General features: G+C 43.2%; 52 protein-coding genes (2 of these 52 only partly in view). 31 read left to right on the forward strand and 21 right to left on the reverse strand.

The genetic code is table 11. The features are described 5' to 3' along the window. From ltaE to BCV39_RS15505, 11 genes are all read left to right on the forward strand, one after another. Positions 1-840 carry the 3' portion of a low-specificity L-threonine aldolase gene (gene ltaE / locus BCV39_RS15455; protein ID WP_102431565.1) on the forward strand. Its footprint begins 165 nt before the window's first position, so only the last 840 of its 1,005 coding nucleotides appear in the window; the start codon falls outside the window, past its left edge; the stop codon is at positions 838-840. 767 nt (positions 841-1,607) lie between these two features. Next, positions 1,608-2,132 (forward strand): hypothetical protein, encoded by a 525-nt coding sequence (locus BCV39_RS15460; protein WP_230682276.1) that lies wholly within the window; start codon positions 1,608-1,610, stop codon positions 2,130-2,132. Positions 2,133-2,209: 77 nt separating this feature from the next. Next, positions 2,210-2,707 carry a hypothetical protein gene (locus BCV39_RS15465; protein WP_017080976.1) on the forward strand — a complete coding sequence of 166 codons (498 nt, stop codon included), beginning with the start codon at positions 2,210-2,212 and terminating at the stop codon, positions 2,705-2,707. Between the two features lie 89 nt (positions 2,708-2,796). After that, the gene (locus BCV39_RS15470; RefSeq protein WP_048668843.1) at positions 2,797-3,522 is read left to right on the forward strand and encodes a molecular chaperone; all 726 of its coding nucleotides are present in this window, start codon (positions 2,797-2,799) and stop codon (positions 3,520-3,522) included. Between the two features lie 2 nt (positions 3,523-3,524). Beyond that, complete coding sequence (locus BCV39_RS15475; RefSeq protein WP_102431746.1) at positions 3,525-4,211, forward strand: fimbria/pilus periplasmic chaperone; 687 nt, start codon at positions 3,525-3,527, stop codon at positions 4,209-4,211. Further along, positions 4,195-6,687, forward strand: a complete 2,493-nt coding sequence (locus BCV39_RS15480) for a fimbria/pilus outer membrane usher protein (RefSeq protein WP_241902280.1) — start codon at positions 4,195-4,197, stop codon at positions 6,685-6,687. Before BCV39_RS15475 ends, BCV39_RS15480 begins: the two co-directional genes overlap by 17 nt. Then, a complete protein-coding gene (locus tag BCV39_RS15485; protein ID WP_102431745.1) occupies positions 6,677-7,558 on the forward strand; it encodes a hypothetical protein in 882 nt (293 codons plus the stop codon). The genes BCV39_RS15480 and BCV39_RS15485 overlap by 11 nt, the downstream gene beginning before the upstream one ends. A gap of 95 nt (positions 7,559-7,653) precedes the next feature. Next, positions 7,654-8,343, forward strand: a complete 690-nt coding sequence (locus BCV39_RS15490; RefSeq protein ID WP_102460936.1) for a response regulator transcription factor — start codon at positions 7,654-7,656, stop codon at positions 8,341-8,343. A gap of 336 nt (positions 8,344-8,679) precedes the next feature. Continuing rightward, positions 8,680-8,994: a cytochrome c gene (locus BCV39_RS15495; RefSeq protein ID WP_102431388.1), complete on the forward strand. Its 315-nt coding sequence runs from the start codon at positions 8,680-8,682 to the stop codon at positions 8,992-8,994. Positions 8,995-9,160: 166 nt separating this feature from the next. Next, on the forward strand, positions 9,161-10,096 hold the full coding sequence (gene ylqF, locus BCV39_RS15500) for a ribosome biogenesis GTPase YlqF (RefSeq protein WP_029405588.1): 936 nt from the start codon (positions 9,161-9,163) through the stop codon (positions 10,094-10,096). Between the two features lie 284 nt (positions 10,097-10,380). After that, a complete protein-coding gene (locus tag BCV39_RS15505) occupies positions 10,381-11,406 on the forward strand; it encodes a GGDEF domain-containing protein (RefSeq protein ID WP_048660411.1) in 1,026 nt (341 codons plus the stop codon). Between the two features lie 157 nt (positions 11,407-11,563). Here BCV39_RS15505 and BCV39_RS15510 read toward each other — a convergent pair whose 3' ends face one another. Next, the gene (locus BCV39_RS15510; RefSeq protein ID WP_055318731.1) at positions 11,564-12,109 is read right to left on the reverse strand and encodes a GNAT family N-acetyltransferase; all 546 of its coding nucleotides are present in this window, start codon (positions 12,107-12,109) and stop codon (positions 11,564-11,566) included. Positions 12,110-12,275: 166 nt separating this feature from the next. Between BCV39_RS15510 and BCV39_RS15515 the strand changes: the two genes are divergently transcribed. The 5 genes from BCV39_RS15515 (at position 12,276) to BCV39_RS15535 (ending at position 17,679) form a co-directional block, all read left to right on the forward strand. Beyond that, positions 12,276-13,418 carry a fatty acid desaturase gene (locus BCV39_RS15515; RefSeq protein WP_048660095.1) on the forward strand — a complete coding sequence of 381 codons (1,143 nt, stop codon included), beginning with the start codon at positions 12,276-12,278 and terminating at the stop codon, positions 13,416-13,418. Between the two features lie 279 nt (positions 13,419-13,697). Further along, a complete protein-coding gene (locus tag BCV39_RS15520; protein ID WP_102431387.1) occupies positions 13,698-15,068 on the forward strand; it encodes an endonuclease/exonuclease/phosphatase family protein in 1,371 nt (456 codons plus the stop codon). A 192-nt stretch (positions 15,069-15,260) separates the two neighbouring features. Next, a complete protein-coding gene (locus BCV39_RS15525; RefSeq protein WP_102431386.1) occupies positions 15,261-15,551 on the forward strand; it encodes a putative quinol monooxygenase in 291 nt (96 codons plus the stop codon). A gap of 275 nt (positions 15,552-15,826) precedes the next feature. Further along, positions 15,827-16,723: a hypothetical protein gene (locus BCV39_RS15530; RefSeq protein ID WP_102431385.1), complete on the forward strand. Its 897-nt coding sequence runs from the start codon at positions 15,827-15,829 to the stop codon at positions 16,721-16,723. Between the two features lie 191 nt (positions 16,724-16,914). Next, on the forward strand, positions 16,915-17,679 hold the full coding sequence (locus tag BCV39_RS15535; RefSeq protein ID WP_102431384.1) for a DUF481 domain-containing protein: 765 nt from the start codon (positions 16,915-16,917) through the stop codon (positions 17,677-17,679). A gap of 97 nt (positions 17,680-17,776) precedes the next feature. Here BCV39_RS15535 and BCV39_RS15540 read toward each other — a convergent pair whose 3' ends face one another. The 4 genes from BCV39_RS15540 to BCV39_RS15555 all read right to left on the reverse strand — a co-directional run bounded on the left by BCV39_RS15540 (position 17,777) and on the right by BCV39_RS15555 (position 25,747). Further along, positions 17,777-20,854, reverse strand: a complete 3,078-nt coding sequence (locus tag BCV39_RS15540) for an efflux RND transporter permease subunit (protein ID WP_102431383.1) — start codon at positions 20,852-20,854, stop codon at positions 17,777-17,779. Continuing rightward, positions 20,841-22,163 (reverse strand): efflux RND transporter periplasmic adaptor subunit, encoded by a 1,323-nt coding sequence (locus BCV39_RS15545; RefSeq protein ID WP_102431382.1) that lies wholly within the window; start codon positions 22,161-22,163, stop codon positions 20,841-20,843. Before BCV39_RS15545 ends, BCV39_RS15540 begins: the two co-directional genes overlap by 14 nt. A gap of 193 nt (positions 22,164-22,356) precedes the next feature. Further along, complete coding sequence (locus BCV39_RS15550) at positions 22,357-23,550, reverse strand: outer membrane protein transport protein (protein ID WP_102431381.1); 1,194 nt, start codon at positions 23,548-23,550, stop codon at positions 22,357-22,359. Next, positions 23,540-25,747 carry an alpha/beta fold hydrolase gene (locus BCV39_RS15555; protein ID WP_102431380.1) on the reverse strand — a complete coding sequence of 736 codons (2,208 nt, stop codon included), beginning with the start codon at positions 25,745-25,747 and terminating at the stop codon, positions 23,540-23,542. Before BCV39_RS15555 ends, BCV39_RS15550 begins: the two co-directional genes overlap by 11 nt. A gap of 357 nt (positions 25,748-26,104) precedes the next feature. On the opposite strand from BCV39_RS15555, the gene BCV39_RS15560 reads away from it, so the two are divergent. The 3 genes from BCV39_RS15560 to dcuC all read left to right on the forward strand — a co-directional run bounded on the left by BCV39_RS15560 (position 26,105) and on the right by dcuC (position 29,116). Next, the gene (locus tag BCV39_RS15560; protein ID WP_102431379.1) at positions 26,105-26,809 is read left to right on the forward strand and encodes a winged helix-turn-helix domain-containing protein; all 705 of its coding nucleotides are present in this window, start codon (positions 26,105-26,107) and stop codon (positions 26,807-26,809) included. After that, a complete protein-coding gene (locus BCV39_RS15565; protein ID WP_102431378.1) occupies positions 26,802-27,308 on the forward strand; it encodes a hypothetical protein in 507 nt (168 codons plus the stop codon). Before BCV39_RS15560 ends, BCV39_RS15565 begins: the two co-directional genes overlap by 8 nt. A 440-nt stretch (positions 27,309-27,748) precedes the next feature. Continuing rightward, a complete protein-coding gene (dcuC, locus tag BCV39_RS15570; protein ID WP_009845449.1) occupies positions 27,749-29,116 on the forward strand; it encodes an anaerobic C4-dicarboxylate transporter DcuC in 1,368 nt (455 codons plus the stop codon). Positions 29,117-29,309: 193 nt separating this feature from the next. Here the strand turns inward: dcuC and BCV39_RS15575 are convergent, their stop codons facing one another. Next, complete coding sequence (locus BCV39_RS15575) at positions 29,310-29,942, reverse strand: response regulator (RefSeq protein ID WP_008219279.1); 633 nt, start codon at positions 29,940-29,942, stop codon at positions 29,310-29,312. Beyond that, complete coding sequence (gene narQ, locus BCV39_RS15580; protein WP_048660079.1) at positions 29,929-31,659, reverse strand: nitrate/nitrite two-component system sensor histidine kinase NarQ; 1,731 nt, start codon at positions 31,657-31,659, stop codon at positions 29,929-29,931. Before narQ ends, BCV39_RS15575 begins: the two co-directional genes overlap by 14 nt. Positions 31,660-31,912: 253 nt before the next feature. On the opposite strand from narQ, the gene napF reads away from it, so the two are divergent. The 6 genes from napF (at position 31,913) to BCV39_RS15610 (ending at position 36,553) form a co-directional block, all read left to right on the forward strand. Then, positions 31,913-32,392 carry a ferredoxin-type protein NapF gene (gene napF, locus BCV39_RS15585; protein WP_102431377.1) on the forward strand — a complete coding sequence of 160 codons (480 nt, stop codon included), beginning with the start codon at positions 31,913-31,915 and terminating at the stop codon, positions 32,390-32,392. Positions 32,393-32,415: 23 nt separating this feature from the next. Further along, on the forward strand, positions 32,416-32,721 hold the full coding sequence (locus BCV39_RS15590) for a chaperone NapD (RefSeq protein WP_019824440.1): 306 nt from the start codon (positions 32,416-32,418) through the stop codon (positions 32,719-32,721). Continuing rightward, positions 32,718-35,207: a periplasmic nitrate reductase subunit alpha gene (gene napA, locus BCV39_RS15595; RefSeq protein ID WP_102431376.1), complete on the forward strand. Its 2,490-nt coding sequence runs from the start codon at positions 32,718-32,720 to the stop codon at positions 35,205-35,207. Before BCV39_RS15590 ends, napA begins: the two co-directional genes overlap by 4 nt. A gap of 124 nt (positions 35,208-35,331) precedes the next feature. After that, positions 35,332-35,793 (forward strand): nitrate reductase cytochrome c-type subunit, encoded by a 462-nt coding sequence (locus BCV39_RS15600; protein WP_017062614.1) that lies wholly within the window; start codon positions 35,332-35,334, stop codon positions 35,791-35,793. Positions 35,794-35,822: 29 nt separating this feature from the next. Beyond that, the gene (locus BCV39_RS15605) at positions 35,823-36,404 is read left to right on the forward strand and encodes a NapC/NirT family cytochrome c (protein WP_009845456.1); all 582 of its coding nucleotides are present in this window, start codon (positions 35,823-35,825) and stop codon (positions 36,402-36,404) included. Positions 36,405-36,415: 11 nt separating this feature from the next. After that, on the forward strand, positions 36,416-36,553 hold the full coding sequence (locus BCV39_RS15610; protein WP_010430103.1) for a TIGR02808 family protein: 138 nt from the start codon (positions 36,416-36,418) through the stop codon (positions 36,551-36,553). Between the two features lie 175 nt (positions 36,554-36,728). Here the strand turns inward: BCV39_RS15610 and phaC are convergent, their stop codons facing one another. The 5 genes from phaC to BCV39_RS15635 form a co-directional block, all read right to left on the reverse strand. Beyond that, positions 36,729-38,555, reverse strand: coding sequence for a class I poly(R)-hydroxyalkanoic acid synthase (gene phaC / locus BCV39_RS15615; protein ID WP_102431375.1), 1,827 nt, complete (start codon positions 38,553-38,555; stop codon positions 36,729-36,731). 75 nt (positions 38,556-38,630) lie between these two features. Continuing rightward, the gene (locus BCV39_RS15620; protein WP_048660075.1) at positions 38,631-38,978 is read right to left on the reverse strand and encodes a phasin family protein; all 348 of its coding nucleotides are present in this window, start codon (positions 38,976-38,978) and stop codon (positions 38,631-38,633) included. A 132-nt stretch (positions 38,979-39,110) separates the two neighbouring features. After that, positions 39,111-40,322 (reverse strand): acetyl-CoA C-acetyltransferase, encoded by a 1,212-nt coding sequence (locus BCV39_RS15625; protein ID WP_102431374.1) that lies wholly within the window; start codon positions 40,320-40,322, stop codon positions 39,111-39,113. Between the two features lie 25 nt (positions 40,323-40,347). Beyond that, positions 40,348-41,088 carry an SDR family oxidoreductase gene (locus BCV39_RS15630; RefSeq protein WP_048613548.1) on the reverse strand — a complete coding sequence of 247 codons (741 nt, stop codon included), beginning with the start codon at positions 41,086-41,088 and terminating at the stop codon, positions 40,348-40,350. Between the two features lie 530 nt (positions 41,089-41,618). Then, a complete protein-coding gene (locus tag BCV39_RS15635; RefSeq protein WP_102431707.1) occupies positions 41,619-42,299 on the reverse strand; it encodes an SH3 domain-containing protein in 681 nt (226 codons plus the stop codon). A gap of 96 nt (positions 42,300-42,395) precedes the next feature. Between BCV39_RS15635 and BCV39_RS15640 the strand changes: the two genes are divergently transcribed. Together BCV39_RS15640 and BCV39_RS15645 are read left to right on the forward strand one after the other, a co-directional pair. Beyond that, a complete protein-coding gene (locus BCV39_RS15640) occupies positions 42,396-42,971 on the forward strand; it encodes a hypothetical protein (protein WP_102431708.1) in 576 nt (191 codons plus the stop codon). 268 nt (positions 42,972-43,239) lie between these two features. After that, a complete protein-coding gene (locus BCV39_RS15645) occupies positions 43,240-43,482 on the forward strand; it encodes a hypothetical protein (RefSeq protein ID WP_017062621.1) in 243 nt (80 codons plus the stop codon). A 168-nt stretch (positions 43,483-43,650) separates the two neighbouring features. Here the strand turns inward: BCV39_RS15645 and BCV39_RS15650 are convergent, their stop codons facing one another. Continuing rightward, positions 43,651-44,109 (reverse strand): Lrp/AsnC family transcriptional regulator, encoded by a 459-nt coding sequence (locus BCV39_RS15650; RefSeq protein ID WP_102431709.1) that lies wholly within the window; start codon positions 44,107-44,109, stop codon positions 43,651-43,653. Between the two features lie 149 nt (positions 44,110-44,258). Between BCV39_RS15650 and BCV39_RS15655 the strand changes: the two genes are divergently transcribed. Further along, positions 44,259-45,188: a DMT family transporter gene (locus tag BCV39_RS15655; RefSeq protein WP_048666318.1), complete on the forward strand. Its 930-nt coding sequence runs from the start codon at positions 44,259-44,261 to the stop codon at positions 45,186-45,188. A gap of 146 nt (positions 45,189-45,334) precedes the next feature. Continuing rightward, on the forward strand, positions 45,335-45,799 hold the full coding sequence (locus BCV39_RS15660) for an exoribonuclease R (RefSeq protein WP_102431710.1): 465 nt from the start codon (positions 45,335-45,337) through the stop codon (positions 45,797-45,799). 49 nt (positions 45,800-45,848) lie between these two features. Here BCV39_RS15660 and BCV39_RS15665 read toward each other — a convergent pair whose 3' ends face one another. The 5 genes from BCV39_RS15665 to BCV39_RS15685 form a co-directional block, all read right to left on the reverse strand. Then, positions 45,849-47,222, reverse strand: coding sequence for a HAMP domain-containing sensor histidine kinase (locus tag BCV39_RS15665; protein ID WP_102431711.1), 1,374 nt, complete (start codon positions 47,220-47,222; stop codon positions 45,849-45,851). Between the two features lie 45 nt (positions 47,223-47,267). Further along, a complete protein-coding gene (locus BCV39_RS15670; protein WP_102431712.1) occupies positions 47,268-47,999 on the reverse strand; it encodes a response regulator transcription factor in 732 nt (243 codons plus the stop codon). A gap of 81 nt (positions 48,000-48,080) precedes the next feature. Beyond that, entirely contained in the window at positions 48,081-48,761 is a 681-nt protein-coding gene (locus BCV39_RS15675; protein WP_102431713.1) for a spondin domain-containing protein, read from the reverse strand. 9 nt (positions 48,762-48,770) lie between these two features. Continuing rightward, positions 48,771-49,454: a spondin domain-containing protein gene (locus BCV39_RS15680; RefSeq protein ID WP_102431714.1), complete on the reverse strand. Its 684-nt coding sequence runs from the start codon at positions 49,452-49,454 to the stop codon at positions 48,771-48,773. 383 nt (positions 49,455-49,837) lie between these two features. Next, entirely contained in the window at positions 49,838-50,179 is a 342-nt protein-coding gene (locus BCV39_RS15685; RefSeq protein WP_057623238.1) for a YggL family protein, read from the reverse strand. A 534-nt stretch (positions 50,180-50,713) separates the two neighbouring features. Between BCV39_RS15685 and BCV39_RS15695 the strand changes: the two genes are divergently transcribed. After that, positions 50,714-52,741, forward strand: a complete 2,028-nt coding sequence (locus BCV39_RS15695) for a PhoX family phosphatase (RefSeq protein ID WP_102433491.1) — start codon at positions 50,714-50,716, stop codon at positions 52,739-52,741. Between the two features lie 223 nt (positions 52,742-52,964). Here BCV39_RS15695 and BCV39_RS15700 read toward each other — a convergent pair whose 3' ends face one another. From BCV39_RS15700 to BCV39_RS15710, 3 genes are all read right to left on the reverse strand, one after another. Then, positions 52,965-53,585 carry a LysE family translocator gene (locus tag BCV39_RS15700; RefSeq protein ID WP_048662612.1) on the reverse strand — a complete coding sequence of 207 codons (621 nt, stop codon included), beginning with the start codon at positions 53,583-53,585 and terminating at the stop codon, positions 52,965-52,967. A gap of 136 nt (positions 53,586-53,721) precedes the next feature. Next, positions 53,722-55,008 (reverse strand): DEAD/DEAH box helicase, encoded by a 1,287-nt coding sequence (locus BCV39_RS15705; RefSeq protein WP_012600498.1) that lies wholly within the window; start codon positions 55,006-55,008, stop codon positions 53,722-53,724. 182 nt (positions 55,009-55,190) lie between these two features. Further along, a complete protein-coding gene (locus BCV39_RS15710; protein WP_048660059.1) occupies positions 55,191-56,174 on the reverse strand; it encodes a GTP-binding protein in 984 nt (327 codons plus the stop codon). 610 nt (positions 56,175-56,784) lie between these two features. On the opposite strand from BCV39_RS15710, the gene clcA reads away from it, so the two are divergent. Continuing rightward, positions 56,785-57,671 carry the 5' portion of a H(+)/Cl(-) exchange transporter ClcA gene (gene clcA / locus BCV39_RS15715; protein ID WP_048660058.1) on the forward strand. It continues 520 nt past the right edge of the window, so 887 of the gene's 1,407 nt are visible here — the first part of the coding sequence; its start codon is at positions 56,785-56,787; the stop codon falls past the right edge of the window.

The raw sequence follows: 57,671 nt of genomic DNA on the forward strand, positions 1-57,671 counted from the left end.
TCAGGTACGCAAGCCAACCTACTCGGCCTAATGGCGCACTGTGAGCGTGGTGATGAATACCTATGTGGTCAACAGGCGCACAACTACAAATACGAAGCCGGTGGCGCGGCGGTATTGGGCTCGATTCAACCTCAACCAATCGAGAACAACCCAGACGGCACTTTAGATTTTAAAAAGCTTGCTGCTGCTATTAAACCTGACGACAGCCACTTTGCTCGTACTAAGCTTCTTAGTTTAGAAAACACGATCAATGGCAAAGTACTGCCAATGTCTTACCTAGCGGAAGCTCGTGAGTTCGTAAACCAACACGGTTTGCAAATGCACTTAGACGGCGCACGCGTATACAATGCGGCAGTCGCTCTCGACGTTGACATTAAAGAGATCGCACAACACTTCGATTCGATGACGATTTGTTTATCGAAAGGTTTAGGTGCTCCGATTGGCTCTCTACTACTTGGTAGTAAAGAGTACATCGCTAAAGCACGTCGACTACGTAAAATGGTTGGTGGCGGTATGCGTCAAGCAGGCATTCTTGCTGCAGCAGGTAAAATGGCACTGACTGAGAACGTTGCTCAACTTAAAGCTGACCACGAGAACGCGAAAAACCTAGCGATCGGCCTAAGCAAGTTAGAAGGCTTTTCTGTTAACCCTGATTTCATTCAAACTAACATTGTGTTTGCTAAGTTAGATGAGTCCGTGGATATCAACCGAATCGCTCGCGAACTGGGCAAACAAGGCATTACGATGTCTCCAGGTAACCCGGTTCGATTTGTTACTCATAGAGATATCAGCTCTGAAGACATCACTACTTTCCTAACAAAGCTAGAAAATGCACTTTAACTCTTAACGAGAAGAGCCTCTATCGCAATTAACACTAAAGCTTCCTTCGGGAAGCTTTAATTTTTCATCAAATCTGTTAGACAATTCCACAACAAAACCAGCCTTCGACACCTGTAGGTTTTCTAGAAAACACACTAGATTGACTGGAACAGAACGCAATCTCATTTTGGCCTATAAGGATACCTTCTAAGAATAATCCCTAAATTTAAGCATTCAATTAACCTTTGAGTTTGAATTTCATTAATGACTTAAAGCTTTGTCTGTTCACTAGAGGTAAATAACTTAGTAATAATAATGTCAAGCTTTTAAATACCACGCATACGGTATTTAAAACTAGAGTTAACCTCCCCTAAAAATTCGTTTAAATAACTAATTTCAATAAACAAACAGCAGATACCCCTCTCGGAAATAAAAATTTAAAATCGCTAAAATCAACTTATAAATTAAGTTTTCAAATTAGCCTCCCCGTTAATAACACTGTAACTATTGTGGTGACAACGGCCCATCAAAAAACTCAATACACTCGACGTAGACCATACTTCTATTTTTATCAATTAAATAAAAATCGCTCGTCAACTCAAACATTGGGGAAAACTCCACTATCTAATTGAATATAGTATTATTATCCAATTATTTAATCTCTTCGGTTCAGATTAAAATCATACTAAAACTCATACTTCTCTTAAATAATAAACTTTTTTTACTACTTCACCATTTTTTAAAGCACATATAGTTTTCACAGTTAAGCAACAAGTTACATTCAACCGTTGAGAGGTGAGATTATGGTTAAAGCATTTCGAATTCTTCATAACTTAATCGTCTCAGCGTTAATTTTCAGTCTGTCACTTTCATTATATGCCAGTGCTAATAGCTTAACGTTAGGAATTAGCGGTCAGATCAAAGACCGATGCGAAATAAACTTCTTTTCTGGCAACATTATGAATTTTACGGAACACCGTGATGTGCAATCGTTACCTTTTAATATTTATTGTAACCGTCCGTTGGGTATAACGATCAACTCAAAATATGGAGGCTTAAAATATCAACATCAAGGGGTTGATATTATTGAAAGTTACAATTTGTCATTACAAATAGACGAAATTCGTCTTCATGAAAGTAGGCACAGTAGCCAACTTACTTCACCAGTAATGATAGACAGTTCTGGTGTTATTCCGTTCTCTCAACAGGGGAATCTTAGGGTAGCACTCGAAAATAGCTTGCATTACGCAGGTTATTATCAAGACGTTATTGAGATCGAAGTTTACCCTTCGATTCATAGCGTAACAAAGTGAAAACTCTGCAATGTATCTGCAGAACAACATACGCTCAGCAGTATTCGAGCCAATCATTTAAGATAAAGGAATTTCTAATGAAAAAGCTAACACTCTACGCAGCAACAGTCACAGCTATTTTTGGCGCTCAAGTCCAAGCCGCTCCAGGTGATGTACAGTTAGTTGGATTTGTTTCACCTGTATGTGAGGTTACTGGTCTTTCAACGCAACTTATGGACTTTGGTAACGTATCTCAAATTCAAAACCTTTCTGTTAGTGGTCTTAACATGAAGTGTAATGACGTCGATGGTGCAACTGTGACACTGACAAGTGCTGAAGGTGGTCTAGAGTCAGATGATAGCGAAGACTACGCTCTTACATACGATGCAACATTTAATCCTTCAGGCTTAGCTCCGTTCACGCTTAATGCACCAGGGGGCCCAGGTCTAAATGACGTTTCAGTCAGTAATTCTTATGGCGGTTCTGGCGCATTAGCGACAGGTGTTGCCGCATCTATTGATATTGTGACGACAGAAACCTCCCCATGGGCAGGTGGCTACTCAGATACATTAACCGTAAATATCACCTCAAATTAGAGGTTAATAAGTCGGGGGCTATTATTTGGCCTCCGACTTAATCTTAGCCTCAATCTCAACGACGTAAGTTTAATTTGGAGCTTATCGCTATGTATCAATGGATCATACATAAATGGACCGTTCTGTTTTTATTGTCGTTCACTTGTTTGTCCGCTCATGCGTTCAAAGTAGAACCGATGTCTATGGAAATGACGCCGCTTGGCAAAAGAGCTCAAATGACCATGAGGGTTGAGAATTCTTCTCAAGAACCGCTCACGGTTGAGTTGTCTCCGGTATATATGACAATGGACAAATATGGCAAAGAGACCACCACTCCTGCTGATGACGAGCTACTAGTTATTCCAGTGACCGCGATTATTGAACCTGGACGATCACAATCTATTATGGTGCGCTATTTAGGCGATCCTTCCATCACAGAATCTAAAGCGTATCGAATTGCTGTTAAGCAAGTACAAGTTCAAAGAGCAAGCAGCAACCAAGGACAAGTAAGTCTGTTACTGCAATTTAATACGCTTATTAACGTCCGACCTCAGAACACAGCTTCTCAGCTAGAAATTAAAAGTATCGAACAGAATACCAAAAACAACAAATGGGTTCTTGAAGTACTTAACAGTGGTAATAGCTACGGTCGATTAACAAATACAACATGGAAGATATCTGATGGTAAAAATTCGACATATTTAAAAGGCGTAGAAATCGCTAAGCGTATTCCTGGAACTTTAGTCCTTCCCTACTCCACTCGTTTTTTTGAAATGCTGCCTCTTAAAAATTACAACGTGAATAACCTATCGATTGAAATAGAGCAGGATCAATAGCAATGAGACGTGATATTTGGGGGGCGCTAATTTATTGCTTTCTGTGTGCACAAGCGTTTGGCATAACACTGTTTCCAACCGTCATTGAGCTCAACACAGATCACAGAGCAACGTCGCAACTAGTTGTGACTAACAACTCAACACAAGCTCTCCCACTTGAAGCTAACGTTCGTCGATTAAAATTCTTATCTGATGGTACATTCGAGACATCTGATCTAGCGAGTGAAGAGATGTTTGTGTTTCCACCAGCGGCGATGTTGGCCCCCGGAGAACGTCAAGTATTCCGTATACAATGGTTGGGAAAGAGAACACTCGAAACCTCTCAAAGTTATTTCATTCGTTTCAGTACCGTGAATATTGGACAGAACAACGCGAGAACAGATAAACCCATCGGTTTAACAACCGGTATCAACTTACAAGTTCACTACAATGCGTTGCTGCACATTCACTCATCGTCGTTAGAGCCTGACGTGAAATTGCGCATAGATGAGCAAGGCAAGCTAACACTCACTAATTCAGGATCGCGATTTACCTACACATCGTTACTTCATTTTGCGGGGCTCGAATCTCAGAGCCAAAAAGTACATGAGGCTTTAGGTGAGCAGTTTATTCCACCACGCTCCATTATTACTTTGCCTTCTTCTTTAAATTACTTACCAGTGGGCACTTATCATGGGCATGAAAACTGAACCCTATCACAAGATGTGGCAAATTTTGTATGTCTTGGGATTAGTACTTTTTTATTGTGCCGCCTTAAGTCCTACTGCTTGGGGCCAAGAAATGGTCTTAAACCCAACAGGACGAGATATTCAACTTACCTCGTTGCTAAGGATAAGTGACACCATACTTGGGGAAGCGGACATTATCATTACCGCAAACAACGAAATTTTGTTACCTAAGGAAAGTACACTCTCCCTCCTTTCGTCCGTCGTAACTCAGGAGGGCATTGGGAAGCTCAATGATACGACTGACGATGAGATGCTGTCACAGAACGACTTCGAGAGCGTAGGACTGGGGCTGAGTTTCGATTTCTCATCATTAGAATGTATCGTGACAGTACCGCCTGAATTTGGCTTAACCCAGCAATTGTCTATGGACGGCGCAGATGATTTTTATAACTATGCTGAACCAAGCCTGTTTAGTGGGTACATTAATTTTGCCCTTTCTGCCAATGAGAGCCAATATGTCGATCAAAACTCATCAAGACAGGATCTTTATCGCAGCCAATTCGATTCAGCACTTAACATTGGTTTTCTAAACTTTGAGTATGAATCCTATCTAGAAAACAGCTCATCACAAGATTCACGATACGTAAGAGAAGGATCTCGTCTTAATATTGACTTTGCCGAACAAGGAACACGACTTGTGCTCGGCGATATGTACAACAGTGGTCAATCTTTTCAGGACAGCACAGACATACTTGGTATTGGTTTAACTCGAGATTTTACGCTCATTCCAACCAGAAATGCACGACCACGAGCCAATCAATCATTCACGCTTCAAAGAGCATCAAATGTCGATGTCTATATTGATGGGATCGCAGTCCAAAGATTAACTCTAGGCGCAGGTAGCTATAACCTTAGTGATATCCCCCTTGCACAAGGTAGTAATGATATTGTACTCGTCATCACCGACCGCTCCGGTAATGAAGAACGCATCGAGTTTTCTATTGCGACCGGTAACGACTTGCTCAATAGCGGTGAGTTTGAATATAGCATCATGTATGGAGCGCCTTCTGAATTACAAAATGGACAACTAGAGTACCTAACCGACGAGCGCATTTTCCATGGTTATATTGATGTGGGTATTAGTCCTTGGTTAACGTTAGGTACGAACTTTCAAACCCGTGAAGATCTTTATCAATATGGTGCCACTGCGTTACTCGCTTCTACATGGGGCGTCACTGAACTCACTGCTTCTCTTAGCGAACACCCTACATTTGGAACTGGCGACGCTTACAAATTTGCGTTCGATGCGGAGTTTTCCAATACGAACACGCTGTCCCCACAACTGAGTTTCAGTTATGAATATCTGGCCAACAATTTTACTGGGGTTTCAGGATTTGATGCTTCCGATATCGATATCAACTTAACCACTCATTATGTCTCTGCATTCAGCTCCATTTATCTTGGCAAGTCCTTACGTGCCGCCATGACGCTCAATTATCGTTCAGGAGTAGACAAAGAGAACGATTATTGGCTGATTAGCCCGAGTTTATCGGACGGACTGTTTGATACACCCGCCACCTGGAGCGCACGCGTTAACTATCGGAACAACGCAACCGAAGACGATGATATCAGCACTACAGTCACCGTTAGCTGGCCTCTTAGTCGACAAACTCGTGTCGTCGGTCGATACACCACAGAACTCAATGAAGCCGCCTTAGATTACAGCTATCAAAATAATATTGGTAACACAGGCGGGATATCAGCGTTTGCGAGTGTCATTAATAACGAAGAAACGGATGCCGATATGGATGCCGGAATTAACTACACGGCAAACCGCTATGAATTAAATGCAACCCACGCTTCGCGGCTTGAAGACATTAGTGGTGAAACACGAAACCACAGTACTGACGTGACCATTAGTAGTGCCATTGCTTTTGCGGGCTCATCTGTGACGATCGGCAGACCAGTACGCGAAGCATTTGCTATTGTCAGCAAACATAAGAGCCTTAAAGAGAATGACGTGGCTATCGATCCCACAAAAGAGGGTGAGTACGCACGCGTTTATCTTAAAGGAGATGCAAGTGCCATGGTTCCTGACCTTGTTGCTTATAATGGCCAAGTAGTCAGTTACGAGGTCGATAACTTGCCACCAGGGTATGACTTAGGCGACGGCGCTTTTTGGATTAAGCCGGGTTACAAAAGGGGCTTCCAACTCCAGATTGGATCTGATGCTGTATTAACCGTTATTGGCAAGCTATTCGATCGTCAAAGTAACAACCCTATTTCACTTGTCGCTGGCGTAGCACATTACCTTGGTGAGGCAAAACAGTTGCCAATTGACTTCTTTACAAATCGTAACGGCATATTTGCAATCTCTGGGTTAAAGCCAGGTAAATATCAATTAGTACTAGACACTAAAGAACAAGAGTCAGTCATCATTTCCCTCAGTGAACGCAGTAACAACTTGATAAGACTAGGAGATGTGTATGTCGAATAAACAAGTACTTTGGGGATCCTTGTTCCTCATAGCCATAAACCATGTACCTTCGGCATTGGCATGTGAAGCTAGTGCGTTGACTATTCAATCCGTCTCATCGAAATCACAATATGATGTTTTCAGCGCAGGCACATTCGCAACAATAAACACTTACCGTATAGATGCGAACATAATTGGCGAACCCTGCAACTTAAGCTTAATTTTGCAGCTTAACGATACAAGCCGCTCGTTAAAAGGGTCAAACCAAGACAAACTCAACTTTGAGTGGAGTGGACAGATCGGTATGCCAGTGGCTAATCAATGGCACTTATCATTAACCGACAGCCAACCTTCGGCAACGATACAAATGCGATTTCCGAGCAAACAATGGTTAGCATCAGGAACCTATCGGGGGTTATTGGAAGTCTCGCCGTCTTATACATCAAATAGTCAACAAATAGAAATTAGCCCTAGTTCCATCCCAGTATCGGTTACCGTTCCTCCTGCTGCGAAAATTCATTTTTATGGATTAACCCAACAACATTATGACCTTGATCTAGGAACCTTATACTCAAACAAGGTTATTCGTTCTGCACCTAACCTATGGGTTCAAAGCAATACAGCTTATACCATCGTATTGGAATCATCCCACCAAGGAATGCTGCGTCATGAATCTAATGAGACCAAATGGGACATTCCATATCAATTGTCCCTCGATAGCGACAGAGTAAATCTTGAGCAACTGGATGCAAGGATTCAACGTCTTTCCGCTACGATTGGTCAACCTATTCCTTTGAATTTTGTCATTGGTGAAACAGAGAACAAACCAGGAGGTCAATATGACGATACATTACAAATTTCTATTGAACCCCGACTTTCACAGCAACCGTAATTATGCAATTATGTAAAAATTAAGCCGGAGAGCTCAATTTTATAAAACACAACGTCATAGAATCAAAACATGATTTACCAGGCTCGGAATAAGTTATGCATAGAAATAATTTGAAGCACATGCTCCTAATTGGTGACAACGGTATTAACAACCAGTTTATTCAGCGCGAAATAGAAAAATACAGTGATTTTTCTTTTAGCAGAGAATGCATGACAAGCATTGAGCGCTCGAGTAACCATAAGACTTTCGATGTCGTCCTTATTAGCTACTTACTATTGGCAAATATCGAAGATATCAACATCATTTTATCAAAAATAGAATCAAAGAAATGGGTAGTCTACGATGTTCCTGCTGACATTACCGGACAGAGTATTACCGTAATGCAACTATTCAACTTGTTTAATATAAAAGGAATCATCTATCAGGACGCTCCTATTGATCACCTTACCCGTTGTTTAAAAACAGTGTGTGACGACGATTTGTGGCTACCAAGAAAGTTAATGTCACATATTCTATCTAATAGACACGATTACACTTTCAAGTCGAAAGTAATACTATCTAGCCTTACTAAAAGAGAAGTTCAAATATTCAAGCGCGTGATTAGAGGCGATTCAAATTTAGAAATTTCAAACGAACTATTTATTTCAGAAAGTACGGTAAAGACGCACGTATACAATATATATAAAAAAATAAATGTCACAAACCGCAAAGAAGCAATAAGAAAAGCATATTTTATCAATAGTTTAGAGACTATTATACAACCTGATATAAAGCTCAAAGTATAACTACAATCCAAAGATAATAGTAAATTACAGTTACCTACAAGCACGATGACAGTTGACGAAAGTTCCCTTTCAAAGCTTGGGCCACGTCCCCCCTTAACAAGTTTCTGCTCTGATATCCAACAACTGCGCATCACAAAAACTTAAGCCTCACGACACATTTCGGCTCTATGACTCACAGCTTCTCAAAAAGCTTAGCTGCTCCGGTTTGTACATGACTTTCCTAACAAAGCTGTAAAAATTCACTCTAACCCCATGTAATTGCTCATCTAGAGCAAATAGAACTTGAGCTTCCCCTTAAGGTCAGCTTTATAATCATGTTTTTACCGGAACAAAAACATGCATTACCCATCCTTCGCTCTAATATTAGTCGCTTTTTCTTCTAGCCTTTATGCCTCTGATGATGGCGATCCTGAATTAGGTAAAGTGAAATCACCAAGCTGCGTTTTTTGTCATAACCCCACCAGCCCTTCGGCTGATAACTCCTATCCTAAGCTTTCTGGTCAAGATCCAACCTACCTCTTTAATACAATGAAAGCGTATCAAAATGGGGAAAGACAAGGCGACTACGCAGATATGATGCGAGCACAACTAAGCAAGCTCAATGACCAAGACTTGAAAGATATAGCGGCTTTTTACACGTCACAACATTAGCGGGCCCACTTTCATCAGGTTAATCATCAGCTAAATAAGCATCACCAAGCCGTCTATACTTCAAGCAAACTCACAGAGCTCATTGAAGGTCGCGATAGATATACCTTTACACGTATCATCCAACCCTTACAATGTGCAGCAAATATATTTATCAAGGTTTATCTCTATGTCTATTCAATGGTTTCCGGGCCACATGCATAAAGCCCGCAAAGAAATCGAAGAAGTTATCCCACAGGTTGATGTGATCATCGAAGTACTGGACGCTCGTATCCCGTTTAGTAGTGAAAACCCAATGATCTCTTCACTGCGCGGCGATAAGCCTTGTGTAAAAGTGTTGAACAAGCGTGACCTTGCCGATCCTGAACTGACTCAGCGTTGGATTGAACACTTCGAGAAAGAGCAAGGCGTTAAAGCGATTGCGATTACGACTAGCGTAAAAGAAGAAGTTAACCACGTTATGGAGCTAGTACGTAAGCTGGCACCGCACCGTGAACAGATGGGCAAGAATATTCGTACAATGATCATGGGCATCCCAAACGTGGGTAAATCGACCATCATCAACTGTTTGGCGGGACGTACGATCGCGGTTACTGGTAACCAACCTGCGGTAACTCGTCGTCAGCAACGCATTAACCTGCAGAATGGCGTGATCCTTTCAGACACTCCAGGGATCCTTTGGCCTAAAGTGGAAAACCCACACAGTGGCTTCCGCTTGGCTGCAACAGGTGCTGTAAAAGATACGGCAATGGAATACGATGAAGTGGCATTTTACACAGTAGAGTACCTAGCAAAGCAGTACCCTAACCTTTTGCAAGAGCGCTACCAAATTGAAGAGCTGCCTGAGTCTGACATCGAACTGATGGAAGCGATTGGCCGTAAGCGTGGTGCACTTCGTGCAGGTGGCCACATAGACATTCACAAATGTTCAGAAATCCTGCTTCACGAATTGCGTAATGGCACTTTAGGTAAGGTAACTCTTGAGTTGCCAGAAATGATCACACAAGAGCTGATCGAAGTTGAAGAAGCGGCTGCGCTGAAAGCCGAACAACAGATTAAGAAAAAAGAAGAGCGTCGTAAGCGTTACTTGAAGAACAAGCGTTAATCGCTATTAGTTTTTATTAATCTACTTTAGTTTCTGTTTACCACTCTTACACCTGCCTCTAATATATTCACGTTCTATCGATGATAGAGCGTGAATATTGCCTGTTACCGTTTGTTGATCTAGCTAACATACTGACAAATCTATAGAAACGGTCGTTTACAATCCCAAAGACTGTGACATACTACGCAAATTATTGTGTATTCATCTCGGCTAATTTCTCAATGCGCTCTTATTCTGGGTTCAAGAATCAAAGATTTAAAACCTATTTCGATAATGAAATTTATTTGCCGTACATAAATTTCATCTACATCCCGATCTCAATATTCTGTGCTTTCATCATCACCGACTACATCCACTTTGGTAGCGAGTGCATTACACCTATCATTTTCCGAGTCATACTTTTTCTATTGATGATGGCTGTCGCCAGATACTGCATTACAAACAAACCCAACGTTTTGGAACTGGTAGAAAGTACTTTCCTTGTAGTTAGCTCACTTTTCTTAGTCTATGTCGGTCGGCTTGCGATTGATCTGAATAATTTCGATTACCAAGGTGGTATCATTCTCGTCATGATCTACATTGGCACATTTTCAAGATTGTCAGCCAAATACAGTATCTTTACGCTGTCGTTTATCTTTTTGGCTTATCTGATCGGCCTTGCGCCACTGCTTTATGAAGCAGAGCCAAAGCATGAAATAGAAACAATTTCCGTTTATATTTCGGCTTACATCCTAATCTCAGCGGCCTGTATAAGACGTGACTTAGAAGTACACAAGCGTTTTGCTCAATCCGAGCAGTTGCGCAAACAAGCGATTCAGCTTCGCAAACAATCCAATATGTTTGAGGCCCTTTCTTATCAAGACGCGCTAACAGGTTGCTACAACCGCCTTTATCTTCATCAGGTCATAGAACCGAGCATAAACCGTCAGTTATCCATTACATCGATAATGATAGATGTTGATCATTTCAAATCAATTAACGACACCTACGGCCATCAAATGGGCGACATGGTGATAAAAGAACTGGCTGATGAGATTCAAAAACGACTACCGACGAGCAGTAACTGCTTTCGATACGGGGGTGAAGAATTTTTGGTGATGGTGCAAGGGGAAACAAAGGCTTCAATTGAATCGCTAGTTAACTCCCTTTTAGAGTCCCCTTCTCGCCTTAGGTTAGAGGTAACGATTTCAATCGGTGTAAAACATGCACCTCAGGCCCTTGGTTCTGTCGAGCAACTTATCGACGACGCCGACCAAGCACTCTACATTTCGAAGAAAGGTGGTAGGAATAAGATCACATGGTGTGATTAATCACCCAGTATTTCACGCACCTTAGCGATTAACAAAAAAGACGACTACTCCAATCAAAAAAGCCCCGAACAATTTAATGCTCGGGGCTTTTATCTTTATTTTTCAGCTTTGGTAAGCGTTGCAATTAAGCAAGGAACCAGTATTCAACAAGAATCGTCTAAGAATACACGACGCTTGCTGTTTTCTGTTCAAGTTCAACGGGAGAGTTCCAAGAAATCACTTTTTCGTTCACTTGGCTACCACATGGTGCATTCCAAACTTGCTCTAGCTCTTCTTTGCCTCCAATTGCTTCATAAAACGCGATAGCTTGGCGATTTTCAGACATCACTTCTAGGTAAAGCCCTGAATCCGAATAGTATTGCTGTAACCACTTCGATAGTTCAGACAATAGACGCTTGCCTACACCGCGACCGCGGTAATTATTGTCTACGTGTAACGCATCAATGAACGTACCTCGTTCAAAGTTGTGATTGCCAAACGCGCAGACGAAACCAACCAGTAAACCGCCTTCTTCTAACAATAAAACATGTTGGTTGAAAGGAGGATTAATCAAACGAGTCTGCCAAATAACAGATCTGTCCTCCAAAACATCATTTTCTAAGTAATCATCAGCAAGGATGCCACGGTAATATAGCTTCCAGCTATCCGCGTGTAATTGGGCAATCCGCTCATAATCTTTATATTCAGCTACCTTAATTTCCATTTATTAGCCCTTAGTACTTCCATTTATGACTTGCTACTACATTTCACACTACCTTTATACAATATTTAAGCAAAACATACTAATACACGTTTACACTTTCAATATTGACTTACACGTGTACGCTGATATTCTAGCGCACAGATGTAAGCCCAATGGAAATTTGCTAATGAATAGTGCCGACAAACAATCTACAAAAAAGCCGCCATTAATCTGGCTCAATATTTTTGTATTCTCTTTTAGTATGCTGCTTGCTGTTGTAGCCGCTCCCGTTTATGGCTACTTTTTTGGCTATGGTATGGAGCATTGGATATGGCTAGCGATCTGCTTTACGTTCTGTAACCTTTCAATCACGACGGGTTATCACCGTTTATGGTCACACAAGGCATTTGAAGCACATTCAAGCCTAAGATTCCTGTTTGCATTAGGTGGCGCATTTGCCCTGCAGAACAGCGCGCTACACTGGTCTTCTGATCACCGTGTACACCACAAGCATGTCGATAACAACGACAAAGACCCATACTCTGCAAAACGTGGGTTTTGGTACTCACACATTGGTTGGATGATTCGTAATTACAGCACTTCAATGTACGAAAACTACGAAAACTGCCGTGACCTTAAAAAAGACAAGATTGTTATGTGGCAGCACAAGCACTATGTTCTGTTGGCATTGCTGATGAACTTCGGTGTTCCTATCGCTTTAGGTGTTATTTACGGTGACGTACTTGGCATGTTGTTAATCGTAGGCGCTGTTCGTTTGGTACTTAACCACCACACAACATTCTTCATTAACTCTCTTGCTCACATCTGGGGTAGCCAACCTTTTACCGACAAAAACACGGCCCGCGATAACGGTGTGTTGGCGGTTCTAACTTTTGGCGAAGGCTACCATAACTTCCACCACATTTTTGAGAACGACTACCGTAACGGCATCTACTGGTGGCAATACGATCCTACAAAGTGGTTGATCAAAAGTGCTTCATTGATGGGACTGACAAGTAAGCTTAAGAAGACCCCTCAAGCTCGCATTGAGAAAGCCGAAGCGTCAATGCTACTCAAACGCACACAGCAAAAAATCATGCACCGTGCCGACAAGCAACAAATCGCAGACAAGCTTCAGCAAGAATTCGATGCTCTAGTATCAAACATGAACGAGTACTACGAAGTCAAAAAGCAGCTACTTGAAAGTAAACGTGAAGACGTTGTGAAGAAGTACGAACACTCAGTTCTTAAAGTTCGTTACCAGCAAATCAAAATGAATTTCGAACAACAGAAGAAAAATTGGGCGATGACAGTGGAACAATATGCTTAAAGCAAAAAAATACGCTTAACACACCAATAACAACACAGTTTGATTCTTATTCTGAAGCCCTTATATTGCTATGAGGGCTTTTTTAATTCACAGTTCTAATTAAATTTATGAATTTTAAGTCTTTATTCTAATTACAGACACTAGTTCCAAATGTCACATTTTCAATGCAACAAGATGTCACTTCAGAGCCTTGCCTGTGACAAGAATCACTTACAGAATGATATCCATCTCATAACATGCGCGTCCCAAATTTCTTTCAGCAATTAGCGGACCCACTTTATGAAATTGTTAAAAACATCTATCGCTTTCGCCATCTCTTCTGCACTTTTGATTGGTTGCAGCAGTGACACAGATTACGTTCAACCTGAAGAAGTAAAGATCGCGACTTATAACTTGTCTTTTGATCGTGCCACCTTCGAAGACCTTGTAACAGAAATGCAGATTGAACCAAGCGCTCAAACAAAAATAGTAACCGACTATTTGGATAACACGATTGATGACGCTGACAAAGTAACAGCTGCCAAGGTTATCCAGATCCGCAACGTCGCTGCCGTGATTCAAAAGAATCGACCTGATGTGCTGATGATGGCTGAATTTAACAATAATGGTACTGGTACCGACCAATCAGCGCTCGAAGGCTTCCAGAAGAACTACCTTTCTGTTGCTCAAAGTATCGAAGGTGCAGGTGGCGACGCGAACCTAGAACCAATCTCATACCCATATTTTGAAAGCTATTCGACCAATACAGGTTTGCTGAACGAATTTGGTTTTGATTTAGACAATGACGGTAATTTTGGAACACTTCCCGGTGACGCTTGGGGCTTCGGTTTCTACCACGGTCAGTACGCGTTTGCTCTAATGTCTAAATATGAGATAGACACGGCAAACACTCGTACATTCCAAGAATTCAAATGGAAGGATCTTGAAGGTGCAACCATCCCAACAATCACAGTGTGTGATGATCCTAGTAAGTTCCCTGTCGGCATGGACTGTGGCGACGAGTGGTACACAGCAGCTGAATGGGAAGAAGTTCGTCTATCGTCAAAAAACCACGTTGACGCGCCGATCCTAATTCCAACTAAAAACGGGACAGAAACCGTTCACTTGTTGATGTCACACCCTACTCCTCCAGCTTTTGATGTGGGTAAGAACATTGAGCAAAACGCAGCAGAAGTCGACTTCTGGCACCAATACATCCAAAACAAGTCGTTCATCTATGATGACACTGGAAAAACAGGTGGCCTAGAGCAAGGCAAGCACTTTGTTATGATGGGTGACCAAAACCTAGATCCTGTTGATGGCGACGGCATTAGCTCTGTAATGCAAGACTTGCATAACGACTCGTTAGTTAATCAAGAAGTCACCAACGGCAGTCTATACCCTACTAGTTATGGCGCAGCTGAACATGCGGTAGATAAGTCATCGTCTCACCCACAACCAAACCGTATAACTTCGACGTTTGGACTTGCGGTTGATTACGCACTGCCGTCAGCTACATTAAACATTGTTGAATCTGGTGTTTATTGGTCAGCTTCGTATGAAGAAGGACGCAAACTATTCAATGACTCACGAATTGGTGATTATGGTAACGGCAAGGATGTATCCTCTGACCATCGTATGATCTGGGTAAAGGCTGATTTCAGTAACTAATTCATTCACTTTTTAAGATGGCCGGCTTAGTGTCGGGCTTTCTTATGAGCGTAATTCATTAATAATCTCGCGATTACAAAGAGAATTATGGACACAAACAGCCATAGTCATTGGATAGATCGTATCTTTTTCTTTGGTTTATAGATACTTATATTACCCGGACCCAGAGATTTATTGCCCTAGGAATTCACAATGACTAAGCTAACCATTATTGCAACGATCGTCTCTAAAGAAGATAAAACTGAGCTAGTTAAATCAGAGATGATTAAATTGATCGATAAAACCCGCTCCGAAGAAGGCTGTATCAACTACGACCTCCATCAAGATAACAGTAACCCTGCTCACTTCGTTTTTCATGAGAACTGGGATTCTGAAGCTCATCTAGAGAAACACTTAGCGAGCCAACACATCGCCGAGTACATGGCTGCGACTGAAAACTGTATTGAAACCTTTGTGCTTAACAAAATGACGCACATTGCCTAACCAGTCACTCAGTACTGATTCAATAAAAACCCTGCTTTCAACGCAGGGTTTCGCTTTTCTTGCCTGTCATGTTGTTTCGAGTTCATTTTGTGCCAGGCTCGATGTGCCGCTTCCTCCCTCATAAACAGAAGCTAATCTCTCCACAGTCGAAATATTCCTAAACCAATATCAAGTAACCTCACGAAAGATCATTCACATTCATTTAAATACTGTTCGCGCGCTTTGACCATAAACTAAGCGCCAAATTACAAGAACAACAGTCGACAGGAATGTAGATGAATACCAAACAACTTGAGGACGCTGTAAGTGAAGTGAACTTATTCAATCAGCACCTATACTTAATCCAATCCGTGCATACCATTCCGACCCCAAAAATGAATTGGGAGTCGATTGCGATGGAGCCTGCTCCGGTAATGCCAACAGTTCGATTCGATCATAAAGTCAAAGCCATGGAAGCACTCGATGAGTACAAGCCTAGCTGGCTAGATATGCTGCTAGGCAACAAGTCGAAATTGTACACCCTCACCAACAATATTGAGCGTGCCGCCGAACAGGACATCGAGCAATACAAGACAGAGTTTGTGCATTGGGTTCAAAGCTACAGTTACTGGGCCAAGGGCAATCAATTATCGAAAGGTATATTAAACAACGATAGTGAAGCAAAGCTTTCTGCCCTTTCCGAAGCTCAGCAGAACTCGATTAACGCCGCGGTAGCCGACACTAAGCTGATTAACCATAACTTCAATACTTATAAGAATGGTCACCTGCTAGAAATCAATATTCAGGTTAATAAGCACAACGTGATCCCTAAAGAAAAAAAGGTATTGTGCCAAGGTGAAGTGAAGCTTGAAACGATGTCTCTTTCTGAAAGCAATGCTTTATATCGAGAGTATGTCTGCAGCTGTATTCTCAAATGTGCGCAAGATGCTTTCAATGTCTTACCCGAGACGAGCGTTGTGATCAATGTTGAACGGATTTCTGCAGATCAATCAAGCGAGACCATAGTTTCATGCCATGTCGAACAAGGGCTACTCGAGTTCTTATTAATCGAAGACGATAAACCTTCTGAGATACTTGAATTCTTTGTCCACATTGAAGATTTCAATCCTCATCGAGGTAGCGGGTTCTCAGCGATAAAAACGATTTTTTCGCCTTTACCTATGGCGTCGTAACTCACTAGCTTTTTCGATTCAATCATTGGCGACTCTTCACGACTAACCTTGCGTTCGTCGTATTCTATCATTTTATATACCAAACCATTATGTCGACACACGCTATCTCGCAAACAACGCGCCCATTAACAAACACAGTTTCATACACACGATACCTAGGAAAGCTACCTTTAGCTCTCATCGCGTTCTCTATGCCCATATTTGGAAAAGAGGCTGGAGAGGAGGTTGAAGAAGTGGAAGTCGAGGACCAAGTCGTATTAAGCGAAGGTTCTGAATTACAAGAAGAAGCTAAAGAATCCCCTTTTACGACCTTGACCAAGCTTGGGTTTATCTACTCACAAAACACCAGCTCATCTTTGTCGATCAACTCTGGAATCTCTATTGGATACAAAAAAGAGAACTGGGGCCAACGAGTTCAGTTTGATACCTACTATACCGATGCTGAAAACGACGAAGACGGTACCAATCGCTATACCACCAACTATGGCATCAGCTATGACTTGAACGAAATCACCTATTTGGTCGCGACAACACGTTTTGAACACGATCACTATGGTACCTATCGTAAGCAATTCATTACCGCGACCGGATTGGGTCGTCACTTTTACGATACAGAAAGAATCAAGCTTCAAGGCTCTGCGGGTCCGGGTTACAGAATCAGTCAACGACAACCCTCCGATGAAGAGTTCCCAAACAAAGAAAACTACGAGCTGATCGTTAATGCCAGTATTGATGGATCGCTAACACTTACAGAAACGTTTTCTATGGGTGCAACTGCAAACATGGCCTACGGTGAAGAGAACACAAACTACAACCTAAAAGGCTATTTGAAGAACATTCTGATGGGTAATTTAGCACTGACGTTTGATACCGAATACATTTACAACACCACTGTCGCCTCAGATCAAAGTAACGCCGAAATCTACAGCTCAATGAATCTAAACTACGATTTCTAACCGCCCTCACCGCTTTCCTCACTTAATCTAGCCCACAATAGCAAAAGGCCCTCACAATGAGGGCCTTGAAGTATCTAGATAAATTTAAAGCATCTCGCTACGCTGGTTTGGTTCTTAATCGAGTCAACGCATCCATTTGCTTTAGGTTCGCCATACCGACATACGCGACAGGCACTAAGAACAATGAGAAGAAAGTTCCGACAGATAATCCACCGACCAGTACTAAACCAATATTAATTCGACCTAATGAACCAGGGCCATCAGCCAGTGCTAACGGTAATGAACCTAGGATCATCGTGAGTGAGGTCATCAAGATAGGACGCAACCTCGAACGAGCACTGCTGATCGCCGCTTCTTGCGCACTGGCGCCAGACTTACGTTTCTCATTCGCAAACTCCACCAGCAAGATACCGTGCTTGGTCACTAGGCCAACCAGTGTCAGCAACCCTATCTTGGAGTAAATATTGAGGCTTTGACCAAATACCGACAGCGTCAAAATCGCGCCCACAATACATAATGGAACCGTTAACAAGATGATCATAGGGTCGACAAAGCTTTCAAATTGCGCCGCTAGAATCAGGAAGATGAAAATCAACGCCAATACGAACAGCACTTGTGCGCCGGCGGTTGAATCAACTAGATCTTTAACGATGCCATTGAATTCGTAGCTCTGCGCCGGTTTCAATAAGCTTGGAACCGTATCATCAATGTAGGCTTTAACATCACTTGCCGTGTATCCGGGCATTAAGTCAGCCGTAATTTCAGCGCTGTCTTTACCCATGAACGTCTTGAAGTTAGATTCCGATGTCACTTGTTTGATTGAAACAAATTGGGATAACGGAAGCCTTTGCCCCGATTGTGAATCCACATACAACTTATCGAGCACCTTGAAATCACCAAGATCACTTCGGTTTACTTGAACTTGAATTGGGTATGTATAACCGTCATCCGCTTGTAAATCCGCCGCTTTCACTGAACCCAGAAATGTTGATAACGCATTGGTGACATTGCCGTAATCCACACCAGACAACACAATCGCATTACGGTCAATCGATAAGTCATAGCGTAACTGGTCACGCAACATCGAGTTCTTAATGTTGGTTACGCCCTCGTAATCCTCAAGCGCGTTAACGACTTCGCTCGCGGTTTCAGACAGCACAGTGGTATCACGGTTAACCGTTGTCAATTCAAGGATCATGTTGGTAGCGATGTTTAGGTTATCTGCTGAGCGCACCTTGAAGGACATGCCGTAAGCAGAGACTGAACTTTGTGCTTTAGCGATAAACTCGTTTACCAATTCATCAGCTGACTGGTCACGTTCACCCCATGGTTTCAACAGAACGTGATTGGTCGGTGTACCTTCAATGTAAGATAAGTTCGCTTCTACTGAACTATTACCCTTGAACACACTGTTAAGCTGCTCGTTGTTATCTAAATGGTACTGACGGCCAACACCAGTTGGTGGCGTAGAAGTCACCTCAACAAAACCGGTATCTTCCGTTGGAAGTAATACTTGAGGCATTTTCCAAACCGCTAAGGCAGACAGAGCGATTAGTACCAAAGCAATACCACTCATCAGAGCCTTACGATCAAACCATTTGCCCAGTTCTTTGGTGTATAAATCCGATAACACATTCAGTTTCGCATCAACCTTTTGATACCACTTCGCCGGAGTTGATACAGGCTTCATTAAATAAGCACTCATCATTGGCGAAAGCGTTAACGCCACAAACCCAGAAATAATGACCGCTGCTGCTAACGTGAAAGCAAATTGTCTAAACAGGTCAGCGGTTAAGCCCGCCATCAAGCCAATTGGTAAGTAAACAACCGCCAATGTTAACGTCATAGCAATCACTGGAAAGACGATCTCTCGACACCCTTTAATTGCAGCATTAAATGGCGTTTCACCTTCTTCGATATGACGATAGCAGTTTTCAGCCACGACAATCGCATCGTCGACCACCAAACCAATAGCAAGGATGATTGCCAAAATAGTAAGCACATTGATGCTAAAGCCAAGTACATGCATCACGGCAAACACACCAATCACACATACTGGAATGGTGATGATTGGAATCGAAGCCACACGAACAGAACCGAGGAACAGAACGACGACAACAGAAACAAGTACAATCGCTTCCACTAAAGTCATGAAACCTTCGTCAATTGCCGTTTTAATGAAATCAGCTTGGTTATAAACCATCTTCATCTCAATGCCTTCTGGCAACTGAGGCTGAATCACATCAATCTGTTTCTTCACTTTATTCGCAACGGTTACTGGGTTTTCACTTTTTAGCGGCAACACCTGAATCGACATCGCTAGGTTGTCGTCTACACGTAGAATACTTGGTGTAAGGCTCTCTTCCCCCATTTTGACTTCAGCGATATCACCTATACGAATGATCTTGCCGTTATCGACACGAACCACCAAATCTCGCACGTCATCAACGCTGGTGACTTGGTTTACTGGGTTGATAGAGAAATCTCGCACTTGCCCCTTGATGGTACCCGCGGTAAACGTTGCGTTGTATGAACTTAAAGTGCCGACAACGTCAGAAGCACTCATGTTGAGCGCCATCATACGATCCGGTTGCAACCAAACACGCACCGCTTTCTCACTACCGCCGTACGGCCCCCAAATACCACCGACACCTTGAATATGCTTAAACTGCGGCACGACTTGTTGGCTGATGTAGTCGTACATATCTTGTTTAGACATCTTGCCAGTATTCACAAACGTGATGATGTTGCTCGGCATGCTAGTATCAGAAGAGTCATCCGTTACTGTTGGCTTATCCGTCATACTCGGCGGGAAATCACCAATCGCTTCAACGCTGCTACGCAGGTTGTTCATCAAGCTAGTGTATTCGACGTCATTAATGTCATCTTCAAAGATGATTTTTAGATTACACGTGCCTTCCTGACAATCCGTGGTCATGGTCTTAACACTATCAAGACCCGTTGCCGCGGTGATCAGTTTATCTGCCACATTGCGTGACATAAACTCCGCACTCGCACCATTGATCGCAGCCGTTACCGTTGCTGACGGTGTTTTATGTTCTGGAAAGTACTGGATTGAGAGCTTTTGAAACGACAAAAGCCCAAGCAAAACAATGGTGATACTCAGAACTGACGCAAACACAGGGTGCTTAATACAAATCTCAGGAAGCTTCATCCAGATTCTCCTTCGTTACAGCTTCCTTGCTTAGTGTTTCGTTAGTGTGAGTTTCGCTCGTTGAATCCTCAACAGCCGCGCTCGTCTCTGCTTGCTCGCTGTTTTCGATGATCGCTTCATCTACGCCTTTCGATGCTTCCGTCCAATCAACCGAAGGCTCAATCGGATGGGGTTCATCCACCTGTGTTATGGTCTTTTCTACTTTAGGCTTTGCGGTCTGCTGAGGATTGTCTTTGTTTGTCGGTTCCGTTATTAGCTCAACGGTTTTCTGTTCAGCATTTGGGTTCATGACCTTAACTAACGACGCTTTCTTAAGATTCTGTTGTCCCGTCACAACGACGTTATCGCCAAGCTTCAAGCCTTTCTCTACAACAACGTAACCATCGTTAGTATTCACGCCTAATTCGACAATACGTTGCTCGATTCTTTCGCCATTCACAACCCAAACAAAGCGCTCTGCATCTTTTGCTTGAACTGAGTTTTGGGAAACCACCATTTGCGTGGAGTCTTCACTCGTCATCTGACTTACTTTGGCAAACATACCCGGAACTAAGCGATGCTCTGGGTTAGTCACGTGCGCGTGTACTTCAACACGGCCTGAGCTCTCGTCCACCGCTGGCGCAATGTAATCCACCACGCCAGAAAACGCTTCATCAACAAATGCATCAACTTGGATGGAAACATTCTGCCCAAGCTTTGCGTTGCCCAAGTCCGACTGGCCAATGGAATACTGAACTTCGACAGGATCAAGTTTGATCAAGCTAACAAGTGCCGTCGAACTATCAATTTTACTGCCTACTGAATGGCTAAAGTTAGTGAGCTGCCCGTCAAATGGGGCAACCAACAGGTAATCGTTCATTAGCGCTTCTTTCTGGCGGAAATCAGCCGCGGCTAGATTCGCCTGTTCTCCCAGTTCTTCCACATCTTGCTGAGACATAGAGTCAGGCTGTTTCTTTAGTAATTCTTGTACTCGCTTTAATTTCGACTTTGCTAACGCTAGAGAGCTTCTAGCTTTGTCGAGATCGGCTTTCGCTTTGGTATTGTCGAGTTGAGCGATCAGTTCACCTTTTTTAACTGAATCTCCATCTTTGAAATGGATATTAAGAATTTTGTCGGAGGCACTAAATGTCAATGCAGCAGAATCCGTTGCCCTGATTTTACCTACCTCGTTGATTGAAGAAGTGAATGCTCGTTTGTGAGCTTTTTCAATAGTCACAGGAATCAAGTTTGAATCTTGGGCAAACGATGGAGAGATATGTAAGGCAAACAGTGCCAAACAGATTGTTTTACTAAGCTTTGTAAATTTCATTTTTAATAACCATAACCGTTGAATTCGTCTGAATTAAAACGTTTTTCTAAGCAGCTATTTCTTACTTAATGAGCTTCCAGCTATTTAAATAATGCTAAAACAGCTAATAATGGGAAAAGGGCTCAACTCACTGTGGAGCCCTGCATTTTTATATGATTCCTAAATTTTTACGTTCTGAACTCCAAAGTAAAAGTTAAAAACGATGCTGATACTGAACACCGATCAAGAGTGCATCGGCAGTCACATCAGCAGTTATATTGGAACTCGTTCCTGGGATCGTCGTCAGGCTTTCGTCAATATCTTGTGATTCTCCGATGATAAATCCGACACCAATATCAACAGAACTGGCGGCCGTGACGTTATATGTCCCTCCGACGGTGAGCCAATGACGGTTAACATCAGGAATGGATAACGATGTGAGTTCGTCAGTTGGAGAAAGGTCGTACATGTAGCCAGCTCTTAGCACGATGTTTTTTGACATGGTGTATGTACCACCGACCGAAACATGCCCCGCATCTTTCCATTGATACTCCTTGATAGAATCGTCGTAAGAATCAGACGTTAATGAATCAAATTCAGACCAATTCACCCATTGCAGGCTGTAATGGAACGCCCATTGCTCGTTGATTTGGTGCCATCCGGAAAACTCTAGAGTATCTGGTAAAGGCACGTTCATCTTGTCGGCAGGGACACCACCTTTAGTAATATCACCTTCTACTTCGATATCTGGGCTATAACGATAACTAATACCAAATTTGTTGTGTTCGTTGACTTGGTAAGTCGCGCCAACATTTGTGCCCAGACCGAAGCCATCTGCGTCCACATTTAGCAAGCCTTGGCGGTATATCTCACCCTCACCGTAAATGACATCCAGTCCCGCGCCTAAGTTGATTTTTTCTGACAACTCGTAAGCCACAGCAAAACCAACGTTGATACTGGAAAGCGCCGTTTTACCTCCGAACTCGTCCGCTTCGAACGACTCGTCAAACTCAACATCGGTGCCGAAGTTAGAATGCACAGTTGCACCTAATGTGAATTTAGAACCTTCGATAGGGTGAACATAATGCATGTTTGGGACTAACGTCCCTGCATCTAACGATTGATCATCTAACGTTTGAGTATCACCAATCATTGGCGTGTAGCTAACATTAGACACATCAATACCACTATCGATATAAATAGCCCCAACAGAGAGTGTTGGTTGCTCGATGTAAGCCATCGCAGCGCTGTTCTTTGCAACAATCGCGGCGCTATCTGCCATCACAGCATCACCCGCAAATGCACGGCCCAACCCTGTTGCTGATTGTGCGTTAAGTTGGAATCCTGCGGCGTTTGTTAAGCAAGGAATGAGAGCAGCTGCGGTGCCCAATAAGAGTTTATTCTTCATCTTGAGGCACCTCTGTTTCGATATGATCTTCGTTCACTATTTCGATTGATGCACCCGTTGTTGTTACCATCGATGCAACGGCAACCTGCTGAGTATTGGTCGCATCCCAAACAAAATTGAGCTCTTCAGAATCTGGGAATCCGGGTAATCCTGATTCGTCCATCGTTCCCTCATAAGGGAATAGGTAAGTACCATGCCCTCCCGTGGTCGTTCGAATAACCCCCCGGGTTTCTGTAGTAGTTAATGGCTGTCCTGTCGTACCCGTAATTGGAGCTAATCCCAAAGCCTTAATTAGTGGCTCAGTTCCCGTTCTTATGTTGTCTGGAGCTGAGTTGGGAACGACACTGTCTGGTACATAATCCACTCCAACATCACATGTTTCACCGCAGTCGCCCACTGCCGCCAGCAATAACGTTGGTTGTTTGTTGTTAGCTTGGCGGGATGTAAAACTCGCAGGGTCAGAGCTATCAATAGCAGCCTGAACACCCTGCTTTAAACCAGTCACAAGAAGGTCATATATATCATTTTCTAACTGGTTAACCGTAAGAGCATTTTCGGAAGATAAACTGACAAACTCGTTTAATGACTCAATACACTCTTGGTTGTTATTCTCTGCATCGCAGCTTTCCGGAATCACAGTTTCAGCGATACTACGCTGTATATCCGGCGATTTTTTCACCCCATCGGACATTTCCGGCCCTAACGTCTGAGAAGACAAAACCAAATTGGTAAGCCCCTGACCCGGAACAACAAAGTTAACCGTTTTGAACTTAAACAATGGTGAGTCTTGGCTAAACTCACTAACCATCACCGACATGATCCCACCCAGAGAGTGACCGACTAGGTGAATATTGCTCTTATCAACCCATGGCTGATTATTCAGAGCAAAGCGTAGACCTAAGAAATCCGAAACCGACTGCTGTAAATTGGAGCGAAGCGCGAAAGGTGAGTCGATATTGATGAAAAATGATTTGTTCTCTTTAGCACTGATTTCAAGACCATTCACATCGTATCTCATACGTTCGCCGTGATAGGGCATGTCAATAGCTACAACGGCATAACCTTGTGTTGTGTAATCTTTAGCCATTAGAGACGCAGCAGATTTATCAGCCGTGACGCCATGAATAAAGACAACGCTCGGAAGTGTTGTCTTCCCATCCCAACGGGCTGGTGTGTAAACATCGGCATTGACAATCTGTGACTGGACAACAACTGGCAGTGGTTCATTTACTGTAGGAAAACCGCCTGTCGATGTTTTCATCCATTCGTATAGCGGCGGGCATGATGCCTTTGGTTCATATTGGTCGTAATCGCACTCAGATTCACGACTCTTCGTGAAAGGTAGATAAAATGGCAGTTTTAGTTTCTGAGTATAAAGGTCATATTTAGTCGTTTTATCTTCGATCAAGATGAGTTCGCCAGAAAAAGTCGTTCCTTCAACAATATGGTTATCCCTCATCGCATCCAGTGACGAATATGAACTCTGAGTTTTAAATTGAGCTGCATATACAGGAATACCCTTCTCAGGATACAGCGCATAATATGAATCTATCGCATTTAATACCTGCTCCTGAAGGCTTACTTCCTTATCGCTGTCTAGCGGAACACCTGAATAAATCAATTCATCAAAGCTAGCGTCTGCTTTTAAAGGTTCGTCAAATTCAGTTTTTACCCCATCAGTCACAACGATTGAGTAAGTCGTTCCTTCTTTTAATCCTGACTCGCACTGAATAATAATATTAGAACCATCGGCTGATATTTGAGTGCTAACTTCCTCACCAGTTGACTCATTAATTAACACCACGTTCCCCGATAAAGTTTCATTATTCAGTGGAAAACGCTTATCAGAATTAATACTTTGTAGCGGAATTAAAATAGGCTCTGCACAAAGTCCCCAACCATCTAAAGCGGCGTATGAGTTGTTGTAGTCCTGATAATAGGCATCGTTCTTTGATGACAAAGTTACAGCGTGTTCACCGACTCCGGTAATGGTTCCGTCGTCGTCATACCCGTATCCATCGTTTGGTTTTGGCAGTTCATCAATGTTGTAGGGAACCAATACTGAAACAGGTTCTTGAGTCGAGTCTTCAGACTGACAGCCGAGTAAGGCAAGCGTAATTAGTCCACATATATATGGCTTATTGAAATCTTTCAAAACAGCTCCTTCGTAGCTTTCGCATTTAACTGGTGTGGTCATGCGATTTATCGTTATTTGAGTTGCCGATTGAGTCGGAAGTAAGCTCGACTTTTATTCGCAGAGAGCAAGGCAACACAGAGTTGGAATGACACGTTGATAAAACTACGTAAGAAATTTGAGCAATTAACCCACACCCACTAAATCAGCGTCACCCGTTAATGATCCAATAGCTACTAACGGCAAGCACCTGAAACCGCATTAAACAACCTCAAAAAGGTATATAAGGAAATCTAATTAGGTTAATAAATCATTTTAAATCATAACCTTAAATATCAAAGGCACCAAAATCAGCAAGTTTATATTTGTAGCGACATTTGTTATATTTAGGTTAGAACGCTTATAACAATGAGAACCCAGATGTCTGCTGAATTTATTATCAATGATGATATACAGGTCAATTTAGAAGAGAGTGAAATCCATCACTTTAAGACGGGCCGTACGTACCCAATAGGTTCTAACGAATCAGAGCTGCTTAAGTTTTTTATCTCGAGACCCAACGAGGTGATCACTCGCCAAGTTCTTATTGAGCAGGTGTGGGTGTCTAAAGGTATTTACGTAGAAGATGGCAGCCTAATGCAAACCATCTCGATTTGCCGAAAAGCGTTAGAAGATAAGAGCGGAATGATCATCGTCACTGAGCGCGGTAAAGGCTACCGATTTGCAGGACAAGTGACACAAGATAAAGAACGTGCATTGCGCAAAATTCAAGCTCAACCCACGCAACAAACTGCACAACCCACAGAGAGCTCTATAGAAGAAAGCCCAACGGTAGAAAAAACAGCCCCAACGAAAAAGACAAACCATGTGTTAGCGCTAATTGCTTTATTTGTATTAACCGCTGGTCTGTCCCATTATTTGTTTGCTTATTTAGACAGAAATAGCTTGGGTCAAGATCTTACAGGGCAGCATTTTATCTCTTGTACAATCGAAACCGACGAGTTCACCTTTAAAGAACTCTACAACGTCACTCTTTATGAATATAAAGGTCGAAAGATCATCATAGATAATTCAGGAAAATCTTTGAGCTTCCCTAGTGAATTTAAAGGAGTTACTTGTGAATAAAGAAAAGCAGATATTCGTAATCGTGGCTCTATTGGGTGTTTTGGTCGGCTGGTTAACAACCTTTATTCCAAAAGAACACCTTAAAGGTCATTATTTGGCCAACACGGCATCGGTGGTTAATCCGCCCGAGAAAATAATTTATAACCAAGCTTCCGTGAATATCGAATTTAAGAAGAACAATAGTTACGAGTTGTTATATGTTTCGACTAAAGAGGCTGGTTTCACATCGTCTGGCACTTACGTTGTCACTCAACACGATATTTCGCTGGATGAGACTCAACACGAACAGATCATCCCAGACAGAGAGCTCACGTTCTATGAAAAAGTCATGATCAGTGAAGGTTCTGTACTCTCTTCAGATGCGATGACTTACATTCCACTGAACGACAGAGAGCTGTTATTGGTGACGCAACGTGGAATGATTCATTTCTGTAAAAAAGTGGTATGTGCCGACCTGCCCGCTTATTCAAATTCAGAACCGGAAGTAAATATCAATTAAGCTTACCGTCACTAACAGAGCACACTCTGTAAATTCTATGTGACTTTCCTCTGGCGTCTGCTATTTCCCAATTAAGTAGGCGTCAGACTCTAATCCTCGAATGCAAAAATACCTTCCTAAATGTAAGAAATAGCCCTTTCCTTTTGATTTCCACCACTAAGTTAGAAAAAGCATAATTTTATAAATTAAAGCATTAATATGCAACTTAGCACAACAAAAGTGATCCAAGCTATATTCTAGCAAACGATATAATTTGTTTATTAACATCTAAACAACAGTAGTTAATCACGATTTACAACCACAATTAACATCAAAAAAAATGTTTGTCTTAGATCATATCAACCTCAACTATGCCTCGTGCCACAGTGCCGTTTTCTGTACATTCATTGTCATATTCTGAAACACTTTCTTATATTTTTTTAAACTTTGTGGAGATTTCTATGTTAGAGCTCTTGATCGGATTAGTGATTACTATTGCTGTTGGTTACTTTATTGTAAAAGGCTATAAAGCGGCGGGTGTATTACTAACTGCTGGCCTTGCCCTACTTCTTATTACTGGCCTTATTGGTCACACAGTCTTACCAGCTAAAGTCGCTTCAACAGGTAACATGGTTACCGACTCACTAGAATTTGTTAAATACATGCTTCAGTACCGCGGGGGCGGCCTAGGCATGCAAATCATGCTTCTTTGTGGTTTTGCTTCATACATGACTCACATCGGCGCGAACAACGTGGTAGTGAAGCAGTTCTCTAAACCACTTGCTGCGATCAAATCTCCCTATGTACTTCTTGTTGCGGCTTACATCGTAGCGTGTCTAATGTCTCTAGCAGTAAGTTCTGCAACGGGTCTTGGTGTGCTATTGATGGCAACCCTATTCCCAATGATGACGGCAATGGGTATTTCTCGCCCAGCGGCAGTTGCAGTTTGTGCGTCACCTGCTGCCATCATTCTTTCGCCAACCTCTGGTGATGTGGTTATCGCGGCAGAAAAATCAGGCATGTCTCTTGATGTGTTTGCTGTTCAAACGGTACTGCCTGTTTCTATCTGTGCGATCATCGTGATGGCAGGTGCGGCTTTCTTCTGGAACAAATATCTAGATAAGAAAGAAAACACGCCAATGGAAAAAGTAGACGTTTCCGAAATCGAAACAACAGCACCGGCTTTCTACGCTGCACTTCCATTCTTACCTATCATCGGCGTTTTTCTATTCAACGGACGGACTATCCCTGGGCTTTCACTTGATATCTATACCATTGTGGTAGGTTCTATCTTCGTGGGCGCGGTCATCGATTACGTTGTTAAGAAGTTTGACGGCGAAAAAACACTAGAGGATTTAGACTCTTGTTACCAAGGTATGGCTGACGCATTTAAAGGCGTGGTAATGCTGTTGGTTGCGGCAGGCGTATTTGCTCAAGGTCTAATGTCTATTGGTGCGATTGATAACTTAATTGGTCTTGCTGAATCGGCAGGTGCAGGCGGTATCGCATTGATGCTTATCCTGACGGGTCTAACGGTTGCTGCAGCTATCGCAACAGGTTCTGGTAACGCGCCTTTCTATGCATTCGTAGAACTGGCTCCATCATTAGCGGCGAAAATGGGCTTGAACCCAGCGTTCCTAATCATCCCAATGCTTCAAGCATCTAACTTAGGCCGTACTATTTCACCAGTATCTGGTGTAATTGTAGCGACATCTGGTATGGGTAAAATCAGCCCATTTGAAGTAGTCAAACGTACTTCTGTACCAGTAATCTGTGGTCTTATTACCGTTATCTTCGGCACGCTTGTATTGGTTCCAATGGCAGCGTAAGCCTTAAGTTTCTAATCTCAAAGAACGAAGAACAAACGAACACCAATACTGATATAAAATGCGTAAACCAAAAGGCGCTGAACCTAATAAGTTCAACGCCTTTTTTTAATCTCATTTTCTCAACATCGTTAAAACTATCGAGATATGTATAAACAGTAAGGCTTGAAATAGTGTTATCTCAAAGGAACAAGCCCTACTTCATTTCACCATAGCGTTCTAGATACAGAACCGTTGCAGCAGTACGTGAAGGCACTTGTAGCTTTTTCAGCAAGCTTTTCATGTGTACCTTAACTGTCGATTCAGAAATAAACAGGTGATCTGCTATCTGCTTGTTACGGTAACCTTTCGCGACTTCTTGAAGGATTTGCATTTCGCGTTCAGTCAGTTGGTCGAAGATATCATTGCGACTACCAGCGTCATTTAAGTAACGAGCAACCACACTGCTGTAAGCTTTGTCACCGCTGTGTGCTTGCTTAAGCAATTCGATTAACTCATCGGGTTCTGTGTCTTTTAACAAGTAGCCGTCAGCGCCGGCCTTTACGATCGCTTCAATGTCTGCAGGGCTATCAGAAACCGTGAGAATAACGATGTTAGCGCTTGAACCATCAGTACGCAGTGCTTTCAGCGTATCAAGTCCAGACATGCCTTTCATATTAAGATCCAATAGGATCAAATCAGGTTCTTCTTCATGGGCAAGAGCGACTGCTTCAGTACCGTTACTTGCTTCTGCAATCACTTCGAATTCATCTTCAAAGCTCAGTAATTGGCTTATACCTCTGCGCATCAATGGATGATCATCAACCAGCATTACTTTACAAATCGTCAACTTTAACTTCCTTCAAACTTTTATATTTCAATATGACTGTACAGCCTTCACCTTGAGCCGCTTCAATCGTTAAGTCGCCATTCAGTCTTGCCGCACGCTCCTGCATAATACTCATCCCGTAGTGGTTCGTCTTGGAACTACTTGAGTCAAAGCCATCTCCATTATCTTTAATCACGACTAATACTTCACCGTCCTCATCGATACAGCATACATCTATCAAGTCGGCATTGGCGTGTTTTATTGCGTTTATTGTTGCTTCACGAATCAATTGAAGCAAGTGAACCTGACTGTGTGCATCAAGCTCTATGGATGAAAGATTATTGGTTAGGTTAATCTTTGCATCTGTTCTTTCACTGAGCTCTTCAAGCATGGTACTTAGAGCCTCGCCGAAGTTGCCCTCTTTTATTGTCAACCTAAAGGTTGTGAGCAACTCTCGTAATTGAGTATAGGCATCAGCTAAACCGTTGCCGATTTCCGACGCTATTTGTTCAGATTGCTCTCGATGCTGTTGTTCTGGCAATTTGCCAATCACGCGCTTCAACAATGTCACTTGGATTTTCAGATACGACAGTGATTGGGCCAATGAATCATGTAGTTCACGTGCAATTGTTGCACGCTCTTCCATAATAATAAGCTGTTCTGCTTTCTTCTGCGCACGATTATAATAGATCGCCCGTGATAACAGTTGGATAAAGCTCTCAATCAGAGTCTTGGTTGAATGGCCATGATGATATGAACAATATAAATAGCCTAAGATAAGCTCATTATCATCCAACTTCATTTCAAACTTTTCATAATCCAAGTTCGAATCATACCCTTCGTCCATAATCAATGAACGACCCGAACTATCAGCTATCTCAAGCCTTAACGACTCTATTCCTTCTAGACTGACTAGGTGCTGCAGAATAGCTCGGAAGTTTTCTGGTGCGATACGTGTAACCGTAAGTTCTTGTGACGAGTGATAAAGCGCCTGCAAAGATTGGTTGGCGTTTTGCAGCTCAACTGTCTTAGCGTCTACAACTGACTCAAGGTTTCGATAGAGCACGCCCAAATCTTTGGCCATCGAGTTAAACGTTTTAGTCAGAATACCCAGTTCGTTGTTATTGGTGACCTTTAACTCTACCTCAAAGTCACTGTTTTTGATCCGCTGACTGGCTCCAACGAGCGCATGCAATGGCTTAACAACTTGTTTACGTACAAAATGAACAACAAAAAGAGATATGACCAAAATTCCGCCTAAGCCAACACCACCGGCCCACGCCAATTTTATTAACTTATCTTCTGAGAATTCTTGAAGCTTGAAAACGAAGCCATCTATCTCAGTAACAAAGTTCTCAACCAACACGAGATAGTGCTTGCGATCTTCACTGTTTAATACTTGCTTCAGTTCATGCCACCGACCAATAATTAAATAGTAATCTTCTGTGATGTCTGTCGGAACATTCCAACTGACCAAATTGGTCATTGATGGAGAATAAAGAGAACTTTCGAATTCATGAATATGAGATTCGTAATCGACGGATTCTATTTGAATATCATGGGCTAAACGGTAGCTTTGCATTCGCATTGAACCAGCCACGTTAACCGCTTCCGCATCATTCAAGCTTGAAGCCAAAGTAAAGATGGCAAAGCCAGTCGTAGCAACCGACAACAGCAGTATAGAGAGCAAGGATTTTGCTATCGTACTTGTTACAGATGAAACCGGTTTTATAAGCAAAAGTGCCTTCCTATTGATAAATGACTTGCCAGCGATATCGTATTGTCACACATCAAAAATCATAGCTCCATTCAATATGTGATCACTCGCTCCGTAATTTATTGATCTAAGACAATATATGCCCCCAATTAGCCCTTAGGGGGTATTTATACAATTGTTTCTAAAACTACACTACTTATGAGGACAAATTACAAGATATCAATGGAATATTGACCTAAAATTACAACATCTTAGCAACATCTATAGGTATTAAGTGGTAGATCTATCAAAACGCCGTCTGTTCTCTAGAAGAAAAGTTGACTCAAGCCAGATTCGTTTGCCTTGGATTAACAACTTAGAAAGCTTTACAGATGACTGTACTCGCTGCGGTAAATGCATCGAGAATTGTGAGACTAAGATAATCATTGTAGGCGATGGTGGTTTTCCCACTGTCGATTTCTCTATTGATGAATGCACGTTCTGCTATCAATGTGCAGATGTTTGCCCCGAACCCATTTTTAAGCCAAAGCAGGGAGAGCCTTGGCAAGCAAAAGCACATATCTCTGATAAGTGCTTAGCGCAACAAAATGTTGAATGCCGAAGCTGTGGTGACATGTGTGAACCTATGGCCATTCAATTTCAACTTAGAGCAGGCAGTGTTGCTCTACCAAAAATCAAGTTAGATGAGTGTAGCGGTTGTGGAGCCTGCGTAGCAGTTTGCCCTACTTTAGCTATTCTTGTGAGTAATGCATAAAACAAAAATAACGAGAGCAATTTATGGCACTAAATGAAGTGCATATATCAAGTTTAGTCGTGCATGTGAGCCCAGAGCATCTAGACGAGATCAAAGCACAAATCGAGCAGTTCGATAATGCAGAGATTTACGGCAGTAGCCCTGAAGGCAAAATCATAGTGGTCCTAGAAACCGAAAACCAAGGTTTTGTAACGGATACCATCGAAGAAATTAATAATATTACGAACGTTTTAGGGACAGCTTTGGTTTATCACCAAATCGAAACTGGACTGGACGAAACGGATTTAGAAACTGGAAGCAACAATTCTCAACTTGAGGGTGAAGTATGAAAATGACAAGACGTGCGTTTGTGAAAGCAAACGCAGCTGCATCAGCGGCAGCCGTTGCAGGTGTAACTCTACCGGCAACAGCAACCAACCTGATTGCTAGCTCTGATCAAACAAAAATCACGTGGGATAAAGCGCCTTGTCGTTTTTGTGGTACGGGCTGTTCGGTACTGGTAGGTACTCAAAATGGTAAAGTGGTTGCAACTCAAGGCGACCCAGAAGCTCCTGTAAATAAAGGCCTTAACTGTATTAAAGGCTACTTCCTTTCAAAAATCATGTACGGTAAAGACCGTCTTGAGACTCCTCTACTTCGTATGAAAGACGGTGAGTTCCATAAAGATGGTGATTTCGCACCAGTATCTTGGGACAAAGCTTTCGACGTAATGGCTGAGAAATGGAAAGCTTCACTGAAGAAGAATGGCCCAACAGGTGTTGGTATGTTCGGTTCAGGCCAATGGACAGTAATGGAAGGCTACGCAGCGGTTAAGATGATGAAAGCGGGTTTCCGTTCAAACAACATCGATCCGAACGCTCGTCACTGTATGGCTTCAGCGGTAGGCGCATTCATGCGTACTTTCGGTATTGATGAGCCAATGGGTTGTTACGATGACTTTGAACACGCAGACGCATTCGTACTGTGGGGTTCAAACATGGCAGAAATGCACCCAGTACTATGGACTCGTATTACAGACCGTCGTCTAAGCCACCCACACGTTAAAGTAAACGTTCTGTCTACTTACTACCACCGTTCTTTCGAGCTTGCTGACACTGGTTACATCTTCAATCCTCAGTCTGACCTTGCAATTGCGAACTTCGTAGCAAACTACATCATTCAAAACGATGCAGTTAACTGGGACTTCGTGAACAAGCACACAAACTTCAAGCAAGCAACGACAGACATCGGTTACGGCCTTCGTGACGATGATCCACTGCAAAAAGCTGCTGCGAACCCTAACTCAGGCAAAATGACTGATATTAGCTTCGAAGACTACAAAGCTTCTGTTGCTGAATACACAGTTGAGAAAGCGTCTGAAATGTCAGGTGTATCTCATGACGACCTTATCAAGCTGGCTAAGCAATACGCAGATCCAAACATCAAAGTAATGTCACTTTGGACGATGGGTATGAACCAACATACTCGTGGCGTATGGATGAACAGCCTTGTGTACAACATCCACCTTCTTACAGGTAAGATTTCTACTCCAGGTAACAGCCCATTCTCACTAACGGGCCAACCATCTGCGTGTGGTACAGCTCGTGAAGTTGGTACATTCTCTCACCGTCTACCGGCAGATATGGTTGTTGCTAACCCTAAACACCGTAAGATTGCAGAAGACATCTGGAAACTTCCAGAAGGCACTATCCCAGCTAAACCAGGTGCTCACGCTGTAGTTCAAGACCGTATGCTTAAAGACGGTAAGATCAACGCTTACTGGGTAATGTGTAACAACAACATGCAAGCCGGTCCAAACATCAACACTGAACGTCTGCCAGGTTACCGTAACCCAGATAACTTCATTGTATGTTCTGACCCGTACCCAACGGCAACAGCTCAAGCTGCTGACCTTATCCTTCCAACAGCAATGTGGATCGAGAAAGAAGGTGCTTACGGTAACGCAGAGCGTCGTACACAAGCATGGTACCAACAAGTGAAAACCGTAGGTCAAGCTAAGTCTGACCTATGGCAAATCATGGAGTTCTCTAAGCGCTTCACTATTGAAGAAGTTTGGGGTGAAGAACTGGTTGCGAAAATGCCTGAGTACCGTGGCAAAACCATGTACGACGTGCTTTACAAAAACGGCAACGTTGATGCATTCCCACTGTCTGAAGCTCAAGAGCTTAACGATGATGCACAAGCTCAAGGTTTCTACGTTCAAAAAGGCCTATTCGAAGAATACGCAGCCTTTGGTCGCGGCCACGGTCACGATTTAGCGCCATACGATCGCTACCACCAAGTTCGTGGTTTACGTTGGCCTGTTGTTGACGGTAAAGAAACACTATGGCGCTTTAAAGAAGGTTCAGATCCATACGCTAAGAAAGGCTCTGATTGGGACTTCTACGGTAAGCCAGATGGTAAAGCACTGATCATCAATGCCCCATACGAAGCGCCACCTGAAGTACCAAACGATGAATACGATATGTGGCTATGTACAGGTCGTGTTCTTGAGCACTGGCACACAGGTACTATGACTCGTCGTGTACCAGAACTTTACAAAGCAGTACCTGATGCACTGTGTTACATCCACCCTGCTGACGCTAAAGCTCGTGGCCTTCGTCGTGGTGATGAAGTTCTTATCGAAAACAAACGTGGTGAAGTACGCGTTCGTGTTGAAACTCGTGGTCGTAACCGTCCACCACAAGGCTTGGTATTCGTACCATTCTTTGATGCAAGAATTCTGATCAACAAGTTGATCTTGGATGCAACGGATCCTCTGTCTAAACAGACGGACTACAAGAAGTGTCCAGTTAAGATCACTAAGGTTTCTTAAGAGCCATATGCTTTTAGAAACTAGGTACAAGATCTAACGTATTTAATATTGCGGCTACTTTTTTTGTGAATTTTGAAAAAAGTAGTCCACTCAAAGAATTAGCCTTTAGGCGGAGAAATTAACCATGAAAAAACTGATTACTGCCCTACTATCAGCTGGTCTTTTGCTAGCTGGTGCAGTTCAAGCTGAAGCTGAGCTGGATAACCCAGGCGGCATTGGTGGCGTAGAATCTCTACGTGGTGCAAGTGAACTTGAAGCAACTCGCGCAGCAGATGACTTCAAAAAGTTCCCTCGTGACCAAGTACTTGAGAGTGACTACGTATACCAACCACCTCTAGTGCCTCATACTATTCGTAGCTATGAAGTTTCTCTTAACGCTAACAAGTGTCTTTCTTGCCACAGCTGGAAAAACGCAAAAGAAATGGGTGCTACTAAAGTGAGTGTAACTCACTACATGAACCGTGAAGATGCGGTACTTGCAGATGTATCACCTCGTCGTTACTTCTGTCTACAGTGTCACGTACCTCAAGCTAATGCTAAGCCACTAGTTGAGAACGAGTTCAAACCTGTAGATTCACTGCGTTAATCGTAGCCGGACTGTAAGAGAGGCTATATATGATAAAATTACTTAAAGCGTTTTGGAAAAGACTCGCGACACCAAGTAAAGCAGCCGTAGGCGTTGTTTTGTTCTTGGGTTTCTCGGGTGGTCTTTTGTTCTGGGGTGCATTCAACACAGGTATGGAGGCAACCAACACGGAAGAATTCTGTTCTGGCTGTCACGCACCTATCGTTGCTGAAATCCAAGAGACAATTCACTACTCCAACCGTTCTGGTGTTCGTGCTATCTGTTCAGACTGTCACGTACCTCACGAATGGACGGATAAGATTGTTCGTAAGGTTCAAGCATCTAAAGAGCTATACGCTCACTTTATTGCGAAGACCATCAATACTGAAGAAAAGTTCAAAGCGCGTCGTGCTCACCTAGCGGAACGCGAATGGGCTCGATTGAAAAAGAACGATTCACTTGAATGTCGTAACTGTCATCAGTTCGATTACATGGACTTCTCAGAGCAAAGCCCTCGTAGTGCAAAACAACACTCGACTGCGCTAGCTTCTGGTGAAAAAACGTGTGTAGACTGTCACAAAGGTATTGCACACAAACTACCAGACATGCACGGCGTTGAAGGCTGGCAATAAGGAGCGATTGAATGAGTACTTTAGAAAGCGTAATTTGGCACATCCTAGGTTACAGCGCTATGCCAGTTATCATTCTTGGCGGCTTCGCAGGTGTTGCAGCCGTATCTCTTTGGATTTTATCTATGGGTAAAGACAAAGAAATCGATTAATAATCGAGATTGCATCAACGTCTACCAGTTGCTTCTGATAGGAGTTGATACGAAAAAGCCACTGATTTCAGTGGCTTTTTTATTATCTGGCGTTTCTGTTTACTGCTAGGGGGATGATGGAACCTTAGTAAAACGACATCGCAGCTAATATAAAGAAAGCCTTATATAGCAAAATCTAAGCTTCGTTTTTCGGAGCTTCTGTATCAGCAGGCTCTTTATCGACAGCTTCTGTATCAACAATCGGCAGCACCTGTTTTACGTAGTTGCCCGGCGCTTTGCCTATCACAGGGTTAAGCTCAGAACCTTGATTGAATGGTTCGATTTGCTCGTCAGTCTCAAAGCCCTGTAACCACTGATCCCAGTGTGTCCACCATGAACCTTCATTATGGCTTGCGTTTGATAGCCACTCATCAGCAGAATCATCAAGATTGTCATTCAACCAGAACCCGTACTTCTTCTTGCCTGGATGGTTAACAATGCCTGCAATATGACCGGATTCACCCAATACAAAGGTTTTGTTGCCACCCGTATTCAATGCACCGCGATAAGTCCCCTGCCACAAGGCAATATGGTCTTCTTTGGCTGAGATGAAGTAGCTTGGTATTTTGATCTTATTCAGATCTATCCAAACGCCACCAACTTTCACGCCTTTGTCTTGAACGAGTTTGTTCTCAAGGTAAAGCTCACGCAGCAAGAAGTTATGGCACTTAGCAGCTACGTTTGTGCTATCACTGTTCCAATACAACAAATCAAACTCCATTGGGCTGCTGCCTTTGAGGTAATTATCAATGTAGTAGTTCCAGTACAAGCTGTTTTCACGAAGCAAACTGAACGTCACACTCAATGAACGACCATCCATATAACCTTTGGCGTCGTTCTGCTTCTCAATCGCGTTAATGATCGTTTCGTTGATATACGCGCCAACCTCACCCGGCTGCGAGAAATCCAACAAGGTTGTAAAGAAGGTCGCGGTTTTAATGCGTTTCTTCATGCGCTTCGCAGCGTAGTAAGCAACCGTAGAGGCTAATACCGTACCACCGATACAGTAACCTGCTGCGTTAATCTGCTCTTTACCTGTGATGTCTTCAATCGCCGCAACCGCTTTCACTACACCTTCCGTGACATAGTCACCGAACTCTTGGTCTTTCTGCGCCTCGCTCGGATTACGCCAAGACATCATGAATACGCTATGTCCTTGCTCTAGCAACCAGCGCACCATCGAGTTCTTCTCACGAAGGTCAAGAATGTAGTACTTGTTTATAAACGGCGGGACGATCAGCAAAGGCGTCGCATTGACCTGCGGTGTCTTGGGATAGTATTGAATCAGTTCAAACAACTCGTTTTGAAAGACAACATCACCTTCCGTGTTAGCAACATCAACACCTAATCGGAAAGCGTTATTGTTAGTCATACGGATCTTGAGGATATCAGCACTCGCTTCAACGTCTGCTTGTAACTGCTCTAATCCATCAAGCAGGTTTTCACCATTTCGCTCGAGCGTTAGTTTCATCAACTCTGGGTTAGTCGCAATGAAGTTGCTTGGAGAGAGAGCATTGATTGCCTGACGTGAAAAGAACGCCACACGCTCTTTGGTTTTCTCGTCGATGCCTTCGATAGAATTGATGGTGTCAATGTAGCTTTTGCTGAATAGCAAATAAGATTGCTTGATAAAGCTGTAGAATGGGTCGTTTTTCCACGCTTCATCAATAAAGCGCTTGTCGCTGCGACCTTCTGAAATAACACTTTCGGTGTTGCCCATCAGCGCGGCATTCTGCCAGATCTTAAGTTGTTGTTCCCACCATTGAGATTGTAGCTGAAGTAGAACGGCGGGTTGGTTGGCGGCTTGCTCGAAGATTTTTGATGCATCATCAAAGTTCAATTCTTGCATCGCTTGATTGAGGGGAGATTGCGCGGCTTCCTTGTTTTGTTCAAAGTTTTCCCACCATTGCTGGTTCGTTTGTTGAAGTTTAACAAGGTAGTCCGAAAAGAAGTGTTGAAACATAACATGACTCCAATAATCGGAAAATCGCCACCGAGCCTCACAGTAAACACAGTGCTAACTCGATGGCGATTTTATTTATGCAGGTGTAACTGTTTTCAAGTTTTCAGTTGTTAGTGTTTCAACATCTTCTTTGAACTCTTTTGCCGCAGCTTGAAGCTTAGCACTGTCACTCATCATCTGTTGAGACAGCTGAGTTAGCGCTGCTAGTTGCTGGCTGTTGAAAGCCGTTAGGCTAGTCACGTCTTTGATTTCAGTCACTGCTTTCATTTGCGCAAGCCCCATGTCCGTGTAAGTCTGCATAGCATTCATTTGCAGCTCTGTCATCGTTTGGACGTTCTTTGCAACCAACTTGTTGAACTTTAAGTACGGTTCAAATTGCTTTTCAGTTTGGTCAGTAATTGTTTTGAAAATATCCGTGTACATAAATAACTCCTGATGAATACATAGTTTAATAAATTTGTGTCACTATCGATTCAGCCGACGCTTATCGACTAACTCACGATGCTTTGCAAAGCTGAATCGATCTTTTTAAGCTTGCCACCGATATGTCAGGTTCTAACCTTCCATACCTTTTAGCAAAACAGCGGTTCCCATTCCTCCACCCACACAGAGTGAAGCAACGCCATAAGTCGTTTTCTGTTCAAGCATTTCATGGATGAGTGAAACAATAATTCGATTGCCTGAAGCACCTAAAGGATGGCCAAGCGCGATTGCACCACCATTCACGTTGACCTTTGGTTTGAACGCATCAAGCGGGAAATCATGCTGCTCTGACAATTGGTACATCACGCCAAGAGCTTGAGCTGCAAACGCTTCATTCAATTCAAACAAATCTACTTCTTCTAGAGTTAGATTCGCCTTATCAAGCGTTTTCGAAACAGCTTCTACGGGTCCTAAGCCCATGATCTTTGGGTCCAGACCAGACTGTGCGTAACTGGTCAGTTCCACTAAAGGTGTTAGACCATGTTTCGCTACCGCAGATTCAGACGCTAAGATGATTGCACTCGCGCCATCATTGATGCCCGAAGCGTTACCAGCCGTGACTGTTCCTTCACGGTCAAAGGCAGGACGAAGCTTTTGTAGACCTTCGAAGGTTGCATCTGACTTCGGGTACTCATCGGTATCAAAAGTGACAGTTTGTCGACGCTGCTTAACTGCTACAGGCACAATTTGATCGTTAAACTTACCTGCTTCAATCGCCGCGACTGCTTTCTGTTGGCTTTCTAGGGCATAGTTATCTTGAGCAAGGCGAGAAATATTCAACGTATTCGCGATATTTTCAGCGGTCATGCCCATGTGGTAGTGATTAAACGCATCGGTTAAGCCATCACCAACCAGTAAGTCTTTCATTGAGATGTCACCCATTTTGTGACCATTACGAACGCTCGCTGGAACCACAAAAGGAATTTGGGACATCACTTCAACGCCAGCAGCAATAACCAATTCAGCATCTTGTGCTTTGATGTGCGCCGCGGCGTCCATCACTGATTTCATGCCGCTGCCGCAAATCATGTTCACACCGTATGCTGGTGTTTCCTCAGGAAGCCCCGCATAGATGGAAGCCTGACGCGCAACGCCCATACCTTGACCAGCAGAAATCACGTTACCGACAATCACTTCATCAATGACATCTAGGGGAAGGTCTACTGAATCTAGAGCACCTTTGATCGCTACACCAGCCAATTCACCTGCGTTAACGTTTTTCAATGAACCCGTAAATGAACCAATTGGTGTGCGTTTCGCTGCAACAATAAATACTTTTTCCATTATTCAATTCCTGTCAGTTTCGCCATTAGTGCATGTACAAGCCGCCATTCACAGACAATGTCTCGCCTGTAATGTACGCGCCAGATTCACTCGCTAAAAAACCCACTGCATCTGCAATTTCAACAGGTGTTGCTAAGCGTTTCATCGGGATTTGGTTCTTGATTGAATCCAGTACTTCAGGTTTCATTTGCTCAACCATTGGCGTTGCAGTGTAACCAGGGGCAATCACGTTCACTGTCACACCGCTACGAGCACCTTCCGCTGCCAAAGCTTTAGAGAACCCAATCATTCCAGCTTTCGCTGCCGAGTAATTAGTTTGTCCGAATTGACCTTTAAGACCATTTACTGAAGATATATTGATGACTCGGCAGTTACCCTTTTCACACATAGGAGCGAACAGAGGTTGAGTCACGTTGAACAAACTGTTTAAGTTCGTTTCGATAACCTCTTTCCACGCTTCGGCATCCATCTTTTTAAATACGCTATCACGTGTAATACCTGCGTTATTGACTAGCACATCCACCGTGCCTTCTTCTTCTAACAACTTGCTTAAGCTCAGCGCACATTCCGCGGTATTAGTAACATCTAATTCAAACAATCTCACTTGGTCTTCGGTGAATTGTTTTTCATTAAACCAATCCAATGCACATTGGTAGTTTCCAGTAAAATAAGTCGCGATAACACGATAGCCGTCTGCAACTAATTTAGAGGAAATTGCTGAGCCGATACCGCCTTTTGACCCTGTAATTAAAGCAAGTTTTTTCATTAATGGTTCCATCCCTTACAAGCAATTAAATAACAATGATGTTAATAAGATAATGTCTTAGTTGATAATTAAACTTTACGTTTTGCTTTAATTAAACCCTACAACTCAAAATCAAAAAATATTATTACAAATGGGAAATATTTATATCTTATGATTGAAAACTTGACTTCCCTCTCAAAATCAATGAAATGTTGCGAACATGTAAACCAATGCAAGGTGCTGATATCATTAGGATTTATTTAATTTTAACTTTATCACCAAGTAGGTAAGTCATTGTTAATAGGAGATAAACCTATATTTTTTAGCTTGTTTCAAGAAGAATGCAAAGTGAGAATTTGAAATGATTGACCATGGAAATAATAACAAAAATCTTATTATCCATTAATAAATGGTTCATTATCATTCTATATGAACTTCAATATAATTAACGTTCTGAATTGGAAAACTGAACATTATGGATAGGCAAAAAAAAGCCCACTCAATCTATGAGTGGGCTTAATTAAAATCATTAATAAATAGAGCGTGGGTTGCTACTTCGTAAATATTTCATTTGTATTTACATCAAGATAAATTTTGTTTTCAATGGACAACCCGCCACAATAAATAAAATAAACATCTCGATTGCTGTACTTAACCGATTTCACCCATCCGCCGAGTTCTTCAAAATCACTTGGGGCACACTCCCCTTCAGAGATCAGTTTAGCCACCGAATTACGGAATTTCTCTTGATGGATCTTGAGGTCATCAGACTTAACCAAATAGGAATCTAATATCTCTTTGCTTTCTTTTTCTGAGATAATCACTTCATCATTAGATAGACCTGACATAGACACCCATTCAGCTGTCTGCGGGCCACCTTCTTTGAGAACAATATAATCAGAGATACGAGCCCATTCGCCTTGTTTCTCTAATACTTCGACTTTTTCACCTTTGTAGAGATAATCTGTTATCAACCCATCAATTTCAGGTTGCTCTACCACTTCAAGCTTTCTATCCAAAACGTAAAATTCCGTCTGTTCTGGTTCAGGCTGCAGATCCATGATGGGTGCCCGGTCGAATTCTGACTGCTGAGTAACTTCTACAGCTGGCTCTTCCATTTTCTCTGGTGGAATTGGGTCTTTATTCATGACCAAGAAGTAATACGCAGCTCCTCCTCCGCCCAATATTAACAACACAAGTAAAGCGATCAGCGCTTTTTTCATCAAATCCACCAGCTCTTCCGTTTTAGGTATCTTTCAAGTGTACATCAACTCATGCTGCTGCTCATCTATACTCTCTATAGAGAACGCGGTAAGTAGAGGAAAGTCATGAGTTTTTGGGTGAAGGTTATCATTGTGTGTGTACCTTTGAGTGCTAATGTCGTGCTAGCAAACCAATGTAGCAGTGAAAACTGGCAACTACTGCTGGATCGCCAGCTCTCATTTGAAGGACGTTACAACCAATACACCAAAGAATTCAACCAAGTTCTCTCAACCTACAAGTCACAAACGCTGTTATCCAAACATTTCACCAAAAAGCAGATCGTTGAGCTTTGGGCAAAGTACGAGCAAAGGTTTAATGTACAGCTCAATAGTCATATGAATACCGCTTACGATGTCTCTGAGGTTCTATTAAAACAGGCATACGTTGTGTCTACCGAGTTAGATGGAGCTGAGTCTCTCACACACTCTTGGCAAGCCGTCGCTAAACATTGTGCTAGAGCAAAACTACCGAGACAAACAGAAAGTGCACAAGTGCACGTACAAAGCTCACAATCACTCTCCCGAGATCTCCATACACTCAGTGAAAAATTCCGGCAGCTGTCGTCAATATACCGTAGAGAAGCTACGATGATTGATGAAGCACGCCACACAAACCAACCAATAAGCGATGTATCAAACTGAAGAAGCCATTAGATCACCTCACTGTTTGACTGGACTTTTCCGATTAATATGCTCTACCCACTTCATACTATTCTAAGAGCTCGCTAATCAAAGATTTATCAATAAGTTGTAAAACTAATGTGCTAACTATCAACAATAAAGTTCAATTTCCGACCAATGCAAGCGAGTATGTGAGATATTCATCACAAAATAGATTTACAAACGCCAGAAAATTGTTATCATGAATCTTCATATAACTTAATAACAAGAAACATTTTGGCTAGGTAATATGCAAAAGACTATGGCTTTCAACTGCTTGAGTAACACGGAATGGACTGCAGAGATAAGAGGTAAACTTTTATCTGTAGCTAAACACATGGAAGAGTTCGGTTCAGTAAGTGAGCTAGAGCTATGTAAGATATTTGGAGAAACAATTTGGAATGATGGTGTGGATTACCATTCACATGCTTTTTCATTCAGAATTAATGCACAAACTGGGGATTGTTCAATCTCTAACTTTAAGTATCACTAAGTTTTGCACCTACATATACGGAGTACCTTTCACGAGGTTCTCCGTTTTTTATTGCCGTGAGTTTGTCATCCTGTGAGAGATGTTTGGTAACTTTCTCGCTCTTCTTTAAAGATCAAACCATTTCGTTTTCAGCTCACTTTACCGCCGCGTTACTGCTCTTATTTTGGTTTAATCGGTATAAATTGGCAGTGGCGCATTACCTTTTACTTGTCTTATCGCAAGGTGAGTATGAATGTCTTTCACGTTAGAGAGCCTTTGAAGTTTTCTTGTAAATGCCTCGTAGGCCATCAAGTTCGGGCTAACGACTTCTAACAGATAATCATAAGCGCCAGACACCACATGACAGCTGATCACCTCCTCCATCTCGACAATCGCTCCCTCGAACTTATCGATCGACACTTCTTGGTGGTTGTTTAGGCTCACTTCGACAAACACACTCATCGCCACACCCACCTTCTCTCGCGATAAGCTCACGCGGTAACTGTCGATAATGCCTTTTTCTTCAAGCCTTTTGATACGTCTAGCACAAGGTGACGGGGATAAGCCTACTTCATCAGCTAACTCTGCCGTGGTCAATCTACCGTCCTTTTGCAGCAACTCGAGAAGATGTCTATCAATTCTGTCCATAGTGAAAGCCATTCATTAGTTAAATTCGTTAACAATTGAAAGAATGTTAGCAGAAATCCGCAATGATAGGTCAAGTTAGAACGAAACTTGCCAACTTAAGGCACGAGCTCTCCTCCATAATTAGTCATCATTCACTTTCATTGTTTATTATGAATCTTGGCTATCTATCAATTACCATCACTCTGCTCATTTGGGCGAGTTTTTTCCTTTCTCTTAAAGGCGGCGCAAATTCAGATTTAACACCTGCAGATATCGCTCTCACAAGATTTCTCATACCGGCTTTGGTTTTATTGCCTCTGATATGGAAAGCACGCAGCGTGATTGCTGAAGTCCCTAAACGGTATCTAACGGGTATGTTTGTCGGTAGCGGATTGCCTTATCTGCTTGTTGCAGGAACGGCCATGCAGTTTGTTCCGGTATCACATGGCAGTGCTCTTGTTCCGGGCACGCTCCCTCTTTTCGTAACAGGAATTGCCGTACTCTTTTTTAAGCAGCCGCTCAGCCGACACCGTGTTGTCGGTTTAGGTTTGGTCTTGCTCGGTATTGTGTTGTTTTTGGGAAGTAGCTTAAGCAGCTTCAACTTTGAGTACACCAAAGGCCATTTGTTGTTTTTATGCGGAAGCTTAATGTGGGCAACGTTTACCATATCTGCCCGTGTCGCTAATCTTAATGCGTTAGTCAGTGCCGGTTTTATTTCGCTCTGCTCTACTTTGCTGTTACTCGTCCTAATCCTGACCGGAACACTCCCAAGCCATCTAATGGATACACCTATCGCTAATTGGCCCTACACAGAGCTTGCCGTTCATTCAGCTGTGCAAGGCGTTGGGGCGGGTTTAATAGCGGCGTTCACTTACCTTTATGCGGTCAATACCTTAGGGGCTGAACGTTCTGCCGCCTTTGGCAGTGCAACCCCCGCAGTAGCAACCTTGTTAGCCATCCCGCTTTTTAACGAGATTCCCGATGCGATGACTTGGCTCGCCCTTGGTTCGATTTGCATTGGCAGTTTGGTTGCGAGCAACATTTTTATGAGAAACGACCAGTCCATGCAATACCAACCGCCAAGTCATAGTAAAGCGTAACGCTTTTTATATTCACCATTTTCGCTAGTTTTCAGGTATGCGGCATCCAGATAAGTCTGCAAAGGTAGGCTTATCTAAAATCTGCTTTTTCTAAGCTCGCTTCTCCATTAAACTGTCCGACCTTTTTGCTGATTCAAGAGAACACCATGCAACGCGACTACACCTTAAATTGTTTAATCACCATGCCTCGTCATGAACTAGAAGAATTTAGTTTAAGAATGATCCATCGCCTTGTTCCTGAAGACGCAATGACAGAATTGTTCACGTTTGAACAAGAAGAAGTCACCAGCGAAGAACGCATGCAATCAGCGAAATTTGACGCAATGCTTCGAATGACAGCTATCGCGCTTGGTGAAGTGAACCTAGCCTTCTCAGAGTCGGATAACTCGCAACAGAACATCGAGCGAATGACTCGCTTACTGCTTTGGCACTTCTACTCAATTTCTTTCAACCTTGAAGAAGCAATCGCAATCGAAGTGCACTGTGAGAAAGTAGAAAAGATTTTAAAGAATGCACCTAAAGATGCATTTGGTTGGGTTAAAGAATTAACTGAGCTACTTCACTTCTACGCAAAAGTGAACGAAGGTAACGAAGGCAGCAAAGACGCTTAACGTTGCTTCTACGTAAATACACACCAAGCTAAACCAAAGGCAGACAGAACTATACCGAAGGCAAGTAAAAGCTTTGCTGAAATGAGTTCTCTGCCTTTGTTGTTTCTAGCACACTGTGATGCAACATCAGTATAGACTGCGCGATCTTGGTTCCTATTCCCAATGAACCATTCGGTGCTTCCTGCTCCACCTCATTTTGAATCACCACCTTCACCCGCTTCGAATCCGGTTCTAAATCAACACTCAGTGAAACTACTGTTCCAGTTGGGCTATGCCTCAACGCATTGTCTAGTAAGTTCAAAATCAACCTTTCAAGCAAGTCATTGTCACCAGCTGCTTTTACTCCATCAGGTATATCAACCTTAAGTTCGACATCTTTATGGCGGTACTGACTCTGAATCGTTTCTAAGCACTCGCTAAGCAACCCATTCAAATCTATCGATGCGTATCGATAGGTAGGGACAGGATTGTCATGTTTGGCACTGTCGAGCAGTGAATGCAATTGTTCAGACAGTTTATTACCATTGCGATACGCGACATCAATCAGTGAATCCGATTGAGGGTTTTGGATCTTCCATGTTTCTAAGTAACCCAACACACTTGATAACGGTGTTTTCAAATCATGGCTCAGTTGCAATAAACTTTGTCTACGATGTGAAGACTGATACTCAAGCTGTAAGAATTGCTGCTGAATGTGTTTCGCCATCAACTGATAAGAGCGTGCGATCGGCACCAACTCCGGTACTTGATGTATGAAGTTGGGGTCGAGGCGGAAATCTTGCTCTGCTTGCTGTTGTAGCTTATTGGTAACCTCTTCAATAGGGTTCAACAGGCTACGTTTTACGAGCAGGTAAGCGCCAATCGCAAAGCCTAAGATAGAGATCAGCATAAGCCCGGCTAGCGCCATATAAGGCGTATCGACTTGTGAATTGGCAATGACGGTATGGCGGTTACTGCCAATCAACACATACAGATACCCCACCGTAGAACCCAACTCTTCAATCGCAGCAACAGAGAATACCTTACGAGATTCAGGGTTGATCGGGTCTTCACCCAGAATCGGATAAGGCTCGTCATTTAAGAATTGTTTAATGGGTGCTAAGTCTATCTGGTTTGCCAACACAGTGCCCTCTGGTGCGGCGTGTGTCGTGATATTGCCCTGACTGTCGAGAAAGTAGATGTCGAAATCGGGACCAATCAACATCAAGGTATGAAATATGGATTTGAGTGCTTTCGGGTTGTAGTCCGTGCCAATCATCAGAGGATTATCATCACGCATGTGCAGCGCGAGATCTTTATGTAAGCTCTGCTTAGTTCTTTGTTCTATAGTCTCTTTTTGCCAATGATAGGTATAGGCGATAACCACACTCACGAGCAGAAACCACAAACTGGTAAACAGCACTAAACGCGATTTGAAACTCATGTTCTCTCCTCGATGCCTCTTAAGCTTAAGATGCGACACATAACCCTAAACTTTCGATTCGAACTTATAGCCCACACCCCACACGGTTTTGATGAAGTCATCGTCGCTATTCGGCACGGCCAACTTAGTTCTCAAACGGTTAACGGTGCTACACACCGTGTGGTGATACCCAGAATGATCGGTATTCCAAACGTGATTGAGCAGCTCGTCTTTGCTATAGACGCGCCCCGGTCGGGTAGCTAAAAAGTGAAGTAACGTAAACTCGGTTGCGGTAAGTGGGACATCTTGATTATTTAATGAAACCTGATGACGCTCAGGTTGGATGGTAAGCCTGCCAAAACTCATTACGGATTCGGTTGACTGCGGATCTTTCACTATTGCTTCAGAGTGACTTAAGCGACGCAGTATATTCCTTACTCGAGCTTGAAACTCAAGAACGCTGAAAGGCTTGGTAATGTAGTCATCGACCCCGGCTTCTAAGCCTAAGACCTTATCTAGCTCAGTGTCTCTAGCTGTAAGCATCAACACAGGCGCCCAGTCTTCTTGCTGACGTAGCAATCGACAGAAATCAAGACCGTCGCCATCAGGTAAGCCTCGATCAAGCACGATCAAATCAAACTGGCTTCCCTGATATAACGCTTGAGCCTTTTCAATTGAATTGGTTCTTACAACATCATGCCCTTGGAACTTGAGGTGCATCTGCACCAGCTCGGCCAAATCATCGTCGTCTTCGACCAGCAATATGTTTGCCATCAAATTTACCGCAGCACTATTCATGATCCCTGCTCTATTCTGAGTCTGCCCACCTTTCAATTGACCGGAACAGAGCAGGAATTCTTTCATCGTGTATTCAACTAGTTACTCAGTGCGAGTGATGGTAATTCGCGCACCGGGGTTAAGGAAACGATGGTTGCCACTTAATGCGGAGGTCGCAAGACCATCATCTTGGCTGATGACACCAGGATGAAAACTCACTACATCGGTGTCGTCTCGTGTGGTATTAAAGCCCTCACCACCGCCTGCTGGTCCCGGAATGGTTGCAGCAAGCTCATCGTTGAGCTCAGTTCCTGAATCCCACACATTCATGTTCATAACGAACGTGTCGCCCACCGCCAAAGATTTCAGCGATAAACCAGATTCACCAACAAACGCATCATTGGTGTTCACCAACATAGAGGCAACTGAGATATATTCCTCTTGATTTGGGTCGATACGAATAGACACCGTGTCTTGCTCACCCGAAAGAATTAGCCCATTGCCTGAGATACCTTGATAGACATTAGCGTCGCTGTCGCTAAGCGCGATAAGTTCAGCATTGCTGCCGCCTTCAGCTAAGTATTCAAGGTCAACGGAAGCACTTTGCCCGATTTCAAACAGATCAAAACTGGTGTTGTGCGTCAGCACCGCAAGTGGCGACATAGGTTGGTTGGGCGTGAGGTTAGTAACACTCACATCATAGCGATAGTAATCATCGTCATCATCAGGACAACCGGCTAACACGGCAACAGAGGCAGCGATAAATAGAATTCTAGCTTTCATACATCCCCCTTACTTAACAACAATGGTGATAGTTGCAACAGGGTTTAACCAACGATGACTACTGCTATCGAGGTCACTTATACCGCCCGCCGCGTCACTATCACCAATGTTACCCGGATGAATATGAACCTTAGCGTTAGACACGGCAGTCTCCACACCAGTACCACCAGCACCAAAGGTAATAAAGGGAGGATTTGGCATACTGCCTGCCAACTCATCATTGGCTTCTGTACCTGCGTCATAACCATTGAGTGTGGCTTTGTAGGTGCCCGCTTGAGTTGGGATCTTCCAACTGTCTAATCCAACAAAGCCATCATTGGTCGGCAACAACATCGCGCCGAGTGACAAGTAAGCTAAATCACCCGTATCGATATCAAACGTAGTTGCGACGCCTGGATTGAGAATTCCGGCTGCTGGATTCTCAACCACCACGCCGCCCGCGTTAGCAATAACACTAGATAGACCTGAAATATCGCCACCTTCCGCCATGGATTCCAACTCAGCAGAAGCTGCCTCCCCCGTTCTAAACATGAACAAGCTTGAATCATGAGCCGCAGCCAAGATTGGCGTAAAGTAGATCCCTTTTGTGGCATTGGTGACAGTCACCTCAAGCTGGGCTGCCTGAGCTTGAACAGCCCCAAAAGCGAACATCGCTGAGCCAATCACTAAGCTGATTTGAGTACGTTTATTCATTTTGATTCCATCCTTTATCGAGTCCTTTCGTGACTGGCGAATCAATAACATCGAAAGACGTGTTATCTAGTCAGCCACGAACAGTGGTGTTGTTGACTCTAAGAATGGCGATCAAATCTATCAGCAACTTCATTGAATTCTCATAAAAGTCTCACAAGTTTATCCAAACTTATTACAGCCCAGATAAGTAGCCATAGAGCACTGATATTTAAGAGAAATTAGTCGCCTCACAAAGCAAAAGGGAAACATAAAAAAAGAATATGAAAGGAAGAAAACGCAAAAAGGCCGAATCGATATACCGATTCGGCCTCTGTTTTTGTGTATTGTTGCTCGTTCTAAAAGTCGTATAGACCTCTAAGCAAAGCTAACAGAACAACATCAATTTAGAACGCGTAGTTTGCGTCAATAAGCTCGCTTACTTCAACTTTCGTTACTTCAGCACGCGCTTCAAGCCATTGTGCAACTTGCAGTTGCTCTGCTTCTGTCACTGAACGGTAGCGCTCAATAGAGCATAAGAAACCTTCAAACAGCTCAAGACCACCGCCACCAAAGCACAGACCGATGCTGTCGATGAAATCGATGAACTCGTCAATGAACACATCGTATTGATCAAAATCAGTAATCGATGTCTTGCAGCTTACTTCAAAACCCAGAATCGCGAATTCACCTAGGTATAGCTTTTTGCGTAGGCGACGATTTTTGTTTTCGATTTTATCTAATTTCATAACTGTCTCTCTTTTCATTTGATTAAGCATTTATACACAGTTCTAACCCAATCCCCAAGTGTTTTGTCTTGCATGAGAAGTGTTATGGCAAAAATCGTGCTACAGAAACAAAAGCTTAATGAAAACTATAAAAATCTGTCACTTAACTGCTTCACGATTGGTCACACATTTACCCAACTTATTAACCAATTAATTAGGGCGTGTTGATCTTTTGAGCTGATTTTTGCAGCGAGTTGCTGGGTATTTATACAAGGCAGAGGCTTCGATGTGTAGCTAGCCTACATGAGAAGCCGATAACGCAGTAGAAATGACCAGCAAACGCTGCCCGAAGGGTTCGATCTGGGCGCCCCCGCAAAAAGCGTTTTACTCTTTGTTGAGGAGGATTTGCTTAGAATGACTAGGCTACTTCCCCCTCGCCGCGATTAAAACGCTTTTATCTCGAACAAAATTTAACCGCAAAAGGTCAACACGCCCTAGTAGGCGGGTAAGTCATAAATAACGAATAATAAAGTCAGCCAATAGGAAGCAGTCGCGATGAGCAAGGAAACATTTGATAGCACTCGTTTTAACAAGAGTAAAAACAAACCCTTCGAAGAAGTTCTAGATGCAAATCTTTCAAGAAGAAATGTATTAAAAGGCGGTTTAGGCATCAGTGCAATGACCGCTTTTGGCGCGTTTGGTTTAGCGGGTCACAGCACAGCTAACGCCGCAACAATGCAAGCAACAGGCGCGCAGAAAAGCACCGCGACTCTAGCGTTTGAATCGGTTAAAGGCTCATTGACTGACAGTGTTGTCGTACCGAAAGGTTACACAGCACAAGTGCTTGTTCCTTGGGGTACGCCACTTAACAAGCAAGGTAATGCTTGGTTAAAAGACGGTACAAACAACGCACAAGACCAAGCCAACGCACTGGGAATGCACCACGATGGCATGCACTTCTTCCCACTCGACGGCAACAGCAATGACGGTTTGTTGGTGATCAACCACGAATACATTGACCAAAAAGCCCTGCACGCTAATGGCCCTACATACAATGAAGGCGCTCGTCCTAACATTGATGAAGTACGTAAAGAGATCAACGCACACGGCGTGAGTGTGGTTCGCGTTAAGCTTGAAGGCAATCAATGGGTAATAGTCGATAACGATCCACTTAACCGTCGCTACACTGGCGCAACTGTGATGGACCTGTCTGGCCCTGTCGCTCACAGTGAGTTTACCAAAACCAAATTCTCACAAGACGGTAGCCAAGCTCGTGGAACATTGAATAACTGTGGCAACGGCTACACACCTTGGGGCACTTACCTAACTTGTGAAGAGAACTGGCCAGGTTACTTCGTCAATAAAGGTACAACGACACCAGCTCAAGAACGTATCGGTATCGCTACTGACAAAACTCGCTACGGTTGGGACACACTTTCTGGTGACAAACAAGAACGCTTGGATGAGTTCGCACGTTTTGATGTAACACCAACCGCTGATTCACCAATGGACGATTACCGTAATGAAGCACACGGTCACGGCTACATTGTTGAAATCGACCCATACACAGCAAACTCTCGCGCTAAAAAACGTTCTGCACTGGGTTGTTTCCGTCACGAAGGCTGTACATTTGGTAAGTTGACCGAAGGAGAACCGATCGTATTCTACTCTGGCCACGATTCTCGTTTCGAATACCTCTACAAATTTGTTTCTGAAGCAAAATGGGACCCGCGTGACGCTGAGCCAAGCAACCGCCTAAGCGCGGGCGACAAATACATGGACAAAGGCACGCTTTACGTCGCTAAGTTCAACGACGACGGTTCAGGTACATGGTTACCATTAACACTCAGCAGCAAAACCACAAACGGCGGCAAGCTAGGTGATTCATATGACTCTCAAGCCGCACTTATCGTTAATACCGCAGGCGCAGCCGACCTTGTAGGCGCAACGCCAATGGATCGCCCTGAATGGTGCTCTGTAGACCCAATGACAGGTACGGCTTATCTAACGCTAACGAACAACAATAAGCGCAAAGAAGCCAATTCAGCGAACCCTCGCGTAAACAACAAGTTTGGTCATGTTATCCGCTGGGATGAAGGTAAAACGGCTGGCGAATTCGATTGGGATATCTTTGTATTCGGCTCTCCTGCAGTGGAAGATAAATCTATCAACCGCTCAGGACTAACAGACATGAACCAATTCGCGAGCCCTGACGGCTTAGCGTGTGATGCTCGTGGCATTTTGTGGATTCAAACAGATAACGGTGCAGACGAAGTTACTGGGTACACCAACGACCAAATGCTGGCAGTAGTTCCATCTCAGTTAACGGACGACAAAGGCAACAGCGCGGTGATTGATGCAAACAACCAGGCACAGCTTAAACGCTTCTTTGTGGGTCCAAACGGTTGTGAAGTGACTGGCTTTACCATCAGCCCAGATTTCAAATCACTGTTTGTGAACATTCAACACCCTGCAAACTGGCCATCATCAGACGATGCAACTGTACAAACTCAAGGCAATGTTCGCCCAAGAGCATCAACGGTTGTGATTCGTCGTGAAGACGGTGGGGAAATCGCGGTTTAATCGGTAAAACTGGCTAAAATCAGAAGCATTTCTAACATCTAGCTAGGTAAAATCAAAAAGAGCGATAAGGTTAAATGCCCTATCGCTCTTTTTCTATTCTATCAATCTTCGGTTGAAACAAGAGTCCTAGCCCTTGAGCTCATCGTCATCCTCGAGAAGGAGGAACGACTGAGTCGGGGATCTCTCTACCCGTTCTCGTTAATCGCAATACCGTTAATCACAGTTAACTCACGAACAACCACACACCTACGCCCATCATCAAGGTGCCCGCAATGCGGTTCATTAACTTAACGTTATCGGCTTTGCCCAGCATATGTTTTAAGCTCTTTCCACCTGTCGCGTACAGAGTCATGCAAACAAATTCAGAAGCTAAGATAATAGAAACCAGAATCATCAACTGAGGTGCTAAATCTTTACTGCTGTTGATAAAAGGAGGCAGCAGAGAAATCATAAACGCCCAGCCTTTCGGGTTTGCAATCGCAGTAACAAAGCCTTGAACCACCAAGTCCCAATCATTGCTGACTTTGGTTGTTTGATTATCAGTACTGATCGCCAGTTTTCCTCTTGAACGCCACATCTGAACACCCAAGTAGAACAAGTACCCTGCACCCACAAACTTGAAGCCTGTAAACAACCATGGGTAGTTCAGCATGATAGATGCGATACCTAATACTGCGGCCACTGAAACTACCGCGACGCCAGCCAGTTCACCGACCATCATCCATAATGTACGCTTGTAACCGATGCTCATGCCCAGTGTTAACGCCAAGGTCATACACATGCCGGGCGTGATTGATACAAAGAAAAACGTGGGAATAAAAGCCCAAAGTAGCGCGCTATCCATATTATTACCTTATCGACTTATTTTTATTTGAGTGTTCAGCTTGTTGAGTTGTCTTTGTAAGGAGCGACCTTGTATTTAGCGACACAACGAAAAAGAGCCACAATACAGTGGCTCTTTTTCATTACCAACCGTAATTTTACTTACGACGGTTTTTAATTCGCTTCATCATAGTCAAACGACGTTCTGCGCTTGCTTGATCTTGAGGCTCTTCGTTCGCATTGTTTTTACGACCTTGGCGGTTTTTGTAAGCCGACTTAGTGTTCAGCTTTTCAATGTAAGCATCACGCTTCTTCGGCTCATAACCCGGTTGTTCAACACGGCGAATACGCTGTTGAATCAATTTTTCAACTTGAACAACAGTCAGCTCTTCTTCGCGATTAACGAAAGAGATTGCGTGACCTTGTTTACCAGCACGACCTGTACGGCCAATACGGTGAACGTAATCTTCCGCTAGGAAAGGCATGTCGTAGTTAATTACGTGTGGTAAGTCTTCGATATCAAGACCACGAGCCGCAACGTCTGTTGCTACCATTACACGCGCTCTGCCTTCTTTAAAATCGTCTAAAGCACGACGACGAGCGCTTTGCGCTTTATCACCGTGACAAAGTACCGCTTTAATACCGTCTAGCTTAAGCTCTTTAACGACATCGTTCGCTGTTTCTTTGTAGTTCACGAACACAAGCACTTGGCGCCAGTTTTTACGGCCAATAAGCTCAGAAAGCAGTTCAGTTTTACGTTCTTGATCCACTGGGTAAACCACGTGACCAACAGTTGCAGCCGTTGAGTTTTCACGCTCAACACTGATACGTTTTGGTTTACGTAGAATATCAACAGACAATTGGTTCAACTGAGTCGATGTTGTCGCAGAGAACATCATGATTTGTGGAGAGGTTTCTACATCCAACATGATCTTACGAACGGCATTGATGAAACCCATATCTAGGATACGGTCGGCTTCATCAAACACTAGGAATTCTAGGTTGGCAATAGACACGTTACCCGCTTCTAAGTGCTCTTCTAAGCGGCCTGGAGTCGCAACCAAAATATCCACACCCAGCTCTAATTGACGAACCTGTGAAGACATCTTGTTACCACCGTAAACGGCTGAAACGCTTAGTTCAGTGTATTTAACGTAGTCTTTGATGTTTTGAGCGATCTGCGCAGCAAGCTCACGAGTTGGAGCAAGAATAAGGCCGCGAGCCGTTCCTCGAGATGCTTTTTTACCGCTGTTCAGTAGGTGCTGAATAACAGGCAATGAGAATGCCGCTGTTTTACCCGTACCGGTTTGAGCAGTAGCAAAAATATCATGGCCTTTACGAGCCATTGGAATCGCTTTTTGTTGAATTGGAGTGAGTTTTTCATAACCACACTCAGTCAACGCTTTGACTAATTCAGGAGCAAAACCTTGAGAGGAAAATGACATTGTTACGGGTTCCTTAAGCAGACAGCCTACATTCTTATTTCAGCCGAGCACTATAAAGTAATTAGAGTGATTTATCTCACATTTATCGTGATATAACGCAAACTTTCTCATTTAATCTGGTGTTTACCCCGCCTTAAACGAAGTAAACACCGAGTTCATTGGTTCAAACAGCAAAAATGAGGCTATTTGATGCCACACAGCTTGAGTAGAATCTGCTCGAGATCGCCCCACGGCATGAGTTGTGAGTCGATCACTTCCAATCGAGATTCAAAACCATCAAGCGTAATTTCGTTCACAGATACAACTTGATTCGCCACATTAAATGCGTAGCAACCTTGGTCGGTGTTCACTACGGCTTTTACACGCTCAGCCGTTAGATCCGACAACATTGAGAATAGCGCATCGAAGTCGAACTTATGCTCTGCTCCAAACAACCAACCACAACTAAAGTAGCCCTGCCCTTTATTCTCTTTACGGATGAAAGCTTCACCGGGAGGAAGTTGGAATTGAGGTTCTTGGTCAGCGTGATCGTGATGGTGCGCTTCAAGATGAGATGAAGCACTGCCATACACTCTTTCAATGTCCAACACTTCCAATGGCACTTCACCATCATGAATTAGCTTATGGAAGACTTTGGCCGGCGTTTGATCCGTCACCCAATCATTAAACACATCGATGTCTTCAGAATGAACAAGGTCAACCTTAGTACCAAGAATCACATCGGCACTGTCTAGTTGATCATTGAAATTCTGATTCGACGTGTACTTTTCATTGGATAGATTTCGTGGGTCAACCAAACCAAGCGTCGCTTTGAGATCAACGTATGGCGTGTATTGCTCAGAAGTCAGCGTCGCAATCACTTGTTTAGGGTGACCAAGGCCTGTTGGCTCAATCAACAAGCGGTCTGGCTTTTGGCGAAGTAAAGCATTAATACCTACAGACATAGGTACACCCGCTGTACAACACATGCAACCGCCCGGCACTTCTTTAATCAAAGCACCTTGGTCCGTCATCAATGCGCCATCTATGCCGATCTCCCCGAACTCATTAACCAGAACAGCCCAGTTTTCATTCTCAGGTTTGTTTTTAAGCAGATTCAAAATGGCTGTCGTTTTACCAACACCCAAGAAACCCGTAATGATGTTTGTAGGAACTTTTTTAGTCATATCAGTTCTCCTTTTTAAGGGAGTATATACTCAATTACCAAAAAGTTGACCCCAATCGCTTGTTTATACTCAGATTGGCGAGCAGAAGAATGGGTTAACTAAATAGAGGGTTAAGCTGATTAACAGAGATACAGTGCTTAACGAAGTGTAAAGACTTTGAGCAGATAAATAGATAATTGAAGTGAAAAGCAGAATTTTGGATGCTCCAGATGGACTAAAGGCGTACTTGTCAGTACGCCTCACCCTCGTTACTCAATCGTGAGTTCGCGAATCAGGAAGCCTTAAATATCGACCTGAACATTTAACGAGGAACTAAAAACTTTGTTTCTGAATCCATCCAAATTGTGTGTAAAACCTCACTTCTCCTTGCGGTTCGTTATGTTGCTTTACGATTTAACTATGGTTCATTTTTGGCGTAATACAAGTTGCTACCTGAGAATCGATCAAAACTGTGACGGCGATTACACTATATTGTCCATACATTCCATTTATGTAATACACTTCTTTCATAAATGAAATTCAACTTTGCATCTTTGCTGCTATAGGATATGCAGAGGAGGCGTATAATTTACTAAGGCCCTCCCCGCATCAACTCAGGAACCAAACTTAAATGACCAATAGAGAGAGAATTAAGCAATCCCTTTTAGCAAAAATGCCAAGGGATGCTATCAACCAATTTCTCTCTAGAGACAAAACACCCGCTTCAGTACTTTTCCTTTCTTGCATTGTCGGTATCCTTGCTGGCGTGGTGGGCACCTATTTCGAGGTTGCGGTTCATTTCATCACAGAAACTCGTACCGATTGGCTGAAAGATGAAATCGGTAGCTATTTACCACTTTGGCTTGCGGCTTTCCTTATTAGTGCTGCATTCGCTTTCATTGGCTATTTCCTCGTTCACCGTTTCGCTCCAGAAGCTGCCGGCTCAGGTATCCCTGAAATAGAAGGCGCGATGGACGGGATGCGACCTGTTCGTTGGTGGCGAGTACTTCCTGTGAAATTCTTTGGTGGTATGGGCGCGTTAGGCTCTGGCATGGTGTTAGGTCGTGAAGGGCCTACCGTGCAAATGGGCGGAAGCATCGGACGTATGGTGACTGACATATTCCGAGTGAAAGATGACGATACTCGACATTCACTGCTCGCTTCTGGTGCGGCTGGCGGTTTGGCTGCTGCGTTCAATGCTCCATTGGCTGGGATTATGTTCGTTGTTGAAGAGATGCGACCACAATTTCGCTACTCACTCATTTCAATCAAAGCCGTCATCATCTCTGCAATCTCAGCCAACATTGTATTTCGTTCGATCAATGGCCAATCTGCCGTTATCACAATGCCTCAATACCAACCGCCTGAACTGAGTGCACTGTGGTTGTTCCTATTACTTGGCGTGTTGTTCGGCGTATTTGGCGTGATCTTCAATAAGCTAATAACACTTTCGCAAGATATGTTTGTGGCAATACATAAGAACGACCGCAAACGCTACTTGATAACCGGAACCCTGCT

The organism is Vibrio sp. 10N.286.55.E10, assembly GCF_002872555.1.
Classification (GTDB): Bacteria; Pseudomonadota; Gammaproteobacteria; order Enterobacterales; family Vibrionaceae; genus Vibrio; species Vibrio crassostreae.

Excerpts from the sequence above, each read along its gene's own strand:
- BCV39_RS15465 (WP_017080976.1), top strand. The coding sequence starts at position 2,210 with ATGAAAAAGCTAACACTCTACGCAGCAACAGTCACAGCTATTTTTGGC.
- BCV39_RS15470 (WP_048668843.1), top strand. The coding sequence starts at position 2,797 with ATGTATCAATGGATCATACATAAATGGACCGTTCTGTTTTTATTGTCG.
- BCV39_RS15475 (WP_102431746.1), top strand. The coding sequence starts at position 3,525 with ATGAGACGTGATATTTGGGGGGCGCTAATTTATTGCTTTCTGTGTGCA.
- BCV39_RS15480 (WP_241902280.1), top strand. The coding sequence starts at position 4,195 with ATGGGCATGAAAACTGAACCCTATCACAAGATGTGGCAAATTTTGTAT.
- BCV39_RS15485 (WP_102431745.1), top strand. The coding sequence starts at position 6,677 with ATGTCGAATAAACAAGTACTTTGGGGATCCTTGTTCCTCATAGCCATA.
- BCV39_RS15490 (WP_102460936.1), top strand. The coding sequence starts at position 7,654 with ATGCATAGAAATAATTTGAAGCACATGCTCCTAATTGGTGACAACGGT.
- BCV39_RS15495 (WP_102431388.1), top strand. The coding sequence starts at position 8,680 with ATGCATTACCCATCCTTCGCTCTAATATTAGTCGCTTTTTCTTCTAGC.
- ylqF (WP_029405588.1), top strand. The coding sequence starts at position 9,161 with ATGTCTATTCAATGGTTTCCGGGCCACATGCATAAAGCCCGCAAAGAA.
- BCV39_RS15510 (WP_055318731.1), bottom strand. The coding sequence starts at position 12,109 with ATGGAAATTAAGGTAGCTGAATATAAAGATTATGAGCGGATTGCCCAA.
- BCV39_RS15515 (WP_048660095.1), top strand. The coding sequence starts at position 12,276 with ATGAATAGTGCCGACAAACAATCTACAAAAAAGCCGCCATTAATCTGG.
- BCV39_RS15520 (WP_102431387.1), top strand. The coding sequence starts at position 13,698 with ATGAAATTGTTAAAAACATCTATCGCTTTCGCCATCTCTTCTGCACTT.
- BCV39_RS15525 (WP_102431386.1), top strand. The coding sequence starts at position 15,261 with ATGACTAAGCTAACCATTATTGCAACGATCGTCTCTAAAGAAGATAAA.
- BCV39_RS15530 (WP_102431385.1), top strand. The coding sequence starts at position 15,827 with ATGAATACCAAACAACTTGAGGACGCTGTAAGTGAAGTGAACTTATTC.
- BCV39_RS15535 (WP_102431384.1), top strand. The coding sequence starts at position 16,915 with ATGCCCATATTTGGAAAAGAGGCTGGAGAGGAGGTTGAAGAAGTGGAA.
- BCV39_RS15540 (WP_102431383.1), bottom strand. The coding sequence starts at position 20,854 with ATGAAGCTTCCTGAGATTTGTATTAAGCACCCTGTGTTTGCGTCAGTT.
- BCV39_RS15545 (WP_102431382.1), bottom strand. The coding sequence starts at position 22,163 with ATGAAATTTACAAAGCTTAGTAAAACAATCTGTTTGGCACTGTTTGCC.
- BCV39_RS15550 (WP_102431381.1), bottom strand. The coding sequence starts at position 23,550 with ATGAAGAATAAACTCTTATTGGGCACCGCAGCTGCTCTCATTCCTTGC.
- BCV39_RS15555 (WP_102431380.1), bottom strand. The coding sequence starts at position 25,747 with ATGACCACACCAGTTAAATGCGAAAGCTACGAAGGAGCTGTTTTGAAA.
- BCV39_RS15560 (WP_102431379.1), top strand. The coding sequence starts at position 26,105 with ATGTCTGCTGAATTTATTATCAATGATGATATACAGGTCAATTTAGAA.
- dcuC (WP_009845449.1), top strand. The coding sequence starts at position 27,749 with ATGTTAGAGCTCTTGATCGGATTAGTGATTACTATTGCTGTTGGTTAC.
- BCV39_RS15590 (WP_019824440.1), top strand. The coding sequence starts at position 32,416 with ATGGCACTAAATGAAGTGCATATATCAAGTTTAGTCGTGCATGTGAGC.
- napA (WP_102431376.1), top strand. The coding sequence starts at position 32,718 with ATGAAAATGACAAGACGTGCGTTTGTGAAAGCAAACGCAGCTGCATCA.
- BCV39_RS15600 (WP_017062614.1), top strand. The coding sequence starts at position 35,332 with ATGAAAAAACTGATTACTGCCCTACTATCAGCTGGTCTTTTGCTAGCT.
- BCV39_RS15605 (WP_009845456.1), top strand. The coding sequence starts at position 35,823 with ATGATAAAATTACTTAAAGCGTTTTGGAAAAGACTCGCGACACCAAGT.
- BCV39_RS15610 (WP_010430103.1), top strand. The coding sequence starts at position 36,416 with ATGAGTACTTTAGAAAGCGTAATTTGGCACATCCTAGGTTACAGCGCT.
- phaC (WP_102431375.1), bottom strand. The coding sequence starts at position 38,555 with ATGTTTCAACACTTCTTTTCGGACTACCTTGTTAAACTTCAACAAACG.
- BCV39_RS15620 (WP_048660075.1), bottom strand. The coding sequence starts at position 38,978 with ATGTACACGGATATTTTCAAAACAATTACTGACCAAACTGAAAAGCAA.
- BCV39_RS15625 (WP_102431374.1), bottom strand. The coding sequence starts at position 40,322 with ATGGAAAAAGTATTTATTGTTGCAGCGAAACGCACACCAATTGGTTCA.
- BCV39_RS15630 (WP_048613548.1), bottom strand. The coding sequence starts at position 41,088 with ATGAAAAAACTTGCTTTAATTACAGGGTCAAAAGGCGGTATCGGCTCA.
- BCV39_RS15640 (WP_102431708.1), top strand. The coding sequence starts at position 42,396 with ATGAGTTTTTGGGTGAAGGTTATCATTGTGTGTGTACCTTTGAGTGCT.
- BCV39_RS15645 (WP_017062621.1), top strand. The coding sequence starts at position 43,240 with ATGCAAAAGACTATGGCTTTCAACTGCTTGAGTAACACGGAATGGACT.
- BCV39_RS15650 (WP_102431709.1), bottom strand. The coding sequence starts at position 44,109 with ATGGACAGAATTGATAGACATCTTCTCGAGTTGCTGCAAAAGGACGGT.
- BCV39_RS15655 (WP_048666318.1), top strand. The coding sequence starts at position 44,259 with ATGAATCTTGGCTATCTATCAATTACCATCACTCTGCTCATTTGGGCG.
- BCV39_RS15660 (WP_102431710.1), top strand. The coding sequence starts at position 45,335 with ATGCAACGCGACTACACCTTAAATTGTTTAATCACCATGCCTCGTCAT.
- BCV39_RS15665 (WP_102431711.1), bottom strand. The coding sequence starts at position 47,222 with ATGAGTTTCAAATCGCGTTTAGTGCTGTTTACCAGTTTGTGGTTTCTG.
- BCV39_RS15670 (WP_102431712.1), bottom strand. The coding sequence starts at position 47,999 with ATGAATAGTGCTGCGGTAAATTTGATGGCAAACATATTGCTGGTCGAA.
- BCV39_RS15675 (WP_102431713.1), bottom strand. The coding sequence starts at position 48,761 with ATGAAAGCTAGAATTCTATTTATCGCTGCCTCTGTTGCCGTGTTAGCC.
- BCV39_RS15680 (WP_102431714.1), bottom strand. The coding sequence starts at position 49,454 with ATGAATAAACGTACTCAAATCAGCTTAGTGATTGGCTCAGCGATGTTC.
- BCV39_RS15685 (WP_057623238.1), bottom strand. The coding sequence starts at position 50,179 with ATGAAATTAGATAAAATCGAAAACAAAAATCGTCGCCTACGCAAAAAG.
- BCV39_RS15695 (WP_102433491.1), top strand. The coding sequence starts at position 50,714 with ATGAGCAAGGAAACATTTGATAGCACTCGTTTTAACAAGAGTAAAAAC.
- BCV39_RS15700 (WP_048662612.1), bottom strand. The coding sequence starts at position 53,585 with ATGGATAGCGCGCTACTTTGGGCTTTTATTCCCACGTTTTTCTTTGTA.
- BCV39_RS15705 (WP_012600498.1), bottom strand. The coding sequence starts at position 55,008 with ATGTCATTTTCCTCTCAAGGTTTTGCTCCTGAATTAGTCAAAGCGTTG.
- BCV39_RS15710 (WP_048660059.1), bottom strand. The coding sequence starts at position 56,174 with ATGACTAAAAAAGTTCCTACAAACATCATTACGGGTTTCTTGGGTGTT.